This window comes from Achromobacter animicus, assembly GCF_902859585.1.
GTDB classification, from domain to species: Bacteria; Pseudomonadota; Gammaproteobacteria; order Burkholderiales; family Burkholderiaceae_B; genus Achromobacter; species Achromobacter animicus.
The window spans coordinates 1-57,671 of record NZ_CADIJM010000012.1 but is presented as its reverse complement, the minus strand read 5'-3'; the positions used below and the strand labels follow the sequence as shown (position 1 = coordinate 57,671).

The 57,671-nt window shown below is 64.1% G+C and carries 48 protein-coding genes, 1 tRNA gene and 1 pseudogene (1 of these 50 running past the window's edge); 41 read left to right on the top strand and 9 right to left on the bottom strand.

The window, feature by feature from the left end; genetic code table 11:
* From ndk to HV681_RS28140, 34 genes and pseudogenes are all read left to right on the top strand, one after another.
* A protein-coding gene (ndk, locus tag HV681_RS22205) for a nucleoside-diphosphate kinase (protein WP_175125038.1) crosses the window boundary here: on the top strand, positions 1 to 247 show its 3' portion. Its footprint begins 179 nt before the window's first position; the window shows 247 of its 426 coding nt (coding positions 180-426); its start codon lies beyond the left edge, outside the window; its stop codon occupies positions 245 to 247.
* 44 nt (positions 248 to 291) lie between these two features.
* Complete coding sequence (gene rlmN, locus HV681_RS22200; RefSeq protein WP_175125037.1) at positions 292 to 1,446, top strand: dual-specificity RNA methyltransferase RlmN; 1,155 nt, start codon at positions 292 to 294, stop codon at positions 1,444 to 1,446.
* Positions 1,443 to 1,937, top strand: coding sequence for a helix-turn-helix domain-containing protein (locus HV681_RS22195; RefSeq protein ID WP_175125036.1), 495 nt, complete (start codon positions 1,443 to 1,445; stop codon positions 1,935 to 1,937). The genes rlmN and HV681_RS22195 overlap by 4 nt, the downstream gene beginning before the upstream one ends.
* 14 nt (positions 1,938 to 1,951) lie before the next feature.
* Positions 1,952 to 3,238 carry a flavodoxin-dependent (E)-4-hydroxy-3-methylbut-2-enyl-diphosphate synthase gene (gene ispG, locus HV681_RS22190; RefSeq protein ID WP_175125035.1) on the top strand — a complete coding sequence of 429 codons (1,287 nt, stop codon included), beginning with the start codon at positions 1,952 to 1,954 and terminating at the stop codon, positions 3,236 to 3,238.
* 54 nt (positions 3,239 to 3,292) lie between these two features.
* Positions 3,293 to 4,579 carry a histidine--tRNA ligase gene (hisS, locus tag HV681_RS22185; protein WP_175125034.1) on the top strand — a complete coding sequence of 429 codons (1,287 nt, stop codon included), beginning with the start codon at positions 3,293 to 3,295 and terminating at the stop codon, positions 4,577 to 4,579.
* A gap of 3 nt (positions 4,580 to 4,582) precedes the next feature.
* Positions 4,583 to 5,221: a YfgM family protein gene (locus HV681_RS22180; RefSeq protein ID WP_175125033.1), complete on the top strand. Its 639-nt coding sequence runs from the start codon at positions 4,583 to 4,585 to the stop codon at positions 5,219 to 5,221.
* A 5-nt stretch (positions 5,222 to 5,226) separates the two neighbouring features.
* Positions 5,227 to 6,384, top strand: coding sequence for an outer membrane protein assembly factor BamB (gene bamB / locus HV681_RS22175; protein ID WP_175125032.1), 1,158 nt, complete (start codon positions 5,227 to 5,229; stop codon positions 6,382 to 6,384).
* A 25-nt stretch (positions 6,385 to 6,409) separates the two neighbouring features.
* Positions 6,410 to 7,762 carry a ribosome biogenesis GTPase Der gene (der, locus tag HV681_RS22170; RefSeq protein WP_105238156.1) on the top strand — a complete coding sequence of 451 codons (1,353 nt, stop codon included), beginning with the start codon at positions 6,410 to 6,412 and terminating at the stop codon, positions 7,760 to 7,762.
* 3 nt (positions 7,763 to 7,765) lie between these two features.
* Entirely contained in the window at positions 7,766 to 8,839 is a 1,074-nt protein-coding gene (gene hisC / locus HV681_RS22165) for a histidinol-phosphate transaminase (protein WP_175125031.1), read from the top strand.
* A gap of 156 nt (positions 8,840 to 8,995) precedes the next feature.
* On the top strand, positions 8,996 to 9,232 hold the full coding sequence (gene hfq / locus HV681_RS22160) for an RNA chaperone Hfq (RefSeq protein WP_006218585.1): 237 nt from the start codon (positions 8,996 to 8,998) through the stop codon (positions 9,230 to 9,232).
* An 84-nt stretch (positions 9,233 to 9,316) separates the two neighbouring features.
* Complete coding sequence (gene hflX, locus HV681_RS22155; RefSeq protein WP_175125030.1) at positions 9,317 to 10,423, top strand: GTPase HflX; 1,107 nt, start codon at positions 9,317 to 9,319, stop codon at positions 10,421 to 10,423.
* Positions 10,389 to 11,687, top strand: coding sequence for an FtsH protease activity modulator HflK (gene hflK, locus HV681_RS22150; RefSeq protein WP_175125029.1), 1,299 nt, complete (start codon positions 10,389 to 10,391; stop codon positions 11,685 to 11,687). Before hflX ends, hflK begins: the two co-directional genes overlap by 35 nt.
* Before the next feature lie 18 nt (positions 11,688 to 11,705).
* Positions 11,706 to 12,608: a protease modulator HflC gene (gene hflC, locus HV681_RS22145; protein WP_175125028.1), complete on the top strand. Its 903-nt coding sequence runs from the start codon at positions 11,706 to 11,708 to the stop codon at positions 12,606 to 12,608.
* A 267-nt stretch (positions 12,609 to 12,875) separates the two neighbouring features.
* Positions 12,876 to 14,033 (top strand): ATP phosphoribosyltransferase regulatory subunit, encoded by a 1,158-nt coding sequence (locus HV681_RS22140; RefSeq protein WP_175125089.1) that lies wholly within the window; start codon positions 12,876 to 12,878, stop codon positions 14,031 to 14,033.
* A 76-nt stretch (positions 14,034 to 14,109) separates the two neighbouring features.
* Complete coding sequence (locus HV681_RS22135) at positions 14,110 to 15,405, top strand: adenylosuccinate synthase (protein ID WP_175125027.1); 1,296 nt, start codon at positions 14,110 to 14,112, stop codon at positions 15,403 to 15,405.
* Positions 15,406 to 15,486: 81 nt separating this feature from the next.
* The gene (locus tag HV681_RS22130) at positions 15,487 to 16,029 is read left to right on the top strand and encodes a phosphoribosyltransferase (RefSeq protein ID WP_056315724.1); all 543 of its coding nucleotides are present in this window, start codon (positions 15,487 to 15,489) and stop codon (positions 16,027 to 16,029) included.
* Positions 16,030 to 16,286: 257 nt separating this feature from the next.
* Positions 16,287 to 16,499, top strand: a complete 213-nt coding sequence (rpsU, locus tag HV681_RS22125) for a 30S ribosomal protein S21 (RefSeq protein WP_006218592.1) — start codon at positions 16,287 to 16,289, stop codon at positions 16,497 to 16,499.
* A 19-nt stretch (positions 16,500 to 16,518) separates the two neighbouring features.
* Complete coding sequence (gene dnaG / locus HV681_RS22120) at positions 16,519 to 18,600, top strand: DNA primase (RefSeq protein ID WP_175125026.1); 2,082 nt, start codon at positions 16,519 to 16,521, stop codon at positions 18,598 to 18,600.
* Positions 18,601 to 19,295: 695 nt separating this feature from the next.
* On the top strand, positions 19,296 to 21,563 hold the full coding sequence (gene rpoD, locus HV681_RS22115) for an RNA polymerase sigma factor RpoD (protein WP_175125025.1): 2,268 nt from the start codon (positions 19,296 to 19,298) through the stop codon (positions 21,561 to 21,563).
* A gap of 7 nt (positions 21,564 to 21,570) precedes the next feature.
* A tRNA-Ile gene (locus HV681_RS22110) sits at positions 21,571 to 21,649 on the top strand.
* Between the two features lie 162 nt (positions 21,650 to 21,811).
* Entirely contained in the window at positions 21,812 to 22,030 is a 219-nt protein-coding gene (locus tag HV681_RS22105; RefSeq protein WP_254595037.1) for a hypothetical protein, read from the top strand.
* Between the two features lie 47 nt (positions 22,031 to 22,077).
* Positions 22,078 to 22,371: a hypothetical protein gene (locus HV681_RS22100; RefSeq protein ID WP_175125024.1), complete on the top strand. Its 294-nt coding sequence runs from the start codon at positions 22,078 to 22,080 to the stop codon at positions 22,369 to 22,371.
* Positions 22,372 to 22,493: 122 nt separating this feature from the next.
* Positions 22,494 to 22,847, top strand: coding sequence for a GrlR family regulatory protein (locus HV681_RS22095; protein ID WP_175125023.1), 354 nt, complete (start codon positions 22,494 to 22,496; stop codon positions 22,845 to 22,847).
* Between the two features lie 1,356 nt (positions 22,848 to 24,203).
* Entirely contained in the window at positions 24,204 to 26,786 is a 2,583-nt protein-coding gene (locus HV681_RS22090) for an autotransporter family protein (protein ID WP_175125022.1), read from the top strand.
* A 361-nt stretch (positions 26,787 to 27,147) separates the two neighbouring features.
* Positions 27,148 to 27,414, top strand: coding sequence for a hypothetical protein (locus HV681_RS22085; RefSeq protein WP_056315734.1), 267 nt, complete (start codon positions 27,148 to 27,150; stop codon positions 27,412 to 27,414).
* Between the two features lie 14 nt (positions 27,415 to 27,428).
* Entirely contained in the window at positions 27,429 to 28,832 is a 1,404-nt protein-coding gene (locus HV681_RS22080; RefSeq protein WP_175125021.1) for a pilus assembly protein TadG-related protein, read from the top strand.
* A gap of 50 nt (positions 28,833 to 28,882) precedes the next feature.
* Positions 28,883 to 29,446, top strand: a complete 564-nt coding sequence (locus HV681_RS22075; protein WP_254595036.1) for a pilus assembly protein — start codon at positions 28,883 to 28,885, stop codon at positions 29,444 to 29,446.
* 83 nt (positions 29,447 to 29,529) lie between these two features.
* The gene (locus HV681_RS22070) at positions 29,530 to 30,144 is read left to right on the top strand and encodes a hypothetical protein (protein WP_239214600.1); all 615 of its coding nucleotides are present in this window, start codon (positions 29,530 to 29,532) and stop codon (positions 30,142 to 30,144) included.
* Positions 30,141 to 30,944: a Flp pilus assembly protein CpaB gene (gene cpaB / locus HV681_RS22065; protein WP_175125018.1), complete on the top strand. Its 804-nt coding sequence runs from the start codon at positions 30,141 to 30,143 to the stop codon at positions 30,942 to 30,944. The genes HV681_RS22070 and cpaB overlap by 4 nt, the downstream gene beginning before the upstream one ends.
* Entirely contained in the window at positions 30,941 to 32,308 is a 1,368-nt protein-coding gene (locus tag HV681_RS22060; protein ID WP_175125017.1) for a type II and III secretion system protein family protein, read from the top strand. The genes cpaB and HV681_RS22060 overlap by 4 nt, the downstream gene beginning before the upstream one ends.
* Positions 32,308 to 33,999: a TadA family conjugal transfer-associated ATPase gene (locus HV681_RS22055; protein ID WP_175125088.1), complete on the top strand. Its 1,692-nt coding sequence runs from the start codon at positions 32,308 to 32,310 to the stop codon at positions 33,997 to 33,999. The genes HV681_RS22060 and HV681_RS22055 overlap by 1 nt, the downstream gene beginning before the upstream one ends.
* Positions 33,996 to 34,841, top strand: coding sequence for a type II secretion system F family protein (locus tag HV681_RS22050; RefSeq protein WP_175125016.1), 846 nt, complete (start codon positions 33,996 to 33,998; stop codon positions 34,839 to 34,841). Before HV681_RS22055 ends, HV681_RS22050 begins: the two co-directional genes overlap by 4 nt.
* 11 nt (positions 34,842 to 34,852) lie before the next feature.
* The gene (locus tag HV681_RS22045; protein ID WP_175125015.1) at positions 34,853 to 35,725 is read left to right on the top strand and encodes a type II secretion system F family protein; all 873 of its coding nucleotides are present in this window, start codon (positions 34,853 to 34,855) and stop codon (positions 35,723 to 35,725) included.
* Positions 35,722 to 35,955 (top strand): annotated as a pseudogene (locus HV681_RS28140) (DUF192 domain-containing protein); the annotation flags it as partial. The gene HV681_RS22045 and the pseudogene HV681_RS28140, both read left to right, overlap by 4 nt.
* Before the next feature lie 6 nt (positions 35,956 to 35,961).
* Here the strand turns inward: HV681_RS28140 and HV681_RS27925 are convergent.
* Positions 35,962 to 36,765 (bottom strand): BPSS1780 family membrane protein, encoded by an 804-nt coding sequence (locus HV681_RS27925; RefSeq protein ID WP_224776787.1) that lies wholly within the window; start codon positions 36,763 to 36,765, stop codon positions 35,962 to 35,964.
* A gap of 63 nt (positions 36,766 to 36,828) precedes the next feature.
* Complete coding sequence (locus tag HV681_RS22035; protein WP_175125013.1) at positions 36,829 to 37,797, bottom strand: homoserine kinase; 969 nt, start codon at positions 37,795 to 37,797, stop codon at positions 36,829 to 36,831.
* Between the two features lie 217 nt (positions 37,798 to 38,014).
* Between HV681_RS22035 and dusA the strand changes: the two genes are divergently transcribed.
* Positions 38,015 to 38,995, top strand: a complete 981-nt coding sequence (gene dusA, locus HV681_RS22030; RefSeq protein ID WP_254594251.1) for a tRNA dihydrouridine(20/20a) synthase DusA — start codon at positions 38,015 to 38,017, stop codon at positions 38,993 to 38,995.
* 34 nt (positions 38,996 to 39,029) lie between these two features.
* Here the strand turns inward: dusA and HV681_RS22025 are convergent, their stop codons facing one another.
* On the bottom strand, positions 39,030 to 39,488 hold the full coding sequence (locus tag HV681_RS22025) for a CBS domain-containing protein (protein ID WP_056315762.1): 459 nt from the start codon (positions 39,486 to 39,488) through the stop codon (positions 39,030 to 39,032).
* Positions 39,489 to 39,524: 36 nt separating this feature from the next.
* Complete coding sequence (locus HV681_RS22020) at positions 39,525 to 40,838, bottom strand: YihY family inner membrane protein (RefSeq protein ID WP_175125011.1); 1,314 nt, start codon at positions 40,836 to 40,838, stop codon at positions 39,525 to 39,527.
* Positions 40,839 to 40,855: 17 nt separating this feature from the next.
* Between HV681_RS22020 and HV681_RS22015 the strand changes: the two genes are divergently transcribed.
* From HV681_RS22015 to HV681_RS22005, 3 genes are all read left to right on the top strand, one after another.
* The gene (locus HV681_RS22015; RefSeq protein ID WP_056571311.1) at positions 40,856 to 41,227 is read left to right on the top strand and encodes a DUF2069 domain-containing protein; all 372 of its coding nucleotides are present in this window, start codon (positions 40,856 to 40,858) and stop codon (positions 41,225 to 41,227) included.
* Complete coding sequence (locus HV681_RS22010; protein WP_175125010.1) at positions 41,224 to 42,711, top strand: protein adenylyltransferase SelO; 1,488 nt, start codon at positions 41,224 to 41,226, stop codon at positions 42,709 to 42,711. The genes HV681_RS22015 and HV681_RS22010 overlap by 4 nt, the downstream gene beginning before the upstream one ends.
* Before the next feature lie 215 nt (positions 42,712 to 42,926).
* Complete coding sequence (locus HV681_RS22005) at positions 42,927 to 43,646, top strand: response regulator transcription factor (protein ID WP_043518814.1); 720 nt, start codon at positions 42,927 to 42,929, stop codon at positions 43,644 to 43,646.
* 41 nt (positions 43,647 to 43,687) lie between these two features.
* Here the strand turns inward: HV681_RS22005 and HV681_RS22000 are convergent, their stop codons facing one another.
* Positions 43,688 to 45,220 (bottom strand): sensor histidine kinase, encoded by a 1,533-nt coding sequence (locus tag HV681_RS22000; RefSeq protein ID WP_175125009.1) that lies wholly within the window; start codon positions 45,218 to 45,220, stop codon positions 43,688 to 43,690.
* An 8-nt stretch (positions 45,221 to 45,228) separates the two neighbouring features.
* Positions 45,229 to 47,199, bottom strand: coding sequence for a bifunctional diguanylate cyclase/phosphodiesterase (locus tag HV681_RS21995; protein WP_175125008.1), 1,971 nt, complete (start codon positions 47,197 to 47,199; stop codon positions 45,229 to 45,231).
* A gap of 465 nt (positions 47,200 to 47,664) precedes the next feature.
* Between HV681_RS21995 and HV681_RS21990 the strand changes: the two genes are divergently transcribed.
* Genes HV681_RS21990 through HV681_RS21980 form a run of 3 tightly spaced genes read left to right on the top strand, consistent with a single transcriptional unit; the run spans position 47,665 to position 51,031 of the window.
* Positions 47,665 to 49,047 (top strand): putative bifunctional diguanylate cyclase/phosphodiesterase, encoded by a 1,383-nt coding sequence (locus tag HV681_RS21990; protein WP_175125007.1) that lies wholly within the window; start codon positions 47,665 to 47,667, stop codon positions 49,045 to 49,047.
* A gap of 36 nt (positions 49,048 to 49,083) precedes the next feature.
* The gene (aroC, locus tag HV681_RS21985; protein ID WP_175125006.1) at positions 49,084 to 50,154 is read left to right on the top strand and encodes a chorismate synthase; all 1,071 of its coding nucleotides are present in this window, start codon (positions 49,084 to 49,086) and stop codon (positions 50,152 to 50,154) included.
* Positions 50,155 to 50,191: 37 nt separating this feature from the next.
* The gene (locus HV681_RS21980; RefSeq protein ID WP_175125005.1) at positions 50,192 to 51,031 is read left to right on the top strand and encodes a M48 family metallopeptidase; all 840 of its coding nucleotides are present in this window, start codon (positions 50,192 to 50,194) and stop codon (positions 51,029 to 51,031) included.
* A 131-nt stretch (positions 51,032 to 51,162) separates the two neighbouring features.
* Here HV681_RS21980 and HV681_RS21975 read toward each other — a convergent pair whose 3' ends face one another.
* The 3 genes from HV681_RS21975 to HV681_RS21965 form a co-directional block, all read right to left on the bottom strand.
* Positions 51,163 to 53,124: a bifunctional diguanylate cyclase/phosphodiesterase gene (locus HV681_RS21975; RefSeq protein WP_175125004.1), complete on the bottom strand. Its 1,962-nt coding sequence runs from the start codon at positions 53,122 to 53,124 to the stop codon at positions 51,163 to 51,165.
* Between the two features lie 17 nt (positions 53,125 to 53,141).
* Positions 53,142 to 53,825, bottom strand: a complete 684-nt coding sequence (locus HV681_RS21970; protein WP_175125003.1) for a transglutaminase-like cysteine peptidase — start codon at positions 53,823 to 53,825, stop codon at positions 53,142 to 53,144.
* A gap of 107 nt (positions 53,826 to 53,932) precedes the next feature.
* The coding region (locus tag HV681_RS21965; protein WP_175125002.1) for a cadherin-like domain-containing protein at positions 53,933 to 57,671 on the bottom strand (3,739 nt) is incomplete at its 5' end.

The window sequence follows — 57,671 nt, the reverse complement described above, 5'->3', positions numbered from 1 at the left end:
CAAGGACCTGGTCGACTTCATGATCTCGGGCCCCGTGTTCGTGCAAGTGCTGGAAGGCGAAGACGCCATCCAGAAGAACCGCGACCTGATGGGCGCCACGGACCCCAAGAAGGCTGAAGCCGGCACCATCCGCGCCGATTTCGCCGACAGCATCGACGCCAACGCCGTTCACGGCTCCGACGCTCCGGAAACGGCCGCTGTCGAAGTGGCTTTCTTCTTCCCCGAAATCAACATCCACAGCCGTTAATTTTTGGCTTAAGTTGTTGAAAGCGCTTTAAGTTTTACCTGGTTATGGAATCCGTCGAACGAATCAATCTGCTGGGGCTGGACGGCTCCGCCCTGTCCGAATTGGTCGGGCAGTGGGGCGGCAAGCCGTTTCGTGCCCGCCAGTTGCAGCGCTGGATGCACCAGCGCGGCGCCGATTCGTTCGACGCCATGACCGACCTGGCCCGCGATTTTCGCAGCCAGCTTGCGTCGAATTGCCGCATCGAGGCATTGCCCGTCAACATCGAGCAGCGCTCGACCGACGGCACCCGCAAGTGGCTGTTTGACGTGGGGCAGGGCAATGCCATCGAAACCGTCTTCATCCCCGAAGACGACCGCGGCACACTGTGCATTTCCAGCCAGGCCGGCTGCGTGGTGAACTGCCGCTTCTGCTCGACCGGGCACCAGGGCTTCAACCGCAACCTGAAGACCAGCGAAATCATCGGCCAGTTGTGGTGGGCCAAGCGCGTGCTCGAAGCCGACATCGGCACGGCCCGCCTTGAAAGCGCCCGCGCCACCGAAGACACGCGCGTCATCAGCAACGTCGTCATGATGGGCATGGGCGAACCCCTGCTCAACTACGACCAGGTCCTGCCCGCGCTGCGCCTGATGCTCGACGACAACGCGTACGGCCTGTCGCGCCGCCGCGTCACCGTGTCTACCTCCGGCGTCGTCCCCATGATGGACCGCCTGTCGCAAGACTGTCCCGTGGCACTGGCCGTTTCGCTGCACGCGCCCAACGACGCGCTGCGCGACGAGCTCGTGCCGCTGAACAAGAAATACCCGCTGAAAGAGTTGCTTGCTGCCTGCGAACGCTATCTTGCGTTTGCGCCGCGCGACTTCATCACGTTTGAATACTGCATGCTGGACGGCATCAACGACACCGACCAGCACGCCAAGGAACTGATCCATATTGCACGCCAGGTGCGCTGCAAGCTGAACCTCATCCCGTTCAACCCATTCCCCGCCTCCGGCCTGAAGCGATCGGCCTCGGCGCGGGTGAAGGTGTTTGCCCAGCGTCTCATGGACGCCGGCATCATCACCACGGTCCGCAAGACCCGGGGCGACGACATCGATGCGGCTTGCGGCCAACTGGCCGGAGAGGTGCGGGACCGCACTCGGATCACCGAGCGCAATGCCGCACAGCGCCAGACCATACCAATTAAACAGGTGCACGCATGACGCAGGATTTCGCTTCTGCAGTTTCCGACTCGTCCGCCGCCGAGGTGGGCAGCGTGGGCGCCGCCTTGCGCGGCCTGCGCCTATCCAAGGGCTGGTCGCTCGACGAGGTCTCCAGCCGCATCAAGTTTTCCACCAAGCAGATCGAAGCCCTTGAAAACGAACAGTGGGATCACCTGCCCACCGGCGTTTCCTTGCGCGGCCTCGTCCGCAACTATGCGCGCCTGCTGGGCGCCGACGCCGAGGCCATCGTCGATTCGCTCGACCCCAAGGCCCGCGTCACCGGCCCGGCCAAGCTCAGCCCCAGTTCGCTGCATTCGGCGCATTCCATTCCCCAATCCAGCGCCGACGACGACCGCTCGTCCACGACGTCCTGGGGCTGGCTGATCGCCATCGTGCTGGTGCTGGCCGCCGGCGTGGCATATGCCTTCTGGCAAGGTTGGCTGCCGCAGCAGTGGCTGCCGGCCGACTGGCTGCCGAAGTCGACCAAGTAACACGGTTCCACCCGATGCAAGATTCTTCTCTGCCTTGCCAGGACGCGCCGCCTCCCCCGGTGGGAGCCGCAGCGCGCCGCGCCACGCGTTCCGTGGCGATCAAGTGGGGTGATCGCGTCGTGACGGTGGGCGGAGACGCCCCGGTCGTGGTCCAGTCCATGACCAACACCGACACCGCGGACGCCATCGCCACCGCGATCCAGGTCAAGGAGCTGGCACTGGCCGGCTCCGAGCTCGTGCGCATCACCGTGAACACGCCGGAAGCCGCCCGCGAGGTCGTCGCCATCCGCGAACAGCTCGACCGCATGGGCGTGAACGTGCCGCTGGTGGGCGACTTCCACTATAACGGCCACAAGCTGCTGACGCAGTTTCCGGAATGCGCCCAGGCGCTGTCCAAATACCGCATCAACCCCGGCAACATGGGGGGCGGCAAGCGCCGCGACGACAACTTCGCGCAGATGATCGAAGTCGCCTGCCGCTACGACAAGCCGGTGCGGATCGGCGTCAACTGGGGCAGCCTCGACCACGAACTCATGGCGCGCAAGATGGACGAAAACAGCCGGCGCGCCCAGCCCTGGGAAGCGCAGGCCGTCATGCGCGATGCGCTCGTCGTCTCGGCCATCAGCAATGCCCAGCGCGCCGAAGAACTCGGCCTGCGGCGCGACGCAATCATCCTGTCGTGCAAGGTCAGCCATGTCCAGGATCTCATCGCGGTCTACCGTGATCTGTCCGCCCGTTGCGACTATCCCCTGCATCTTGGCCTGACCGAGGCGGGCATGGGCAGCAAGGGCATCGTGGCTTCGACCGCCGCGCTTGCCGTGCTGATGCAGCAAGGCATCGGCGACACCATCCGCATTTCGCTTACGCCTGAACCCGGCGGCGAGCGCAGCCGCGAAGCCATCGTCGCGCAGGAAATCCTGCAGACCATGGGACTGCGCGCCTTCACGCCCATGGTCGTCGCCTGCCCGGGCTGCGGCCGCACCAGTAGCACGTTCTTCCAGGAACTTGCCGACAGCATCCAGTCGTTCCTGCGCCGGCAGATGCCGGTGTGGCGCGCGCAATACCCCGGCGTCGAATCCATGAACGTCGCGGTGATGGGCTGTGTGGTCAATGGGCCGGGCGAAAGCCGTCATGCCGACATCGGCATCAGCCTGCCGGGTACCGGCGAAGTGCCGGCCGCGCCGGTGTTCGTCGACGGCGAGCGTACGGTGACGCTCAAGGGCGACCATATCGCCGAAGAGTTCCAGGCCATCGTTGAAGAATACGTTGCGCGCCGTTATGGCGCGCTCGCCTCTCACTAAAGTAAGGGTGTAGCCACTGGTGCGCGTCTCGGGCGCGCCAGCGGCATGATCAAGATGACTCAAGCTTTCCAGAAAGTCGCCGCCATACGCGGCATGAATGATCTGCTGCCGGGGGCTAGCGCCCGCTGGGAGCAATTCGAGGAAATCGTGCGCGGCTGGCTGCGCGGCTATGGCTATCGCAATGTGCGCACGCCGGTGCTTGAGCATACGCGCCTGTTTGCGCGCGGTATCGGCGAAGTCACCGACATCGTCGAAAAAGAGATGTACACGTTCACCGACGCGCTCAACGGCGAATCGCTGACCATGCGCCCCGAGATGACCGCCGGCATCGTGCGCGCCTCCATCGAGCACAACCTGCTCTACGACCGTCCGCAACGCGTCTACTCCATCGGTCCCGTCTTCCGCCACGAGCGCCCGCAGCGCGGCCGCTACCGCCAGTTCCACCAGATCGACGTCGAGGCCCTTGGCTTTGCCGGTCCCGATGTGGACGCGGAACTCATCGTCATGCTGGCCCGCCTCTGGAAGCTGCTGGGCCTGAAGGACGTGCGCCTTGAACTCAATTCGCTGGGCCAACCCGCTGAGCGCGCCGCGCATCGCGCTGCCCTGATCCAGCATCTGGAAAAGCACCGCGACATCCTCGACGAGGACGGCCAGCGCCGCATGTACAGCAATCCGCTGCGCGTCCTGGACACCAAGAATCCCGCCATGCAGGAAATGGCCGACAGCGCGCCGCGTCTGTTCGACTTCCTGGGCGAAGAGTCCCGCGCGCACTTCGATGGCGTGTGCCAGCGCCTCACCGACGCCGGCATCGAATACCGCTTGAACCCGCGTCTGGTCCGCGGCCTGGACTACTACAACCTCACCGTCTTCGAATGGGTCACCGACCGTCTCGGTTCCCAAGGCACGGTTTGCGGCGGCGGCCGCTACGACGGCCTGGTCGAACTCTTGGGCGGCAAGACCGCGCCGGCCGTGGGCTTTGCCATCGGCATGGAACGTCTGCTCGACCTCTGGGAACAAAGCGTTGAAATCGCCGCGCCGGCCGAGTGCGATGTCTACATCGTGCATCAGGGCGAAGACGCGCAGCGCCTGGCCGCCCGGGTCGGCGAAGACCTGCGCGACGCGGGCCTCTCGGTCATCGTGCATGCCGGATCGGCTGGCTTCAAGTCGCAATTCAAGCGCGCGGACGCCAGCGGCGCCCGCGTTGCGGTTATCCTTGGCGCCGACGAAGTGGCGTCGCAGACGGCCAGCGTCAAGTTCCTGCGCGCAGAAGAGCAGGGCGAGGCGGCGCAACAACAGGTTCCGCTGGCAAAGCTGGCCGACGCATTGAACAACAAGGGTTAAGGCATGGCATACGATCTTGAAGAACAGGAAAAACTCGACGCGATCAAGGCGTGGTGGGCCCGCTACGGGACGCTGCTGCTGGCCCTGACGACGGTGGTGCTCCTGGCTTGGGGCGGCTGGTGGGGCTGGAAGGCGTACGAATCGCATCAGGCCAACCAGGCCATGGGTTACTTCGAAGCGCTGGAAGACGCCGCTCGCCTGGGCGGCGCCGATTCCTCGGTGCGCATCAAGACAGCCGCCTCGACGCTGCGCGAAAAATATCCCAACACCGGCTATGCCGCGCGCGGCGCCCTTGTGGCAGCGCAGGCCCTGCAGGCGCAAAAGGACGACGCCGGCGCCCGCGAACAGCTCGAATGGCTGGCTGGCCAAGGCAAGAACCCCGCCATGCAAGCCGTGGCGCGCCTGCGTCTGGCAGGCATGATGCTGGACCAGAAGCAATACGACGCCGCGCTGGCGCAGTTGAACAATCCGCCGGCCGCCTTTGCCGCCTTGTTCGCTGACCGCCGCGGCGACGTGCTGGCTGCGCAAGGCAAGCGCGAGGAAGCGCGCGCGGCCTGGCAGAGCGCCATTGATGGCCTGGGCCTGGCCAATCCCCTGACCCAGGTTGTGCAACTGAAACTGGATGCCTTGAGCGGAGCGTGACTGTAATGCGTAAATTTGCACCTGGCCGTACGTGGCGCGGCGCCGTTCTGCTGGCAAGCCTGCTTGCCCTGGGTGGTTGCGGCATGTTTTCCCATGACGACGGCCGTTACGATCCCGCGCCCTTGACCGAATACAAGGCCGGCATGTCCGTGCGCCAGGTCTGGTCCACGTCCATCGGCAGCGGCTCCGGCCTGGGCTTCGCGCCCACCGTGCTCGGCGACGCCATCTATGCCGCGACGCCCGACGGCTCCGTCGGCAAGTTCGATCTGCAGAGCGGCCGTGTCATCTGGAAGGCCAAGGCCGACACCAAGTTGTCTGCCGGCGCCGGCAGCGATGGCACCACCACCGCCGTGGCGTCCCCAAACGGCGACGTCATCGCCTTCGACGACACCGGCAAGGTGAAATGGAAGGTCCGCGCCACCAGCGACGTCGCCATCCCGCCGGTTGTCGGCTACGGCATCGTCGTTGTTCGCAGCGGCGACTATCGCATCCAGGCCTTCGACGCCAACAGCGGCGAGCGCGTCTGGAGCGTGCAGCGTCCCGGCCCGTCGCTCGCCTTGCGCAGCGTTGCGCAGATGGTCCTGGCCGAAGGCCTGGTCATCACGGGGCTGCCTGGCGGCAAGCTCCTTGCCATCGCGTCCAACAGCGGCAACGTGCAATGGGAAGGCACCGTCGCCACGCCGCGCGGCGCTGGCGACCTGGAGCGCCTGACCGACGTGGTCGGCGCGCCTCGCATCGCCGGCAACCTGCTGTGCGCCGTCGCTTATCAGGGACGTATCGTTTGCTTCGACGTCACCGCTGGCGGCCGCCCGCTCTGGACGAAAGACTTCTCCAGCGTCAGCGGCCTCACCCTGGACGACCGCTTCGCCTTTTCCGCCGACCAGAACAGCGTGGTCAACGCGTTTGCGCTGGATAATGGCGGTAATCTCTGGAAGCAGGCCGCCCTGAAGAACCGCCAGGTCACCGCTCCGGCTATGCTGGGGGGTGCGCTGGCTGTCGGCGATCTGGACGGATATGTGCATTTCCTGTCGCGCAGCGATGGCAGCCTGATGGCGCGTCTGTCGGTGGGTGGCGGCGCGGTCGTGTCGCCGCCGCAGACGACGCCCCAAGGCGTGCTGGTCCAGACGGGCAATGGCAATCTCGTCCTGATTGGCACCAACTGAACCTTATAAAACAAAGCCTTTTACCGTGTCTTTCAAGCCTGTCGTTGCCCTGGTCGGCCGCCCCAATGTGGGGAAATCGACCCTTTTCAACCGCCTGACGCGATCGCGCGCCGCGCTGGTGGCCGATTATTCCGGCCTGACCCGCGATCGCCATTACGGCGAGGGCAGGGTGGGCGATATTCCGTTCATCGCCATCGATACCGGCGGCTTCGAGCCCGTGGCCAAGGACGGCATCCTGCTCGAAATGGCCCGCCAGACCCGGCAGGCCATCGCCGAGGCGGACGTCGTCGTGTTCCTGGTGGATGCGCGCGCGGGCATCAACGCGCACGACCACGAAATTGCGCAACTGCTGCGCAAATCCGGCCAGCAGCGCGTGCTGCTGGCGGTGAACAAGGCCGAAGGCATGGGACTTGGGCCCGCCATCGCCGAGTTCCATGAACTCGGCCTGGGCCAGCCCTATCCGATTTCGGCGGCGCACGGCGACGGCATCGTCGACCTGATCGAGCTAGCGCTCAAGGATCTGGCCGAACCGCCTGCCGAAGAAGAACCTGCCGAAGAAGGCGAACACGATCACCGCATCAAGCTGGCGATCGTGGGCCGTCCCAACGTGGGCAAGTCCACGCTCATCAACACGTTCATGGGCGAAGAACGCGTCATCGCGTTCGACATGCCAGGCACCACGCGCGACGCGATCGAAATCGATTTCGATCGCGACGGCCGCCGCTACACGCTCATCGACACCGCCGGTCTGCGCAAGCGCGGCAAGGTGTTCGAGGCCGTCGAAAAGTTTTCCGTCATCAAGACCTTGCAGGCCATCGAGGCCAGCAACGTGGTGCTGCTGATGCTCGACGCGCAAACCGAAATCTCCGAGCAGGACGCGCACATCGCCGGGTTCGTGCTGGAAACCGGGCGTGCCGTGGTTGTGGCCGTCAACAAGTGGGATGGCCTGGACGGCGAAGAAAAGGAACGCATCGAGCGCGAGTTCAACCGCAAGCTGCGCTTCCTGTCATTCGCGCGCGTCCACACGATCTCGGCGCTGCGCGGGCAGGGCATCAAGCCCTTGCTCAAGTCCATCAATGCCGCACACGCCGCCGCGTTTGCCAAGCTGTCCACGCCCAAGCTCACGCGCGAGCTGCAAGCCGCGGTCGAACAGCAGCAGCCGCCGCGCAAGGGCATCTTCCGTCCCAAGTTGCGCTACGCGCACCAGGGCGGACAGAACCCGCCGCTGGTCGTTATTCACGGCAATGCGCTGGACGCGATTCCCGACTCGTACCGCCGGTACCTCGAAACGCGTTTCCGCAATGCGTTCGACCTGGCCGGTACGCCGCTGCGCATTGAATTCAAGTCTTCGCACAACCCCTACACGCAGGAAAGCTGATCCATGAGCCGTTTCTGGAGTCCCGTTGTCGGGACGCTCAGTCCGTATGTGCCGGGCGAGCAGCCCAAGCTTCAGAATCTGGTCAAGCTGAACACCAACGAGCACCCTTACGGGCCGTCGCCCAAGGTGCTCGATGCGATCCGCGCGGCCTGCGACGACACGCTCAAGCTCTATCCGGATCCGTCCTCGGACCGCCTGCGCGAGGCCATCGCTACGGCCGTCGGCGCGCAGCCGCAGCAGGTGTTCGTGGGCAACGGATCCGACGAGGTGCTGGCGCACGCATTTCTTGCGCTGCTCAAGCATGATCGCCCGCTGCGGTTCCCGGACATTACCTACAGCTTTTACCCGGTGTATTGCGGCCTGTACGGCATCGAGTTCGAATTGATGCCGCTCACCGCGGACTTCCGCATCGACGTCGAAGACTACCTGCCGGCGCGCCACGGTCAGGCCGGCGCCATCATCTTCCCGAACCCCAATGCCCCCACCGGTCGCGCACTCAGCGCCGCCGAAGTCGAACGCATCGTCGCCGGCAACCCTGACACGGTCGTCGTCGTGGACGAGGCGTACGTGGATTTCGGCGCCGAATCGGTGATCCCGCTGGTCTCGCGCTACGACAACCTGCTGGTGGTGCAGACGCTTTCCAAGTCGCGCTCGCTGGCTGGTTTGCGCGTGGGCTTTGCCGTGGGCAGCGCCGCGCTCATCGACGGCCTGGAGCGGGTAAAGAACAGTTTCAACTCCTACCCCATCGATCGGCTGGCATCCGCCGGCGCAGTGGCGGCGCTGGAGGATACGGAGTATTTTGAGCAGACCCGCAACGCCGTGATCGAAACCCGGTCGCGCATGACCGCAGGGCTGGAGTCGTTGGGCTTCGAGGTGCTCCCGTCGGCGGCGAACTTCGTGTTTGCACGCCACCCGGAAAAAGACGCCGCGACGCTCGCCGCCGCCCTGCGTGAACGCAGCATCATCGTGCGTCATTTCCGTCATGCGCGGATCGACCAATTCCTGCGCATCACGGTGGGTACGGAAGGCCAATGCGACATGCTTCTGCAAGCGCTCGACAAGATCCTGCAGGCGTGATTTCAAGGGCTTTTCAGCTGGAAAACTCTGGTCTCATTTTTGCTTCCCGGCCAAGTAGCACGGGCCGGGAAAACCCTGTAGAGTACGTGTTTCGGCGTGCTCCACCAGTACAAAAAGCGCGTCATCACTCAATAACAATCAAATGGAGCCTGGCCAATGAGCAATAAAGGGCAAACTCTGCAAGATCCGTTCCTCAACACGCTGCGCAAGGATCATGTGCCCGTGTCGATCTACCTCGTGAACGGCATCAAGCTTCAAGGGCAAATCGAATCCTTCGACCAATACGTGGTGCTGCTGCGCAATACGGTCACCCAAATGGTCTACAAGCACGCCATCTCGACCGTCGTTCCCGCGCGTGCCGTCAATTTTCAAGTGGAAGTCCCTGCTGAGTAATCTCGCTCCAGCTTTACCTTTTATTGCCCGCCAGACGGTTCCCGTCGGCGGGCATTTTCGCTTTGGCTCGAATATGGTGCATGTATGCGCGCTCTGATCATCAGTGTGGATCTCGGTGATCCGGACTTCACGGCGCACGCCGAGGAATTCGCCATGCTGGCCAAGGGCGCGGGCGCCGAAATCGTCGGCACCCTGACGGCCCGCCGCGATCGTCCGGACGCCAAGTTCTTCATCGGCTCCGGCAAGGCCGACGAGGGCGTCGCGATGGCGCAGGCGCTGCTCGCCGATATCGTCCTTTTCGATCAGCCTTTGTCGCCCGCCCAGCAACGCAACCTTGAACGCGCCTTCAACCTGCGCGTGGTGGATCGCGTGGCGCTCATCCTTGATATCTTCGCGCTGCGCGCAAAGAGCCACGAAGGCAAGCTGCAGGTCGAATTGGCCCAGCTCCAGCATCTGGCCACGCGCCTCACGCGCATGTGGAGCCACTTGGAGCGGCAGCGTGGCGGCATCGGGATGCGCGGCCCCGGCGAATCCCAGCTCGAAATGGACCGCCGCATGATCGGCGCCAAGGTCAAGACGCTGCGCGAACGGCTCGACAAAGTCGAGCGCCAGCGCATCACCCAACGGCGCGCCCGCGCGCGGGGTGGGGCGCTGTCGGTGTCCCTGGTCGGCTATACCAACGCCGGCAAGTCGACGCTGTTCAACGCGCTGACCCGGGCCGACGCCTACGCCGCCGACCAGCTCTTTGCCACGCTGGACACGACGACGCGCCGCATCTGGATCGAAGGCGCCGGATCGGTGGTGGTGTCAGACACCGTGGGCTTCATCCGCGACCTGCCTCACAACCTTATTGCTGCCTTCCGGGCCACCCTCGAAGAAACCGTGCACGCCGACCTGCTGCTGCATGTGGTGGACTCGGCCAGCCCGCAGCGGGATGAGCAGATTTTCGAAGTGAACAAGGTCCTCGCCGAAATAGGCGCTGCCGCGATTCCAACCATTCTGGTATACAACAAGATCGACCGGGCGGGATTGGAACCGCGGGTGGAGCGCGATGCACATGGTACGATTGCGCGAGTATTTGTAAGCGCCACCGAGCGCGCCGGTTTGGATGCGTTGCGCGGGGCAATTGCGGAGACCGGACAGATTGTGGGAAACAATGCCGCGAATTATCAAACTCTTCAATCTGAATGACCCCGGTTGGGGTCGTGGAAACAACAATGGCTCCGAGCCGCCGCCCAAGCGGCCCCAAGGCAACGGAGACGGCCCTCCTGACCTGGACGAGGTCTGGCGCGATTTCAACAATCGCATCGGGAACCTGTTCGGGCGCAAGGGCGGTGGCGGCAATAACCGCCCCGGCAACCGTGGCGGCATGACGCCGCCATCCCCGCGCGGCACACGCATCGGCCTGGGCGTCATTGCTCTGGTCGCGGCGGGCATCTGGCTGGCCAGCGGCTTTTACATCGTGCAAGAAGGCCAGGTCGCGGTCGTGACCCAATTCGGCAAATACAAGAGCACGTCGCAAGCCGGTTTCCAGTGGCGTCTGCCGTACCCCATTCAAAGCCATGAAATCGTCAACGTGTCGCAACTGCGCACGTTCGAAGTCGGATTCCGTGGCGGCGCGCGCAACAAGGTTCTGCCCGAAGCGCTGATGCTCACGACGGACGAGAACATCGTCGATATGCAGTTCGTCGTCCAGTACCGCCTGAAGGCAGACGGCGCGCCCGACTATCTCTTCAAGACGCGCGACCCGGACGAGTCCGTGCGCCAGGCATCCGAAACCGCCATGCGCGAAGTCGTGGGCAAGCAGTCGATGGACTTCGTGCTGTACGAAGGCCGTACGACGGTGGCTTCCCAAGTCCAGGCGCTGATGCAGCAGATCCTTGATCGCTACCAGACGGGCGTGCAGATCAGCACCGTCGCCATCCAGAACGTGCAGCCGCCCGAGCAGGTGCAGGCCGCGTTCGACGACGCCGTCAAGGCCGGTCAGGATCGCGAGCGCCAGATCAACGAAGGCCAGGCCTACGCCAATCAGGTCGTGCCGCTGGCCAGCGGTCAGGCATCGCGCATGACGGAACAGGCTGAAGGTTACAAGGCCAAGGTCGTCGGCGATGCGCAAGGTAATACGTCGCGCTTCACCAGCATCCTGGGCGAATACGAAAAGTCGCCTCAAGTCATGCGCCAGCGCATGTACCTGGAAAGCATGCAGGACATCTTCACCCGCGCCAGCAAGGTCATGGTCGACACCAAGAGCAACAACAACATGTTGTATTTGCCCCTGGACAAGATCATGCATCTGGCCGCTCAGGACGCAGGCAAGTCGAACATCGGCAGCTCTGGCTCGCCCGTGTCCAATGCGCCTGTCCAGCAGCCTCCGCGCGGTACGGCCGCGCCGGTGCCGCAGCCTTCCGGCAGCAGCAATAGCAACACGCTGCCTCGCGACCGTATGTCGCGCTAATCCGGAGGAGTCCTGAACATGAATCGTCTTATGCCCATCCTGGTCGGCCTGCTCATCGTGCTGGCCCTCCTTTCCTCCAGCGTTTTCGTGGTGCGCGAGCGCGACTATGCCTTGGTGTTCTCGCTGGGCGAGGTCCGCCGCGTCATCAGCGAACCTGGCCTTTACTTCAAGGTTCCGCCGCCTTTCCAGAATGTCGTCACGCTCGACAAGCGCATTCTGACCATCGAAACCAACGAAGCCGAGCGCATCCAGACTTCCGAAAAGAAGAACCTGCTGATCGACTCCTACGTCAAGTGGCGCATTGCGGATCCCCGCGTGTTCTACGTGACGTTCGGCGGCAACGAGCGCGCGGCCCAAGAGCGTCTGCAGGCTCAGATCCGCGACGCCCTGAACGCGTCGGTCAACGTGCGTACCGTGCGGGACGTGGTCTCGACCGAACGCGACAAGATCATGACGGAGATCCTGGAAAACGTCGCCAAGCGTGCCGAGCCCCTGGGCGTGCAGATCGTCGACGTGCGCCTGCGCCGCATCGAGTTCGCACCGGAAATCTCCGAGTCGGTCTACCGCCGCATGGAAGCCGAGCGTACCCGCGTCGCCAACGAGCTGCGTTCCATCGGCGCCGCCGAAGGCGAGAAGATCCGCGCCGAAGCCGATCGCCAGCGCGAGGTCATCGTGGCCCAGGCGTACGCCAAGGCCCAGGGCATCATGGGTGAGGGGGACGCCGCAGCGGCAGCCATCTACGCCCAGGCCTATGGCAAGAACCCGGACTTCTACACGTACTACAAGAGTCTGGAAGCCTATCGCGCATCGTTCTCCAAGCCGGGCGATGTACTGGTCGTGGACCCCAGCTCCAGCTTCTTCCAGTTCATGAAGGATCCGGCGGGCGCTGCCTTGGCGCCGGTCACCGTGCCGGCCAAGTGATCTTGCCCAGCTAGCACGAACGAAAAGCCCCTCGGGTCCCCGAGGGGCTTTTCTGCTTCAGGCGGGACGATTTCCGCCCGGTATCGAGGGCGCGGCCGGGCAGTCCGGCCACGCCCGACCCACGGCTGGCGCTCGCGGCTGAACCATGTACAATACCGCGTAAGCTAGAAAACATTCCGCAGCGGCTGAGCGGGCTTACGCCCCTCAGCCGCTTTTCGTTTGGGCGACGCCCACGCATCACTTGGCGTTATTCAGGTAAACACATTCATGGGTAACTGGCTGCTGCCCGAAAGCCTTGCCGACGTACTTCCGGCAGAGGCTCGGCGCATCGAGGAACTGCGCCGCGAACTTCTCGATCTTTACCGTACTTACGGTTTCGAGCTGGTCGCGCCGCCCCTGGTCGAGTACATCGATTCATTGCTGTCGGGCACCGGCAGCGATCTGGATCTGCGCACCTGCAAGCTGGTCGACCAGCTTTCGGGCCGCACGCTGGGCGTGCGCGCGGACATGACTCCCCAGGTTACGCGCATCGACGCGCACTTGCTGAACCGCGCGGGCGTCACCCGCCTGTGTTACTGCGGCAACGTGCTGCATGCGCGCCCCTCGGACTTGCTGTCCAGCCGCGAACTGCTGCAGATCGGCGCTGAAATCTACGGCCATGCCGGATTCGAAGCCGACCTCGAAATCATCCAGCTCGTGCTGGAAACCGTGGCAATCGCTGGCGTTCGCAATCCGCGCCTGGATCTGTGTCATTCCGGCGTGCTGCGCGCCATCCTGAAATCGGACCCGGCAGCGGCCGAACTGGCGCAGGACGCCATCCGGCTGATGCGCGACAAGGATGTGCCCGGATTGGGTGAGCTCGTGGCGCGCGCGCCCGGCATTCGTCCGGAAACGTTGAAGGCGCTGCAGTTGCTGCCCACGTTGTACGGTGGTCCCGAAGTGCTCAAGGTTGCCCGTCGCGACCTGCCGGCATTGCCGGGTGTCGCCGAGGCGCTCGACGCGCTTCAGGCGGTGGTGGATGCGACGCCGAACGTGTCGTTCAGTGTGGATCTGGCCGACGTGGGCGGTTACGCTTACCACACGGGCGTCAAGTTCGCCCTGTACGCCGAAGGCTGGCACGACGCGTTGGTCAGTGGTGGCCGCTACGACGACGTCAGCCGCGCGTTCGGCCGCGCGCGTCCGGCCACGGGCTTCAGTCTTGATTTACGCAAGCTGGCGGCGGGTCTGCCGCCGGCGGAAAGGGCGCGAGCGGTTCGTGCGCCCTGGGGGCAAGCCCCCGCTCTGACCGAGGCGGTTCGCCGCTTGCGCCGGTCAGGGGAAATCGTCGTTCAGGTATTGCCCGGTCACGAGCAGGATCAGGACGAATTCGTTTGCGATCGCGAGCTGGCGCTGCAGGATGGCGTCTGGACGGTCAAAACGCTGTGACTAACTCCCTCTCGGAAACGAGGGGGCCGCGGGGAGATTTCCGGATTTCCCGAGAAACTCGAAATTGATTCGTATCATGAGCAAGAACGTAGTCGTAATCGGCACCCAATGGGGTGACGAGGGCAAGGGCAAGATCGTCGACTGGCTGGCGGAATCCGTCCAGGGCGTGGTCCGCTTCCAGGGCGGTCACAATGCCGGCCATACGCTGTGGATCAATGGCAAGAAGACGATTCTTCGCCTGATCCCGTCGGGCATCATGCACCCCGGCGTCACCTGCTTCATCGGCAATGGCGTCGTGCTGTCCCCGGAAGCCCTGCTCAAGGAAATCGAAGAGCTGGAGGCCGCCGGCCTGGATGTGCGTTCGCGCCTGCAGATCTCCGAAATCTGCCCGCTGATCCTGCCGTACCACGTCGCCATCGACAAGGCGCGTGAAGCACGCAAGGGCGAGGGCAAGATCGGCACCACTGGTCGCGGCATCGGCCCGGCCTACGAAGACAAGGTCGCCCGCCGTGCCCTGCGCGTGCAAGATCTCTTCAATCCTTCGCTGTTCGACGAAAAGCTCGCCGAAGTGCTGGATTACCACAACTTCGTGCTGACCAAGTACCTGGGCGCGGAAGCCGTTTCGGCCAACGAAGTCCGCGATCAAGCCATGGCGCTCGCGCCGGCCATCGCCCCGATGGTCAAGGATGTCTCCAGCAACCTGTACGCCATGCAGCAGGAAGGCAAGCGCCTCCTGTTCGAAGGCGCACAAGGCGCGTTGCTGGACGTCGATCACGGCACGTACCCCTTCGTCACCAGCAGCAACTGCGTGGCAGGTGCGGCCTCGGCCGGCGCCGGCGTGGGTCCCCAGCAACTGGATTACGTCCTAGGCATCACCAAGGCGTACACCACGCGCGTCGGCTCCGGCCCGTTCCCCACGGAACTGGTCGACGAGATCGGCACCCGCCTGGCCACCATCGGCAAGGAATTCGGTTCGGTCACGGGCCGTCCGCGCCGCTGCGGCTGGTTCGACGGCGCGGCGCTGAAGCGTTCGGTCCGTCTGAACGGCATTTCCGGTCTGTGCATCACCAAGCTGGACGTGCTGGACGGCCTGGAAACCATCCAGTTGGGCGTCGGTTATCGCGTCAATGGTGAATTCCGCGACGTGCTGCCCTATGGCGCGCACGCCGTGGCGCAGGCGCAACCGGTGCTCGAAGAGCTGCCCGGCTGGAGCGAGTCCACCGTCGGCATCACCGAATACGCCAAGCTGCCCGCCGCGGCGCGCCGCTACCTCGAGCGCGTGGCGGAAGTCTGCGGTGTGCCGATCGACCTCGTGTCCACCGGTCCGGACCGCAACGAGACCATTGTTTTGCGTCATCCCCTGAAGGGCTGACATCGGGTTATTATTCCCAAGGCCGCCGCCGGTCATACCGGCGGCGGCCTTTTCGTATTTTTGTGCAGGAGATGCTTGCCTATGAGCACGCCGACCAGTGACGATAGCCATCTGTGGGTAACGTGGGACGATTACAACCGCTTGATCGAGCGCCTTACTTTGCAGGTGCATCAGTCGGGCTGGAAGTTTGACAAGATTCTTTGCCTGGCGCGCGGCGGTATGCGTGTAGGCGACGTCATGTCGCGTATTTTTGACGTGCCGCTGGGCATTCTTGCCACCAGCAGCTATCGCGAGGCAGCCGGCACCAAGCAAGGCGACATGGACATCGCCCAGTTCATCACCATCACCCGCGGCACGCTTTCCGGCCGGGTGTTGCTGGTGGACGACATGGTGGATACCGGCAAGACGTTCAATAAGGTGTTCGATCACCTGAAGAGCCAGTTCGCCGACATCACCGAATTGCGCAGCGCCGTGCTGTGGTGGAAGGGGCATTCCCTGGCAACGCCCGACTATTACGTCGAGAAGCTGCCCACGAATCCCTGGATTCACCAGCCGTTTGAAGATTACGACAGCTTGCGTCCCCATCAGCTGGAAGCCTGGATCCGCAAGGGTTCCCAGAGCTGATCGCAAGCGGGGCAGGGACGGGGTGCTGGCCGCAGTCGAGCGCTGGCAGTAGGCAAACCGTCCTTACCCATGCTAGAATCGCTGGTTATCGCTAAACCGAACTTGGCTTGTTACTCTCTGGGTAGTCTTTGGGTAACGGAAACAGCCAGCTCAAACCCGGGCGAAAGCGTGCCCGGGTTGCGCTTTCAAGGCGTTGCTGGAAAAGCAAGCCAGGTTTGTCATCAACTTTGTTACCCTACAAGCAGGCCAATTACTTTATGCCTATCGTTCGACTGAAGGAAAACGAACCGTTTGAAGCCGCTCTGCGCCGCTTCAAGCGCACCATCGAAAAGACCGGTTTGCTCACCGAACTGCGCTCGCGCGAGTTCTATGAGAAGCCCACCGCCGAGCGCAAGCGCAAGCATGCCGCCGCCGTGAAGCGCCACTACAAGCGCATCCGTAGCCAACAACTGCCCCCGCGCCTGTATTGATTTCTGATTCCCGAATCTATTGATTCCAGAATCATTCATCCAGGATTTGCTCGCCCGAGTCGACGTCGTCGACGTTGTCGGGCGATATGTGCAGTTGCGAAAGGGTGGGGCCAACTTGCTTGGCCTGTGCCCCTTTCATAACGAAAAAAGCCCCTCGTTCACTGTCAGCCCCACCAAGCAGTTCTATCACTGCTTCGGATGTGGTGCACACGGCAGCGCCATCACCTTCTTGATGGAACATACGGGCGCCAGTTTCCCCGACGCCGTGCGCACGCTCGCGGCGTCGGCGGGAATGACGGTCCCCGAAGAAAACCGCAGTCCCCGCCAGCAGCAGGAATCGGCACGCCGCAAGGCCGAAGAGTCCCGCCATACGCAGGTGCTCGATGCGGCCCAAGCCCATTACCTGAAACAGTTGCGTGCTTCTCCCGCAGCCGTCCGCTATTTGAAGCAGCGCGGTCTGACCGGCGAAATTGCTGCGCATTTCGGATTGGGTTGGTCCGGTACGGACCGCCACGGCTTGTCCCAGGTGTTTCCCAACTACGAAGACCCCACCCTCGTGGAGTCCGGACTTGTCATCGAGTCCGAAGACGGGCGCCGCTACGACCGCTTCCGCGAGCGGGTGATGTTTCCGATCCGCAACGCGCGCGGCAGCCTCATCGGATTTGGCGGCCGGATCATCGGCAAAGGCGAGCCCAAGTACCTGAACTCGCCCGAGACGCCTCTGTTTTCAAAAGGGCAGGAGCTCTACGGTCTTTGGGAGGCGCGTCAAGCCATCCGCCAGGAAGGTCAGGTCATCGTCGTCGAAGGCTACATGGACGTGGTCGGGCTGGCGCAGCAGGGCATCGCCAATGCCGTCGCCACGCTGGGCACCGCGACCACCCCGGATCACGTCAAGAAGCTGCTGCGGTCCAGCGACAAGGTCATCTTCAGTTTCGACGGCGACAAGGCCGGACGGCGTGCTGCCTGGCGCGCGCTGCAGGCCTGTCTGCCGGTGCTCAGGGACGATATCGCGATCCGCTTTCTGTTCCTGCCGGCCGAGCACGATCCCGATTCGTATGTGCGCGAATTGGGGGCCGAAGCGTTCCGCGCCTGTCTGGGCGATGCCGTGGCGCTGTCCCGGTTCCTCCTGGACGAGCTTGCATCGCGTCACAACATGAACGAAGCCGAAGGCCGCGCCAGTTGCCTTCACGAGGCCAAGCCGCTGTTGTCAGCGATTCCTGAATGTGCGCTGCGCGTGCAGATCGAACGGGAAATGGCCAAGCTGGTTCAGCTGACGCCCGAGGAAATGGCGCAGGTCTTGGCGCAGCAAGCCGCCAAACCGTTCGCACCCGGCCCGCGGCCAGCGCCCGGCGCGGGTGAAGCCGGAATGCCTTCGGGTAGCGAGCCCGGTCATGACGGCGGTCCGCCTGACATGGGCTACGACTTCGGCAACCACGATTTCAGCGACATTCCGGCAGACGAGTCGGACTTCACCGATTACGGCCAGTACGCCTCGCACGGCGACGAGCCGAGCGGCGGCCCGGGCGGATGGCAACAAGGCGGCAAGCAGGAATGGAAGGGTAAAAGCGACTGGAAAGGTAAGGGCGACTGGAAGGGCAAGGGCGATTGGAAAGGTGGCAAGGGCAACTGGAAAGGCCGGCGCGACAACGACGTTGGCGGCTTCGAGGGGCGCCGCACCATGCCGTCCCTGGCCAAGCGGCTGTTGAGTCTGCTGCTCGCCCATCCCGAACTGGTTGACTCCATGGGCGACCAGCAGCTTGAAGTCATCGACCATGGCCCCCATCTAGGATTGGTACGGGACCTGATCATGCTGGCGCAATCCAGCGGCGCGCGCCATGTCGGTGCGTTGCTGGAGGCCGCTGAGCCAGATTCGGACCTTGCCACGGTCTTGAAGGGCCTGCGGGCTGACATGCTCGCGCAGGAAGACCTGCCTGATCCCCAAACCGAATGGGACGACGCGTTGCGGCGAATCGAATTCGATTCAGCGAAAACGGAAATGGCCAAGCTGGCGGCTTCAGGGCTTGCTTCGGAAGAGGCGCGCAAACGCTATCTGGAGCTGTCTAGCCGTATGACGGTCTTGAAAGGTGCTGGGTTGCGCTAAATACGCTAAAATCAAAGGTTTTCCGCTCATGCGGGGCGCCCAAGTGCGCTGGTCAAGGCTTACCGCCATTGCCAGTTGCGGCCCGACTGTTGCATGATCGACAAAATTGACGGTCGGTATGGAAGTTGATTGTTCCCCATACCGGTACAGCAGTAGCAGGAACGTGAAATGTAGTTTGGCACCGGAATCTATTCCGGATGCCGGAATCTAATACTTATTGTGCCAATTGGACGAGAGCGGCAAGCCGCTCGGGCACCCGGTAGTTGAACGCTTCAGAAAATCCGGATGCGTGTGTCTGAATTGTTACATGGTTAATTAATATAGCTGAGCGGTGGATCAATAGCAGTTCAGCGGCGGTCATTCCGCGTGGCGTTAGTGGTTCGGGTGCTGTGTATACCTAGCTGCTTGGGGCAATGGCCCGATAAGCGAGCAAAGCCTATTTATAGGCAGGCAGCCCCCCCAACGTCCGGAACCCGCCGATGAATGAGGTCATGCACGTCTTGCGCCAGAACGGTAAAGCACCCGGTACGGCGCCAGAAGGGCTCGAAAGAGCCGGTGCTGCGAACAACGCAGCCGCGTGAACTCCGCCGATCCACCAGATTTACCCGTATTCCAAGCCGCCCCGGGTCCGTACCCGGCGCGGCGTTATGCGGTGCAACATGCCCAAACGGGTTGCGACGACCACGGAAGCGACTATGACCAAATCCACCGGCAAATCCTCCTCTGCAATTGATGCGGCCGAAAACCAGGCTGTGGCGCCCAAGCGCGCCGTCAGCATGGCCGCGGAAAAAGCGCCCGCCAAGACGGCGGTGAAGGTCGCCAAGCCCGCTGTCAAGACAGCTGCCAAAAAGGCAGCCAAGACGGCCGTTGCCGCGGACAAGCCTGAAAAGGTGACGAAGGCCCGCGCCAAGAAGGCCGAAGACAAGCTTGCCGACCTGGTCGGCAGCGCGCGCCCCGCACCGAGCGGCCGCCGTCCGGGCCGCCCCGCCAAGAACGCCAACAACGACTCCGATGGTTTCGACGATCCGATGGACGGCGAAGGCGAAGTCCTGCCCGACCTGAAGCCGCCGAAGCGCGGCGGCAAGCGTGGCAAGGCCGATCCCAAGGACCTGATCGCCCGCGGTCCCGTCACGCCGGAAGAATACGAAGCGCGCCGCAATCGCCTGAAGCAGCTGATCAAGCTGGGCAAGGACCGCGGCTACCTGACGTACGGCGAAATCAACGACCATCTGCCCGACGATCTGGTCGACGCGGAAGCCATCGACGGCATCATCAGCACCTTCAGCGACATGGGTATCGCGGTCTATGACCAGGCGCCCGATGCCGAAACCCTGCTGATGAGCGAAAACGCGCCGGTAGCGTCCAACGACGACGACGTCGAAGACGAAGCCGAAGCCGCGCTCACGACCGTGGACTCCGATTTCGGCCGCACCACCGACCCGGTCCGCATGTACATGCGCGAAATGGGTTCGGTCGAGCTGCTGACCCGCGAAGGCGAAATCGAAATCGCCAAGCGCATCGAAGACGGCCTGAAGCACATGGTCATGGCCATCTCGGCCTGCCCGACCACCATCAACGAAATCCTGGCCCACATCACCCGCGTGCGTGAAGGCCAGGCACAGATCGACGAAGTCGTCGACGGCCTGGTCGATCCGGAAGACGGCGAAGAATACGCCGGCGCCGGTGTCACCGCGGACGAAGACGAAAGCGACGACGGCCCCGCCGGCGGCATGTCCAGCAAGCAGCTGGAAGACCTGCGCGTCAAGGCTCTGGCCAAGTTCGACGAGGTCAACAAGCAGTTCGACAAGATGCGCCTGTCGTACGAGAAGGACGGCTACAAGTCGGACATCTACGTGCGCGCCCAGGAATCCATCCAGAACGAACTGATGGGCATCCGCTTCACCGCCAAGATGGTGGAAAAGCTGGCCGACACGCTGCGCAACCAGGTTGAAGAAGTCCGTCAGCTCGAGCGTGCTGTCCTGCATACGTGTGTGGACCGGGCCGGCATGCCGCGCCTGCACTTCATCAAGGTGTTCCCCGGCAACGAAACGAACCTGCAGTGGGTCGTCGACGAAGTGGCCGCTGGCCATCCGTACGCCGAAACGCTGGAGCGCCAGATTCCCGCCGTGCAGGAACTGCAGCAGAAGCTGATCGACCTGCAAACGCGCGTCGTGCTGCCGCTGAAGGACCTGAAGGACGTCAACAAGCGCATGGCCACCGGCGAAGCCAAGGCTCGCAAGGCCAAGCGCGAAATGACCGAAGCCAACCTGCGTCTGGTGATCTCGATCGCCAAGAAGTACACGAACCGTGGCCTGCAGTTCCTGGATCTGATCCAGGAAGGCAACATTGGCCTGATGAAGGCCGTGGACAAGTTCGAATACCGTCGCGGCTACAAGTTCTCGACCTACGCAACGTGGTGGATCCGTCAGGCCATCACGCGCTCCATCGCCGACCAGGCACGCACCATCCGTATTCCGGTTCACATGATCGAAACGATCAACAAGATGAACCGCATCAGCCGTCAGATTCTGCAGGAAACCGGCGCTGAGCCGGATCCCGCGACGCTGGCGCAGAAGATGGACATGCCCGAGGACAAGATCCGCAAGATCCTGAAGATCGCCAAGGAACCGATCTCCATGGAAACGCCCATCGGTGACGACGACGATTCGCACCTGGGTGATTTCATCGAAGACACGTCCACGCTGGCGCCTTCGGACGCAGCGCTGCATGGTTCGATGCGCGACGTGGTCAAGGAAGTGCTAGACTCTCTGACCCCGCGTGAAGCCAAGGTCCTGCGCATGCGTTTCGGTATCGAAATGAGCACCGACCAGACCCTGGAAGAAGTGGGCAAGCAGTTCGACGTCACGCGCGAGCGCATCCGCCAAATAGAGGCTAAAGCGCTGCGCAAGCTGCGTCACCCCAGCCGGGCCGACAAGCTGAAGAGCTTCCTGGAAGGGCAGTAAATTTCCTGGGCCTCTAGCTCATGCCTGGTTAGAGCAGCGGACTCATAATCCGTTGGTGCCGAGTTCGACTCTCGGGGGGCCTACCAAGAATTGACGCGGGTTTGCATGAAGTTCATGCAGCCCGCGTTTTCTTTTGTGTGTGGGAATTTTTGCCGCTCTGGCTGAGCGCTGTTTCGATGGCATTCGTGTTGTGGAACTGAGCCCGCTGGACCGGGTCCAGCGCCACTTTGGGAAATATGGAGGCCGATGTGTCTTGGGAGGGCGGTCACAGGCCGATCCTGCACGACCAAGTCCAGGTGGTGGAGGCCATGCACTCGGCGCTGCCGTGGCACGAGCGCATGATGATCATCGCCGAGTACCCGCAAAGGAACGCCAAGTTCGGCGGCCTGGATCCGAAAGGCCGGCGCAAGGCCGCGCGCGCTTGCATCGCCACTACGACAGGCGTGGCGCTGATGGAAACCGAATAAAAACTGTACCTAAACCTGTTCCGCGGCCAGGTCGAAAGGAGGCTGCCGTGAAGAACGCGAAGGAAGTGATTGACCTACTGGCCGTCTACCCTGGGCGATGGTTCGAGATGAAGCAGATCATCAACTATGTGGACGCGAGGGCCGACACTCGGCTGCCCGCGGTCCTGCGCACCGGAGTCCGGCGTGTCTTAGTCGCAAAGGAAGAGTGCGTGCAGATCAGCAGCACCAGAGACGACGCCAGCGCCCGCGTGCACGCCGAGTATTGGTGGCCCGTCCTAACATCGGTTCCTGGTAAATACTTTCAACAATCATCACAATACGCGCGGGCTCTTGCGCCCTGAAGAACTGACGCTCCGAGCGAAAGCCGGCGCTTTCGTTTGATCCTTCGCATGGACTTTACTGTACGCGACAGCAATACTTTTCCTGGCTTGCAATGCCGCAATCCAACCATCAGGAGAAGCACATGCTGATTGAAGGCTTTTGGAAGGTGGATTTCGCTGCGTCTATCCCTGGCGCTGGTGGTGTCGTCGTGCTGGAGAATGGAACTATCCGCGGCGGCGATAACCAGATGATCTATAGCGGCTCATACGGTTTGTCTGGATCCGATCCTAACGCCAAGATGAGCATGACGGGCGAACTCTCGGTGCGCGCGTACGTAGACGGCGCAAACAGCGTGTTCAACACGGGGTCCCGGCCGTTTACCCTGAAGCTGAATGGCACCACCGATGGTTCGTCATTCCGCCTTACTGGTGCTTCGCCGGTCGGAGGACAAGGAATCGTCATCGCCGGCAAGTTCATCGCGCCGCTGAACTTCTAAGACAGCCGCATTATCTTCGAGCCGCCTCTGGGCGGCTTTTTTGTTTCCAGAGAGCGGGGCTAGAGAGAACCGTCCACCGTCGCGCTGCTGAGTACGTGCGGAGTGATCGCTTGGAACATTTACGGCGCAAACCAGTACCGCGACGCCGACGACGCCAGACTGGCGGAAATCGAGAAGCGCCAGGCGGCCATCTAGCGCGCCTGACAGGAGGAAAGAGACCGTGCTTACCGCAGCGCCGTCCTGGCGTGACAACAAGCCGAGTCGAAGCTGGCTCAAGCGGAGCGCGATCGTGATGCCGCTTTCGCTCCTAGTTGGCGGGTTGCTCAAGCAGCTTGACGGCCGGCGGACCGGGACCCAAACGCCGGCGGCGGACCTGATGGCGCCGGCCCCGACTGGATCGGCCTATTTGGAGGTGTCTCGGCCAAGTTCAAAGCCTCGGACGACGACTTGGCGAGGTCGGAAAGGATGCTGCAGGATGGGCTGATCAGATGACGGGCTTCAGGATTCCGCGAGGGCCATCGGGGCTACCAAGTAGCATTCGCTCATGCGATGATGACCACGACAGCGCCGGGTAGGCGCTACTGCGTGTGAGGTTCCCCGATGAGCGATACCCCGAAGGATGGCAATACCAAGCGGCCAACCCCGCCTCAAGATCCCGAGCGGCCGGTAAACTCCTCAGCCCAAGGACGCGCCAGACGCGCCGCGTCGCATGCGGTGGCCGGCCGACTTCCCAGCCAAGCATTGACCTCTACTTTTCCACGGTGCCCTTAGATCTAGCCGGGCGCGTCTGGTTACGCTTCACGAACAGAAATATCGAAATCCTTTCCCATAGTTCGCAAGGCCGCTGAGATCGTGTCGATCTTCGTGGAGTGCCCAAGATTGACGATGCGGGTGACGTCTTGAGGACGGGTGGTCAAGCGGCGTGCCCGCTCGGCGGGTGTGATGCGCTGAGCCAGCATCTCATTTAGCAGAAGTACCTTCGCCCACACGCTCGGGGGAGGGGAATGAGAACTCCAGCGTCTCCAGGGGTGGACGGAAGAGGAACGGGTCCGCGGTCGCCACTGTGACGACCAGCTTTTCGGAAGGCTACGAAAGAAACCTGAGCAATCAGGTATCGCAGCCGCCAGCAATGGCGGCTGTTTTGTTTTTGGCGTCCGGGCGTACGAGAAGGCTCAATGACCGCGCATCGTTGACCGTTCTGTATTGGTAACCCCGCGTAACACTTCCTCGTCCAAAAGGACTATTCCTCAATAATCCTCGAAACCGCTCACGGCTGTGGGCGATGACGGGAGGACCCATCCGCCCCGTCCGATGTTTGGCATGTGCTGATACCGAAGCTCGATCGGAGGAAGTTTCATGAAAAACAACGCTCTGCACGCCGGCGTGCTTTCTCGCTCGTCGCTGCTCCCTCTCCTGGCATTTCCTTGGCTATCGGCCGCTCAGATCACCATCGAGAGCGGGCAGACGGTATCCGTCCCGGGCACGCAAGCTTCCCCCTGGAACATAAATACTTCTCTCCTTGTCGGCAACGCGGGAAGCGGCACGCTCAATGTGTTGAGTGGCGGCCTGGTGAGCAGCCCCGACGCTTACCTGGGGGGTATTGCTGGCGGCGCCGGGTTGGTCTCGGTGACCGGACCGAACGCGCGATGGGAGGTGTCCTTCGACGGGTTGAGCATGCTGAATGTAGGGTGGAGTGCGGCAGGGGCGCTGACGGTTGCCGGGGGCGGCGTGGTCCAGAGTCAGCGCGCCACCCTCGGGGAATTCGACGATGGCGTAGGCGTTGTGACCGTCACTGGTGCGGGCTCGCAATGGATAAACAATCAGCTGCTCTTCATCGGAATGTCGGGTATGGGGAGTTTGAACATCGCGGATGGCGGCTATGTTTCGACGGGTTCAGGCTCCATTGGCGTCTTTGGCGGCAAAGGAGCGGTAATTGTTAGCGGGGCCAATTCTCAGTGGCTTTCCGCCTCGCCCATTCAGATTGGCTCGTTCGGAAGTGGCAGCCTGACGATCTCCGAAGGCGGGAAGGTGATCGCTCCCGGCGCGCTGATAGGCTCGACAGCTTCCGGGATCGGCAAGCTTGTCATCGGCAGCGATGCGGGCACTGCGCCGGTTGCGCCTGGCACGCTGGAAACCACGCGCGTTTCATTTGGCCCGGGCGACAGCCATGTGATTTTCAATCACACGTCTTCCAGTTATGAGTTCGATGCGACGATCAACAATGGCGCCAACAATGCCGCGGGGTCCAATACTGGATTGGTCGGCGGCGGGCGGCTCGAAGCGATGGCGGGGCGCACCATCCTGAATGCGGACCACAGGGACTTTACGGGTGTCGCGCGAATAGGCGGCGCGGGCATTCTTCAGGTCAATCGCGATCTATCGGGCGCGTCGATGCAGATTCTTACGGGCGGTACGTTGGAAGGGCGCGGACGGGTGGGCAGTGTCGTCAACGCAGGCACCGTATCGCCCGGGGCATCGTTGGGCACGCTGACCATCAGCGGAAACTATACGGGTAGCAGCGGTTCGCTGCTGCAACTGGAGACGGTGCTCGGCAATGACGCGTCGCCCGCTGACAAACTGGTTGTGACGGGCGATGTTGCGGGCGATACCGCTGTCAAAGTCACCAACCTGAGTGGCAGCGGGGCGCAGACGATAAACGGCATTCGAGTTATTGAGGTCGGCGGCGCGTCGCCCGCAAATGCCTTCACCCTTCAGGGCGATTACCGGGCCGAAAACGGTCAGCAAGCCGTGATCGCCGGCGCGTATGCGTACACGCTTGAACACGGCGGCAGCGAGACGCCCGCGGACGGTCACTGGTACCTCGTATCCGAGTTCAGGGAGCCCGGGACGGCTCCCGAACCGGAACCAGGGCCCGGACCCGGACCCGGACCCATTCCGGAACCCGAACCCGGGCCTGGCGCACCGGTGGAGGAAATTCCCGGCATGCCCGAAGAGGGGCCGCGCTATCAGCCTGGCATACCGCTTTTCGAGCAGTATCCCCAGGTGCTCGCTTCCCTCAATACGGTGCCGACGTTGCAGCAACGCATCGGAAACCGGTTCTGGCGAACTGACGGTCAACTGCCCGCAGCCGGAGAAAAATACGGAGGGTGGGCTCGCATCCAAGGCTCCACCAGTTCAATGAACCCGGCACAGTCGGCGACGAAGTCGAGCCGGGATATCGATCTGTGGAAGCTGCAAACCGGCATTGACGTCGTGGCGAACCGCCGGCCGGATGGGTCGATGCTGGTGGCCGGCGTGAATCTTTCCCATGGCAACGCGTCCGCCGATATTGCGTCTCCGTACGGCCGGGGCAAGATCGACACGACCGGCACGGGCGTGGGCGCCAACCTGACCTGGTACGGCGCCAGCGGGTTCTACATGGATGGACAATTGCAGGCCATGTGGTTCGACAGCGATATCTCGTCGCGCACGATCGGGCGTGATGAGGTGAAGGGCAACAACGGAAACGGCGTCGCCATCTCGGTGGAGACGGGCTATCGCTATGACATCGGTAAGGGGTTCTCGCTGACTCCGCAGGCGCAGTTGATTCGGTCTCGCGTGGACTTCGACAGTTTCACGGACCCGTTCGGCGCGAAGGTGCGGCTTGACGATGGCGACAGTCTGACCGGACGTTTAGGCGTGTCGCTCGATTATGAACCTGAATATTCTGGTGCGAAGGGCGCGGCGGGGCGAACGCATGTGTACGCCATCGCGAATCTCTATAACGAGTTCATGAATGGCACAAACGTCAACGTGGCCGGCGTGTCTTTTCGAAGCCGGGATGAGCGTCTGTGGGCCGAGCTTGGCGTCGGTGGAACCTACCTGTGGAACAAGGGGCGCTACGGTGTGTATGGCAACCTGAGCGTAGCCGGCGCCACCAACAACATGAGCGACAACCATTCCGTGGGTGGCATGATCGGGTTTCGCGTGCAATGGTAGGGATCGTCCAAGGCTCGTACGCGAAAGGGCAATAGCTCCCGCGAATAGCAAAGCCCCGCCAGCAGGCCCCCCAAATGGAAGAGCGCCCCAGCTCAAGATGAGTCTGAGGCGCTCCTGCCCGGCTTCGCACGCGATGGGTGTCAGACAGCCCGGCAACTCAAATCTACTGCTGGCAATCCGGCCCGGCAATAGGGGAAACCCTTGCGATAAACGGGGTTGAATCATCTTCTTTTCCAGGTTTCTTGACGGGCGCGCGCGTCAAGGTGCGGGGGCGAATTTGTCCGTCTCGGCATCCACGAATTGTCCGCCGGCCGCCGGCTGGCGACACTGGCCTCCACGTTCATTGCACGGGAGAGCAGACATGTGGGGGCATCGAAAACGCCAGTTGGGCCAAGGTATGACCGAATACATTGTCGTGGTGGCGCTGGTCGCCGTCGCGGCAATCGCGGTCTATCAGTATTTCGGACAAGTGGTGCGTTCGCAGACGGCAGCGATGGCCCGCGAGCTGGCTGGCGAAGATGGCAGCACGCAGTCCAAAGCCGCGCAGCAGGCGGCCCAGAAGGCTGCCGCGCAGACCAAGGCGCGGTCGCTCAAGTCATTTACCGGCAATGCCGAGATCGCGAATTGAGGGCGCATCCCATCATGTTCGCCGATCAACAGCGCGGCCAAGCCCTGGTCTTGGGTATCGTCATTGCGGCCGTCGGTGCGGCGTCGCTGGTGGTCCTGTACAACTTTGGCCAGACCATCGAGGCGCGAAGCCGCCTCACCCATGCGGCCGACGCGGCCGCCTATAGCGGCGCGCTGGTTCAGGCGCGGGCACTCAATGCCATTGCCTACGTGAATCGCAGCCAGATCGCGCATCAGGTTGCCATGGCGCATATGGTGACGTTGGGAGCGTCCGCGCACTATCTCGATGCGATGCAATCGCAGCGCCAGCGAGGCAACCCGCCGGCCAGCCTGATCGCCATGCTTTTCGGACCCGACGCCGGGGCGGCCTATCAGGGCGCGCGGGGGCCTTCGAATGCCGACGGCCGGCTCGCCTCTGCTTTCGCGCAACACGATCGCGTCGTGCATCAGGTGCTGGAAATGGCGGCGCGAGAGATTGTGGGTGACCTTACGGCATCACGGGAGCGTGCAATGCGTGAGGTGCTGGCTGCCAACTATCCGGCGTTCGGTGAGATCAACGCTGGCGGGGCGTCCGCTGCTGCATCGCCAATTGATCTGAGACTGCTGACCGACGGGTGGCCTGGCTACACGGAGCGCCACGCCGCGACGCGCAAGGCCGGCTTGCGCCCTGCAACGGAAGACGCGGTGGCTCGCTATGGGTTCCTGGATCGCCGCAACGACACACGTCGCAATCCTTGGGCCGTCAGCTCACGTTGTCCCTTGCATCGGCACGAGCTCAGGCGGCGCGGTTCGACCTGGCTGGGGCCGGACGGCCATTGGGGCGCGTTGGACACGCAGTCCTACCACGCGCTGCGCTCGAACCGCTGGATCGGCTGCTATTTTCGCGAGTACGCGATGGGATGGGGAACCGTGCAGGGCGAAAAAAGCCGTGCCCCAGACGACGTGGAATATGTCGAGGATCCGCCCGCAGACTTTTCGCAGGAGGACTTCTGGCGGTGGATCGAGCACGCCACCTCGTGGAACATCTTTGACGGGGCCACCAATTCGATGGCGAATTCCTACGCCATGGCGTCGGCCCGGCGCTGGCCGGGGCGCGGATTGCCGGCGTATCGGGAAGTCGCGTCGAAGCGTCTGGCTGAGCCCTTACGGTTTGCCATCGCGGTCAGCCTGGATTCCACCTTCGTCAAAACCACGGATGCCGACAGTGCCGTCGCCGCGCCAAGTGGTCAGTTTCGCTACACCGCATTGGGGCGGACCGGCGCCGTCACGGTCAGCACGGCGGCCGAGACGCACTTTGCGCGGCCGGAACGGCGCGCCGACGGCAGGTCGGAACTGGCCACGCTCTTTCGGCCCTATTGGCAGGCTCGCCTGTCCGCGCTTACGCAGCAGGAAGCCGTGCAGGCCGGGAGGCTTCGATGAAGAGGCGCGGGTCAACCGAACGCGGGCAGGCGGTGGTCGAGGCGTTGCTGATGTTGCCGCTGATGGCAGTGCTGCTCTGGGCGGTCTCCGATATCGGCGCCATGCAGTTTTCAGCGCAGCGCAACACGCAAGCCAGCCGGCAGGCTGTCATGGCGGTGGCGTTGGGCCAGCCGGCGGCAACGCTGCGTGCGCCGTCAGGAATGGTCCTGACCGACGCGGCCCAGAGTCGGCCCGGGACCGCCGTGGCCGGCGCCGCGGCGTTGCAGAACGAGTGGTTCGGCGGGGCAATGCAGTTGTTGTCCGTGCAGACCCGTTCGCTGCCGCTTCCGGGGAACGCCATGTTTGGATTGCCGATCTCGCGTCACATCAGTGTCGCAAGCGGAGCGGGCTATGCGCATGGCGACGCCGACGCGCAACGACGCATAGGCGCGTCGTCGGCAGGGTGGTTGCAGGCCGGCCGCACGTCGCTGGCCGAGGCCGAGCGCATGCAGCCTCAGGTCAGCAAGGTCGAGGTCCCATGGAGGCGGCCTGCGTTGTCGCTGGATTGGCTTTCGGCGTGGCATGACGTGGTGCCGAATGATCGGCTTGGCAAGCGTGTGGAGGACGGAAGATGAATCGGGCCCGAACGTTTCCCAAGCGGTGGGGCAGGTGGCGCCGCCTTGGTTTCCTCGCAGTCGGCGTTGGCCTATGTGGTGGGTTGTTGCTGCCTCAGCGCGCCAGTGCGTCAGCGGGCGTCCTCAGCCTTGAGGGCCTGCAATTGCCCGCGGGGGCTGTGCGCGAGCGCCTGGCAGACCGGATGTGGCTGCACGGGATGCCCGCGCAGGTATGGGTGTTCGATGTGCCCCAAAGCCCGTCGGCCGTAGCCAAAACGCTGGCTGCCCAGCAGCCTGCATTGGCAGATCTGCACGTGCTGCCAGGACAACTCATCTTGTCCGGCCGCATCGGCAGTGACCGCTGGGTGGCGCAATTGGAAAGTGCTGGAATGGACCGTACTGTCGGCAGCCTTTCGGCGATCAGTGTTCGTGCGGCTCCCACCGCGCAGTTGCCCGGGTGGCTGCCGAAGGGCGCGCGCGTCAAATCGGATGTCGCCGTGATGGAGTCCGGCGTCAAGGTTTCCGACCGCATCTGGCAGTACGCGGTGCCACCGCAAAAACTGGCCGAACTCCTCGATGCCGGAATGCGGCGGGCGGGATGGGTTCAGCAGGGCGATGGCGCCGATCAATGGTGGGCGCGTGAACGCGAGCGGATGAAGCTGTGGTTGGTGCCTTTGGACGGCGGCAGCGGGCTGCGTGCACTGGGGTGGGCGCCATGAATCCCTGGATCATTCGCGGCGCCGTGCGGCTGCGCCGTACCGGCGTGTACGGATTGGCCGTGCTGGCAGGACTGGTGGCCGCCTGGGCCGTGCGGGAACACGTCCAGCAGCGCGTCCAGGCGCTGGAGGCCGAGGCGCACACGCCGTCGGTCAGTCGCCTGGTGGCTGCTTATGACCTGCCGGCCGGCACGCTACTCGAAGAGGTGCACCTTGCTGTGCGCCAGATTCCGCAGCCCTGGGCGCCGGGGGCCAGTGTGGATCCCCTTGAGGTCGGCAGCGTGATCGGCGCCACGCTTCTTGCTGATGTCGCGCATGGCGAACCCCTGCTCAGAAGTTTCATGACCTTCGAAGCGCCGCAGCCCTCGCTGGCCGCGCGGCTCCAGGCGGGGCAGCGCGCCCTCACGGTTGCCGCCACCGATCTGGGCGGGCTGGCGGACATGCTGAAGGGCGGCGACGCGATCGACATCTATGTGACCTTCAATCACCGCCAACGCGAGCTCACCGTGCCGGTGCTGCAGAGCATGCGCGTCCTGACCGTCGGGGGCGAGGACGGCGCTGGCAACATCACCTTGGCGGCGACGCCCGATGAAGCCATGCGGTTCATCGCCGCGCGGCAGGCTGGGATGTTGACTGCAATGTTGCGTCATCGCGATGACGCAGCATCCGTGAACCCCGCCGCGCAAAGCGATCTGGCTTCGCTCATCGGACTGGACGCTGAACCCAAGCCTGCGCCGGGCGTTGCCATTCTTTATGGCGATCGCCTGGACGCGTGGGCAAGCATCGACTCGGAGGGGCCATGACGCCAATAAGAACTTTCCTGGTCTTCGTGCTGTGCCTGGTTTGCCACCCCGCATGGTCTGACACCCAGACATTGGAACTGCAGGTCGGCGAGACCCGCGTGTTGCCGCACCCTGGCGTGAGGCGGGTGGCCATCGGCAATAGCCAGGTGGTCAACGCCGTGGCTGCCGAAGGGCGCGAGATCGTGGTGTTCGCACGGGCGGAAGGCGTGTCGTCCGTGCATGTCTGGGCAGGCCGCGATCGCATCGCGGCCTATGAGTTGCGCGTGGTGGCCGCCGGTACGCCGCGCTTGCGCGAAGAGGTTCATAGCCTGCTCTCCCGCATCCCGGGTGCGCGAAGCTCGAGCGTGGGCGGCCGCATTTTGATCGAAGGCGACGATCTGTCCGACGATGACCGCTCGCGCATCGCGGCGCTGGCGGACCGGTATCCGGAGGTCGTGGATTTCACGGGACAGGTCGGGTGGGACCGCATGGTGCTGCTGGACGTGCAGGTGGTCGAAATTCCCACGTCGCGGCTGCAGGAGTTCGGCGTGCGCTGGGATGGCCTGACGCAGGGGGGCGTCAATGCAGGATTGGCGTGGGATGGCGGATCTCGTGGCCGCATGACCCGGCCGGGCGAGCAGATCATCGAGACGGCGGCACCGGTCTCGTCGGCCGCGGGTTACTTCGGCGTCAACGCCTTGCTGTCGGCACGTATTGCTGCGCTGGCGCAAACGGGAGAAGCGGTCATGCTTGCGCAACCGCAGCTCCTTGCCCGAAGCGGCGCGAGCGCAACCTTTCTTGCAGGCGGGGAAGTGCCTTACGCTTCCACCGATGCGCAAGGCAATCCCACCACGCTATTCAAACCCTATGGCGTGTCGCTGAACATCACGCCTCGGATCGACCGCAACGGCGTCATCCGGTCGCTCATCGAAGTGGAGGCCAGTTCAGTCGACACCTCGCTAAGCCTTCCGGGCGGCCCGGCGCTGCGGACACGCCGCGCGTCCACCGAGTTCAATGTGCGTTCCGGCAACACGCTTGTCATCGGCGGCTTTCTCTCGCGCGAGCAGGGCTCCGACGTCAGCGGCTTGCCGGGTCTGCGGAACATCCCGATCCTGGGCGCGTTGTTTTCCTCTACCCGCTATCAGCGCCGCGAGACCGAACTGGCTATCTTCGTGACGCCAAAGATCGTGTCGCAGGGCGAGCCCGCCATGGCGGATCGCGTTCGGCGCGGACGCGAGATGCTTGAGTCGACGTTTCCGGATCCTCCCCAACTGGGAACGGCGGTGCCTTCCGATGCGGCTGGGTGGGATCCCTACGCGGGCGCCGGCTCGCAATGGGTCATGCGTTCGGCGGGTGGAGGTTCGACATTGGCGAAAGGGCCGTGATGCTCAATATTGAACTGACCTTTGAGGACGCCGCGCAGCAGCAGCTCAAGCTGCCCGCGCCGGTGCTGATTGGAAGGGGCGCTGATTGCGCGTTGCGGATTCCGACCTGGAGGATTGGCCGGCAACATGCCCGGCTGGTTTGCGAAGCAGACGTCATCGTCCTGGAAGACCTGGGCACGCTGGCGGGTACGATGGTCAACGGCGTCAGGGTGGTGCGGCACGCGCCGGTGCTGCCTCACGACGAGATCCTTATCGGGCCTTGCAGGCTACGCGTGTCGAGGCTTGCGCCCGAGGCAGCAGACCGCGTCGACACTCCGGATGCCGCGCCTCAGGGCGCCGCGCAATCCGGACAACCTCCAACGTACGATGCTGTTTGCGTCCCGGCGGCGGTGGCTTCGCCGGCCCCTGCTCATCGGTTGCACGACCGCCGCCGCCTCCATGCGGCCCTGCTGAACGCGTTGGACCTGCGCCGGCGCGATGTGGCCGGGATGAGCGATGGCATGCTCCGCGCCGAGGCCGAGCGTCTTTTGATGCAGATCGTGGCCACGGACGCCGAACTTCCGTCGCAGGCCGACAAGGCGGCGCTCTGCCGCGAGGTGCTGGACGAAGCGGTGGGGCTCGGACCGCTGGAACCGTTGCTCGCTGCGCCGGATATCACGGAAATCATGGTCAACCGCTACGACGAAATTTACGTCGAGCGTGCGGGCCGCCTGTGGCGCGAACCGGCTGCGTTCACCAGCGAGCAATCGGTGCGCTGGGTGATCGAACGCATCGTGACCCCATTGGGACGCCGCATCGATGAAAGTTCTCCGATGGTGGATGCGCGGCTGCCCGATGGGTCACGCGTACACGCCATCATTCCCCCCGTGGCGATGAAGGGCGCCAGCCTGACCATCCGGAAGTTTCCGCAGCGGCGGCCGCAGATGCCAGACCTGATTGCGCTGGGCGCGCTAAGCGACCCGATGGCACGGTTTCTGGCGCTATGCGTAAGGATGCGCAAGAACCTGGTCGTTTCAGGCGGTACGGGTTCCGGCAAGACGACGCTGCTGAACATCCTGTCGAACGAGATTCCTGACGGCGAGCGCGTGGTCACGATTGAAGACGCGGCGGAGTTGCGGCTGAACCACGCGCATCTGGTCGCGCTGGAGGCGCGGCCGGCGAACCAGGAAGGCAGAGGCCGAGTCGACATCCGGGAACTCGTGCGCAATGCGTTGCGCATGCGGCCGGATCGCATTGTGGTGGGCGAGTGCCGGGGCGCCGAGGCGTTCGACATGTTGACGGCCATGAATACGGGCCATGAAGGCTCACTGACCACACTGCACGCCAATTCTCCACGGGACGCCTTGGCCCGGCTGGAATCCATGATTTTGATGGCGGGGCTAGACCTGCCGCTGTCGGCAGTCCGTGAGCACATTGCCGCCAGTGTGGATGTGGTCGTGCAGCAGGCGCGGTTGTCGGATGGACGCCGCGTCGTCACGGCGATCGTTGAAGTGGCAGGCATGGAAAGCGGCCGCATTCAGTTGCAGGACCTGTTCGGCTTTGATCGAGCCCATGGGTTTCGCGGATGCGGCGCGCTACCTGGATTCGCGCAGGAATGGGCGGACAAGGGCGTAAGCCTGGATACCGCATGGTTTTCGGACTCGGCGGGCCGGGCGTCTGACTTCGGCCCTTTTGCGCAGAGCTTGCCATGATCTGGCTTGCGGCAGCGGCCGCCATGGTTTGCGCCGGGTTGCTGGCGTGGCGTGCGCAGAACTGGTTTGCGCCGGCGCTTCGGCGCTACCGCGAGGTCTACACCCAGGATGCGAGCGTGCGCTTGAGCGAAGTGTTTTTGTTCATCGACCCGCGCCAATTGTGGGTGGGCGCAGTTGGCTGCGGTGTAGCGGCCGCGGTCGCCGCGTTCACGGCCTCCGGCAGCGCGCTGGTGGCGGTCTTGTTCGCCCTCCCGTCGGCGCGGCTGCCACGAATGGTTGTAGAAGGTTTGCGGCGACGGCGTGCGCGACGCTTTGAAGCGCAATTGCCCATGGCGCTGTTGATGCTGGCATCCGCGTTGCGGGCCGGCGTGGCCATGACGACCGGTTTGCGCCATGTCGTGGAACAAAGCAGCGCACCGCTCGCCCAGGAGTTCGGTTTGATGCTGCGGGAACAGCGTCTGGGCGTGCCGTGGGACGTTGCGCTGGACAATCTGCAGGTCAGGATGCCTGCTGACTCGACCTCGCTGGTGGTGGCGGCAATGCGCATCGCGGCAAAGACCGGCGGCAATCTGGCGGAAGCCCTGGAAAGCATCGCGCAGACATTGCGTGTCCGCCTTCAATTGCAGGCAAAGCTGCTGGCGTTGACGTCCCAGGGGCGGCTGCAGGCATGGATCGTCGGGGCTTTGCCTTTGCTGTTGCTGGCGGTGCTCGACCGACTGGAGCCGGAAATCATGGGGCTGTTGTGGCATACGCCGATGGGGTGGGGCGTGCTGGCCATCGTGGCGGTGCTGGAGACGGCCGGCGTGCTGCTGATCCGGCGAATCATGCGGATTGATATCTGAGTGGGGGCGGGATGTGGCTATACCTGAGCATGTCCGCGACGGCGGCCGGGACGGCCTGGCTTGCGTGGGTGCTGTTGAGACCGTTGTTGAAGGCGGAACAGAATGCGGCGCGCGCCATGCCGTGGTGGTGGCGCGTCGCATGGCCCTGGATCGCTGCGGTGGCGCCGTTGGCGGGTCCGCTCTGCTCGTGGCGGTGGCGGCTACGGCTGGATCAGGCAATAGAACGGGCGGCGTTGCCGCGGGAAGTCGGGTATGCGCACATCGCGGCGTTGTGCGCTAGCGCGGCTATGGCTGCCGGCGGCATGGCCGCCGCCGGAGCGCTTGCGCTGGCACCGCCGGGCGACGCGGCGCTGCTGCCCTGGGCGCTGGCGTGTGCGCTGGCCGCCGGCATGGCGCCGGCGTTGTGGTTGAAGGGGCTGGCTGCGCAGCGATGCCGCGCCATCGAACGGGATCTGCCCTTCGTGTTCGACATGATGACGCTGTGCGTCGAAGCGGGCTTGAGCGTGCAGGGCGCGCTGCAATTGGCGGCACAAAGCGGTCCGCCGGGTGTGCTGCGCGACGCGCTCACGGATGCCCTGGCAGAAATGCGGGCGGGCGTGTCCAGAACCGTGGCGATCAAGACATTGGCCGAACGCAGCAACAGCGCGCTGGCGCGAAACTGGGCGGCGGCTCTGGCGCAGGCGGAGGCGCTTGGGGCCAGCCTGGGGCCGGTCTTGCGTGCGCAAGCGGCGCAATGCCGCAGCGATCGCCACACGCGGGCCGAGCAACTGGCGATGCAGGCGCCGGTGAAGATGCTGCTGCCGTTGATCGGCTGCATCTTTCCGTGCACGTTCATCGTGCTGGCGTTTCCGATTGCGGTTCAGTTGTTGCAGAGCGTGCAATGAGACGCCCCATGCCACTACGCGAAGGGCGCTTGCGGTTGCTGACCGTAAAGCGGTGGTGTGGGCGTATGCGTGGGTTGCTGGGGCGGGCCCCGCCGGGGCCGCGGGCAGGCGTGCTGCTGACTCCCTGCGCCGCGGTGCATACCTTTGGTATGCGTTACGCCATCGACGTGGCGTTTATCGGCCGGGACGGCCGGGTGGTGGGATTGCGCCGGGCGCTTGCGCCGTGGCGGGTGACGTTATGCCTGCGCGCCGTTGCCGTTGTCGAGATGCGTGCCGGGGTTATTGATGCCGAACACGGAGGTATAGGCCGGATAGAAGCTGCAGTACAGGACGCCGCCCGCCGCGATGTTGAACGGAATCTGCAGCGTGCCGGCAAATTGGGGCGACAAGCCGACGGCAACCAGCAATCCGGCGCACAGGTCGATGAACAGGAACACCATGATCCAGCAAACGCCGTACACCATGAACGGCAGCTTGTTGCGCCAGCACGCGATGCCGGAGAAGAACAGGGCTTGCGTCAGGCGCAGGCCGTGCCAGGCCACCAGCACGGGCGCGTGCCAGAACAGCGCCGCGATCACAACGTAGCAAATTGCGAACAGCATCAGCGGCATGGCCATGGCCGACAGGATCGGCTCCATGCTCTTTTCGACCGAGGCGATGCGCATGCCTTCCATCATCGAATCGGAAAAGGGCAGGAAGATGGCCAGGCCTGTCACTAGGCAAAGGCCGGCATACAGCAGACCCATCAGGAACAGCTTGCGGAACACGCCGGGCTGCTTGAGCGGCTTGCCCCACATGGACGGCAGCATGACGCGGTCGGCCTCGACGTGCTTGCACGCGGACAGCGTCATCAGGGTGATGATGGGCATCAGGGCCACCACCAGCATCGGGCCGACCGGCGGCGTTGCCGATGCAAAGACGACGAGCAGGCTGATCGCCATGGCCCAGGTGAACATGGCCAGGGGTTGTTTGCGGAACAGACGGAATCCGTCGCGGACCCAAAGCCAGCCGGACGTCGCGGGTAGAAATGCTGCTTGCATGGCTCTCTAGAGGGGAGTTCTCTCAAATACGGGATGCTGTTCCCATTATGGGGGGCGTAGCGGTTACGGCAAGACGGGCAGTTCCGAGCGGTGGCGCGCTTGCAACACTCTTTCGAAGTGGCGTGGGTCGTGCGGCTTGAGCGTCTGCGCCGGGCGGGGCAGGAAGAAGTCATACAACCGGGACAGCCAGAAACGCAGGGCTGCCGCTCGCAGCATCTGGGGCCAGACTTCGCGCTCGGCGTCCGTGAAGGGGCGCACCGCCGCGTAGGCAGCCAGCCAGGATTGCACCAGCTCGGGGATGAATTCGCCGGTGTCGCGCTCGATGCACCAGTCGTTGACGCTGACGGCCACGTCGAAAAGCCAGGTGTCGCAGCCCGCGAAATAGAAGTCGATGATGCCGCCCATGAGCGGATCTTCGAAGGTGCCGGCAAAAAGGACGTTGTCCCGGAACAGGTCGCAGTGGGCGGGGCCGGACTGCAAGGCCTGCCATGCGGGCGTCTGGATGGCGGCCTGCTGGGCGGCCAGTTCGGACGTCAGCAGTTCGGCCTGGGCGGGGCTGAGAAAGGGCAGGACCTTGGGCGCGGTTTCGAGCCACCACGACAGCCCGCGCAGGTTGGGCTGGTGGATCGGAAAGTCCTGCGCCGCGACGTGGGCGCGGGCGAGGGTGGCGCCGGCAAGCGCGCAGTGGGCGGGGCCGGGGGCCGGCTCGTACCCGCCGGGCAGGCGCGACACGATGGCGCACGGCTTGCCGTGTAGCGTGGTCAAGCGGGTGCCGTCGCGCAGCGTCTGCGGCTGCGGCACCGGGATGCCGCGTTCGGCCAGGTGATACATCAGCTCAATGTAGAAGGGCAGCTGCGCCTGCGTCAGCACCTCGAACAGCGTCAGGACATATTCGCCCCGCGTCGTGTACAGAAAATAGTTGGTGTTCTCGATACCCGCCGTAATGCCTCGAAGCGAGACGAACTCGCCCAGATCGAAATGCGCCAGCAGGGCGCGCGCGTCGTCATCGGATACGGGGGTGAATACGGCCATGGATCTTCGGTATGAGGGTTGAACGGACGCGCGCACGGGCGTGCAGGGTCGCGGCGCCGCAATTTTAGACCACATGGCGGGCGGCCTCGGGCAGCGGTTCCACGTGGGGCGCCGATCCCGGCGGGCACAATGTCGCCAAGCACCGTAAAATACCGCATCCCCTTGTTTTGTAGAGTGATTCTTGGACTCCCCCGACTGGCGGCTTTGCGTCGCCCCGATGATCGACGTCACTGACCGCCACTGCCGGTACTTTCACCGTCTGCTGGCGCCGCGCGCCCGTCTGTACACCGAAATGATCACCACCGGTGCGCTGCTGCACGGCAACGTGGCCCGCCACCTGGACTTTGACGAGGCCGAGCATCCCGTCGCCTTGCAATTGGGCGGCAGCGAGCCCGACGCATTGGCGCACGCCGCCAAGCTTGGCAAGCAATGGGGCTATGACGAAATCAACCTGAATTGCGGCTGCCCATCCGAACGTGTCCAGAAGGGCGCCTTTGGCGCCTGCCTGATGGCCGAGCCGGCCCTGGTGGCCGACTGCATGAAGGCCATGCAGGACGCCGTGGACATTCCTGTCACGGTCAAGCACCGCCTGGGACTGGACTACGACGAATCCTATGAGTTCGTGCGCGATTTCGTGGGCAAGGTCTATGACACCGGTTGCCGCGTGTTCATCGCGCACGCGCGCAATGCCGTGCTCAAGGGCCTCTCGCCCAAGGACAACCGCGAGATCCCCCCGCTGCGCTACGACGTGGTTGCGCAATTGAAGCGCGATTTTCCGGATTGCACGTTCGTGCTCAATGGCGGTCTGGCCGATGCCGGGCAGTCCGTGCAGGCGGCCGGAGCCTTTGATGGGGTGATGCTGGGTCGCGCCGCGTGGCATACGCCGCGCGTGCTGTCTGAAGTGTCAATGCAGTTGTGGCCGTCGGTGCGGCTGCCCAGCGATGCGCAGGTCGTGGACGCGATGACGGAATACGCCGCGCGTCAGGTTGCCAAGGGCGTGCCCTTGCGGGTGATGACGCGTCCGATGCTGGGGCTGGTGAATGGCCAGTCAGGGGCGCGCCGGTGGCGCCGGATGTTGTCGGATCCGGCCCTTTTGGCGGCGAACAATCCGGAACTGATCTACGACGCGTGGCGCAGCCAGCGGCATGCGCCGGGTGCGCGCGACGCGGCGCGCGAGGCCGCGTCCGCCGGGATGTGAATCCGCAGCCGGCGCCGCAAGGGCGCCGGCGGGCTCAGGACTGGGCGGGCTCCGCGCTTTCGGCAGGCCAATCGCGAATGTAGGCCTTCAGCATGTTGTTTTCGAACTGCTGCGCCGCGACGATGGCCTGCGCCATGTCGTAGAACGAAATGACGCCCATCAGGGTGGGGCCGTCCATGACGGGGATGTAGCGGGCGTGCTTTTCGAGCATCAGGCGCTGAACTTCGTCGGCGCTGGTGTTGGGCGAAACGCTGACCGGCGCATCGTCCATGATGGAACGGATGGTCGTATCGCCTGCGCCGCCGTGCGCGTGCATGTGGCGGATGATTTCGCGGAACGTGAGCATGCCGGTCAGGGTGCCGAATTCCATGATGACCAGCGAGCCTATGTCTTGTTCGCTCATGGTTTGCACGGCCTGGGCCACGGGCATGTCGGGCGACGCCGTATAGAGCGTATCGCCCTTGACGCGCAAAATCTCACTGACCTTCAACATCGGTATCTCCTGGGGCGGACTGCGCCCTATGCTTTGCTATTTCTTGTTCGCTTCCAGTTGCAGCACTGGGGCGACTCCATTTCCGGTATTTTGCGCTTCTCCGCAGAGTTCTTCCAGCGTTGGCGTGGTTTGCGGCGAATTTACGGACGATGCGATGCGCAGGATGTCGGGGTCATTGCGGACGCGGGATTGGCTTCGGTCCAGCAGGAAGCGATCCACGACGGGCGCCAACGAGGTCTCGCGCGCGTCGCACGTCAGCATCCAGTTGTCTTCGGGACTGCGGGTGGCCAGTCCCATCTTGCTCAGCGTTTCCAGGACTTCATTGAGTTCATCCTGATGCAGCCGCAGCTCCGAGGCCAGCGTGTTGGCGGCCACGCCGCCGGGCGTCGAGAGCTGCGCGCGGCGCAGTGCGCGCAGCGCATCCAGCGCGTCGACGAACGAGGCGCCCGGGTAGCGGTTGATGTGCCAGCGTCCCAGCCGGATCAGCGGCGCGCTGGAAGCAAGCGTTGCGCCCAGCAGCACGGCCAGCCAGGACAGGTAGATCCACAGCAGGAAGATTGGCAGCGTGGCGAAGGCGCCGTAGATGACCGTGTAGGTGGGAAACCGGGTCAGGTAGAAGGCGAACGCGGACTTCATGATTTCCAGCACGATGGCCGTGACACAGCCCCCGATCAGCGCGTCGCGCCACAGCACGTCGCGGTTGGGCACGACGACAAAAAGCGCGGCAAAGCCCAGGCCGGTCAGCACCAGCGGGATGAACGAGACGACGACACTGATGACTTCAGGGACGTCCTTGATGAGACCCAGCGATTCGCGGGCCACGAACGAGGTCGCCCACAAGCTGGCGCCAGCCAGGACGGGTCCGAGCGTGATGATGGCCCAATACACCAGTGCCCGCTGCGGCAGGGGACGCTGGCGCGAGACGCGCCAGATGTCGTTGAAGGCCTGGTCGATCGTCATGATCAGCAGCAGCGATGTGACCAGCAGGAACGCGCCGCCAATGGCGGTCAGGCGCGACGCCTGGTGCGCGAACTGGTTCAGGTAGTCCATGATGTTGTCCGACACGGACGGCGGCATCAGGCTGGTGGTGAGGAAGTCCTCGAGGGCGACCCGGAATTCCTGGAACACGGGAAAGGCCGTGAACAGCGACAGCACCACCGCGAGCATGGGGACGATTGCCAGAACGGTGGTGAAGGTGAGGCTGGAGGCAACCTGCAGCAGCTTTTCTTCGTTGGCGCGTTGGAGGACGAAACGAAATACGCGTCCGGTCCTCGCGACCCGGGAAATGCGCGAGGTTGGTCGTTCTTTGACCGCCGGCGTAGCGGCGGCGGGCTCGGCGGGGCGATTCATCAGGCGATAATAGCAGCATGAATCCCGAACTCAACCCCCGCTTGCGCCTCGTCGCCTCGGTTTCATTGTTTGCCCTGATCGTGCTGTGCGTCGCCTGGGAAACCGTGGTGGCGCCGGTGCGGCCGGGCGGTTCCTGGATGCTGCTGAAAGCCTTGCCGCTGGCGTTCCCGCTGCGGGGCATCGTGCGAGGCAATCTCTACACCTACCAGTGGGCGGCCATGCTGTCGCTGCTGTATCTGATGGAAGGCGTGGTGCGCGCCATGTCGGATCCGGCGCCGCTGTCCGTCTTGATGGCGTGGGGCGAGATCATCTTGTCCACCACCTTTTTCCTCAGCGCCATCTTTTATGTGCGGCCCGCCAAGCGCGCTGCCCGGAGTCAACGCGCATGAATGCCCAGTCCCTGTCCGAACTGCAAGCCGTCAACTCCTTTGCGGCCCTGCCCGAGGCTTTCTACACCCGGCTGGCGCCGCGCGGGCTGAACAATCCTCGTCTGCTGCACGCCAACGAACAGGCGGCCGCCCTGATCGGCCTGGATCCGTCGGTCCTGACCACCCCCGAATTCCTGCGGGTGTTTTCCGGCGGGCAGCCATTGCCGGGCGGCGATACGCTGGCCGCCGTCTATAGCGGCCACCAGTTTGGCGTGTGGGCAGGGCAGCTTGGCGACGGTCGGGCGCATCTGCTGGGCGAGGTTCAAGGGCCCGAGGGCGCCTGGGAACTGCAGCTCAAGGGCTCGGGCATGACGCCGTACTCGCGGATGGGCGACGGGCGGGCCGTGCTGCGGTCTTCCGTGCGGGAGTACCTGGCCAGCGAGGCGATGTTCGGGTTGGGCGTGCCCACCACGCGCGCCCTGGCGCTGGTCGTTTCCGATGATCCGGTCATGCGCGAGACCGTCGAAACCGCCGCGATCGTGACGCGGATGTCGCCCAGTTTCGTCAGGTTCGGCTCGTTTGAACATTGGTCGTCACGGCGTCAGCCCGACATGCTGAAAACGCTGGCCGATTATGTGATCGACCGCTATTACCCCGAGTGCCGCGACGTGCCGACTGGCGATTCGGCGTCCGAGACGGCCCCGTATGTGAATCTGCTGCGTGAAGTCACGCGGCGCACGGCGTTGCTGATGGCGGACTGGCAGGCTGTCGGGTTTTGCCACGGCGTGATGAATACCGACAATATGTCGATCCTGGGGCTGACGCTGGATTACGGCCCTTATGGTTTCATGGACGGATTCCGGCTGGGTCATATCTGCAACCATTCGGATGCCGAAGGTCGGTACTCCTGGAATCGGCAGCCGTCAGTGGGACTTTGGAACCTGTATCGGCTAGGCGGCAGTCTGCACCTGCTGGTGCAGGACGCCGACGCATTGCGCGCCGTGCTGGATGAATACGAAGCCATTTTCACGCGCGCGTTCCATGACAAGATGGCCGCCAAGATGGGTTTGGCGGCGTGGCGTCCTGACGATGAGGCGTTGCTGGACGATCTGCTTAAACTGATGGACGCCAATCAGGCGGACTTCACGTTGTCCTGGCGTCGGCTGGCCGACGCCACGCAGGGACAGCGCAGCGCCTTTGAGGATTTGTTTATCGACCGTCCCGCAGCTAGCGCCTGGCTCGACAAGCTGCTGGCCCGGCATGCGCAGGACGGGCGGCCTGCGGCGGATACGGCGGCCGCCATGAACGGCGTGAATCCCTTGTACGTGCTGCGCAATCACCTGGCAGAACAGGCGATTCGCGCGGCCAAGGCCGGCGACGCCAGCGAAATTGAAACGCTCATGAAACTGCTGCGAAGCCCCTTCGTCGCCCAGGAGGGTTTTGAACGCTATGCCGGCCTGCCCCCGGATTGGGCTGGTGGAATCGAAGTGAGTTGCTCGTCATGAAGATAATTTTGCGATAACGTCGATGGCATTAATCCTGCGACATTCCCGGGATTAACAAAAAAATCCCGGTAAAAATGTGAAATATCGCCATTTTTTTCGCTGCAATCATTCGTTTCCATTGTAAAAGTCGTAAGATTGCCGGCTCCGGGGCATTTTTGATCGCGTGGGCGCTCCAGGGGTATTTGTCGACAATTTCAATGTAAAGCACTCTGAATATGCCTGGTGCAGATGGTTTGCTATGTATAGGACTGCTCGAGGACGACGCCGATTTCCGCGAGGAACTGGCGTTGGGCTTGGGCGGCTACGGTTTTCGCGTGGCGTTCGCTTGTGACAATGCAGTGGCGTTCTACCGCCGCCTGCAAGAGCAGCCGTGCGACATCGTCATTCTCGACGCCCATCTTCCAGGCGAAGACGGCTTTTCCGTTGCGACGCGCCTGCGTGCCTTGAGCCCGGTGGGCATCGTCATGCTGACGGGCCGCAGCGCCCTGGAAGACCGCGTCCGCGGCCTGGAGGGCGGCGCCGACGTCTACATGACCAAGCCGGTGGATTTGCTGGAACTCAGCTCCGTCATTCGCAGCCTGGCGCGCCGCATGCGGTTGGCCAAGGCGCCACGCCCGGCTGACGCCGAGACGCGCGCGTCGGCGGATACGAACTGGTCGCTGCAGGACGGCGGCTGGATCCTGGTGGCGCCCGACGGCGCCTCGCTGCACCTGAGCGCGCAGGAACGGACGTTCCTGGTAGCCCTGATGGACGCCGCGGGCAGTGCCGTCAGCCGGCAGGCGCTGGCTGAACTCTTCCTGCCCGACAGCCCGGGCGGGTTTGAGTTGCGGCGTATCGACGTGCTGGTGAGCCGTCTGCGCGCCAAGGCGCAGAGCGCCGGACTCAAACTGCCGGTGTTGTCGGTGCGCGGTCAGGGCTACGTGTTCGCGGCCTGACCCGGCCGCGGCTGCGGCTGACGCCAAGGCCCGTGCAGCGCTTAAGCCGACTGCCCGTTGGCGGGCAGGGTGATGACAAAACGCGTGCCCACGCCCACCTTGCTTTGCATCGTCAGCGAACCGCCCTGGCTCTGGCAGATGCGCCGGGCCAGATACAGCCCGATCCCCATGCCCTGGGTTTCGCGATGCGCGGACCGCCGAAAGCGCGGCTCGAAGATCCGGGCTTGTTCCTCTTCTCCAATCCCCGGGCCGCGGTCCACGACGGCTGCCCAGGTCATGGCCGTGTCGCCGACCCGTGTATGACCCGTCTCGATTCGCACCGGTTCGTTGGCCGGCGAATACTTGATGGCGTTGTGGATCAGGTTGCGCACGACGACGCTGGTGAGCGGGCGATCACAGAATACCGGCTGCGGCGCTTGCGCTTCGAGCACCAGGGCATGCGCAGTATCCGGGCGCATGGCATTCACCACGTCGCGCACCAGGTCGGCCATGTCTGTCTGTTCGCCGCGCGGGCTCCAGGCATGTTCCTCGAGGCGATCCTGATTCAGCAACTGATCCATCAGCTCGGTCATCCGCGCAACCGACCGATGAATACGCGCGAGCCGCGTGTCCACGGTTTCGCCACTGTCCGACAGGATCATGTCCAGCGATTGCGCCGCGGCGCTGATGGTGGCCAAGGGCGCGCGCAGCTCGTGCGAGATCAGCGCGTTCATCTGCCGCTGCGTGTCCAGCGCACCGGCCAGTTCGGCCAGCCGCAGTTCGCCTTGCGCCAGGTGTTCGGCGTCCGAGCCGGCGCCATTGTTGCGCGCGGGCGCGGCACTGTTGGAGGCATCCAGCGCCAGCCAGACCAGCGTGCCTGACACCAGCATCAGCCTCAGCATTTCGAAGCTCGCATCCGCGGCGTCTGCGCCGCTTGCGTGCCACGCGTCGTGTCCGAGAATCCAGGCTGATGCGCCAAACGCGAGCATCAGCGCAAGGTTGGCCGGGCGGCCAGACCGCTGCCGCACCGCGCTGGCCAGGAACCACAGCGCCAGCGGCACGCTCAGCGCAGCGCACACGCAGGCAATGGCCGCAGGAAGCACTCCCGATTCCGTTTCATACACGAAGATCAGCGCCAGCGCCGCCACGCCGGACAGCGCAATGCTGATCCACCGGCACGCAACGCCCAGTCCGGTTGCAATGCGCGATCCCTGCAGCAGGGGCGCGGTCAGGGCGAGCAGGGCGGCATAAGAGGCAGCTTGCAGCGCGCCCGGCGGCATCAGATCGGGCAGCGAACGGAACAACCCTTCGACCAGCGCGAAGGCCATGCCTGCTGCATACAGCGCGTTGCGCGTGTGCGCCCAGGCCACGCCGCACACTATCGCGCAGGCGATGGCGACGCCGGCGGTCAAGCCTGAGTGCAGGTTCTCGTAGCCGGCATGTCCCCCGTCGGCATTCAACCCATAAGCGAGCGCGTAGGCCGGCCAGAAGCAGGCGCACAGCAGCAGACCAACTCCCGACCAGATGGTTGTCCGGAAGAAGCCGGGCTGGCTTGCGCGAAGGTGGCGAAAACGCCAGCGGGTGCGAAGAAACAATCCTTCCGTCAACTAGGAACCCATTGGTGATCATGCGCGAGGTCTTGCGCGTGGGCGGAGTTTACGACAGCTCCGCTTATCGCGCGGACGCCGATTCCTTCCAGCACGAGCTGCGTCGCCGTGTCCGGCACGTCAGCCGCATAGACCGACATGCCGAGCGTCATCGCGGTCGCGACCACGGTGGCGGCCAGGTGCTGGCTGCCGGGACTTTGCAGGAGACCGCCGATGAAACTGCCGCTCAGCGTCACGTACGAGACGGGAAATTCATGCAGGTGCTCCATGGCGCCGAATTGCTGCGACAGCCGCGCTACCCCGACCCGTCCGCCGGCGCCCATGACGATATCGCAGAGCTGGCGCACATCGGCGCCTTGTTCGACGAGTCCCGCGGCGTCGACTTCCAGGATCAGCCGCGCTGACAGCGTGGGCCGGTCGTCGAGCATGCGTTCAAGACGCGCGAAAAAGGATCCTTGGGCAAGGGTGGCAAGCGATACCGGCACCGTAAGTGCGCCGTCATGAGTGAACAGCCAATCGAGACCCAGACGGATCGCCTGGATATCGCATTCGGCGGACAGGCCCAGGCGCACGGCTGGCGGCATGAAGATCGAAGCCGGCACGGGATCGGTGCCGGAGGCATCGTGCAGCGTCAGGCAGGCCTCGTGGTGCAGCAGGGCGCCCGACAGGTCATGCAACGGCTGTGCCGTCAGTGAGAACCGGTGCTGCTCCAGCGCGGTAACCAGCGCGTCGTGCCAACTGTATTCACCGATGCGGGTGCTGTCGGCGGCCTGGCTTGCTGGCGTGATCTGGTCGTCGTCGGCGCTTTCGGCGCACATCAGCGCATGATCCAGACGCGCGAGGATGTCGCTCATGTTGTCGCCCGGCGCGAAGGCTGCCATGGCCAGCGCCCACCGGCACCATCCGTATTTGTCCATCGGCACGCGCAGCGACCGCAGCTCGCGCCGCACGCGTTCGGCCAGCACGCTGGCCTGCGGCGCCGAGGTGCGCGGCAGCAGCAGGGCAAAATCCGATCCGCTGATCCGGGCGATCAGCGTGCCCGGACCGCCGAATTCCTGCACCAGCTTGCGCAGGCGGTCCGACGATGAGCGCAGCCACTGGTCAGTGAAGGCGCGCGACAGGTGCCGGTTGATCTGTGCGAGGTCGCGTTGGCGGAACATCAGCAGATGGCCGCCGGCCTCGTCGGATTTATCTGCCAGCGCAAGCCGGAACTGGTCGACAAAATGCTTGCGGTTCGACAGGCGCGAGATGGGGTCCCGGTAGATTTCGCTTTGCAGCGATTCGATGCGCGCATTCTGCTCCTCGACCGTGGCGGCGACACGGCGCTGCGCATCGACCAGCGCCTGGTCCACACCGGGCACTTCGCACGAACCGCTCAGTGGCGCATCGGCGCCGGGCGCCAGCGCACGCACGCGTTCGCAGATGTCGCGTGACGTGCGGGCTTCGATCCAGCGCACGAGATTGGTGGCGAACAGTGCCCAGAATGCGGCCGCGGCAAGCACCAGACCCAGAACGCGGATGCCGCCTTGCCACAGCGTGTCGCGAGCCAGACGGGCATCGGCCTGCACGGTGAGGGTGCCTTTGCCTTGTCCGCCAGGGATGACGAACGGCCGGGAAATGGCCGGTGCTTCCATGTTCAGCCATCCGGCGCGCCAATCGCGCTCCCGGCCTGCGGCGCCTGGTCCCGACCGGCGCTCCACACGCAGCGCGTTCCCTTCGTTCGTGATATTGACCAGCGAATACAGCCCCTGTCCGAACAGTTCATCGGCAAGCGCGACCTGCTCGCTGTGGCTGCCGGAACTGTGCGACAAGGCCCAGGCGAGCGCGTTGGCGCCCGATTCGCTTTGCTGGGCGAGTTGCGTATTCAGATAGCGGTGCGCCGCCAGCATCCCGAGGGCCTGAGCGCCCAATAGGATAAAGCCGACCAGAAGGGCGGAGCATAAGAGCAGCCGGCGTAGTGTGGGCATGTAGTGGCGAATCCCTTCCTGGGCGTACGCGGATGAAAACCTGGATATCAAACGTGACACACGTTACGAAACGACAGCTAGCAACGGCGTCACGATACTGGGACGTGTCACAGAACGCACAGAATATTACGAAATGCTCGGTCATATCCGACAAGGTGTGCAATTATTTCGCTCGTGAGAATGGGCCGTTTGAGAACTATTGAGACACTGCGTATTAATTTTTGGGGTTGCGGTGTCGTAGATGGGTCGAGGCGTGGCGAAAGGACCGGCCAGAGATCGCCAATCCGGGACCCCGCCATGACCGCTGCGAGCAACATAGGATCCGAAGAAAGTCAGGAGAAGGAGGCGCGTTGCCTCCGAAATGTGGCGTTTTTTTGCGAAAACAATGCATAATTTAAAATATGTTACAGCCCCCGGGCCCGTGATCGGGCCGCAACGCCGGGGGCGTTTGGATAGGGGGGCTCCGTGCGTGAGAGTTACCTGCTCGCACTGTGCCTGACGCTCGCGGGCGCACTTGCAGCGATCAGTCTGCTGTTCTTCCGCCGGGACCGCGCGCTGCGCCGCCGCCTGACGCGGGATGAACTGACCGGCCTCCTCAGCCAACAGGAGTTGCATCGTCGCGTGCGTACCTGGCTGGGCCAACCCCAGGGTACGACGCGCCGCGGCGCCTTTTTTCTCGTCAGTTTCGAACACTACGCGCAGATCAGCGCCATGCTGCGCGCCGGCGAAGATCAGGCATTGCTGGTGCAGGTGGCCGATCGCATCAGCCTGGTCGCACGCGCGCTCGGTGGGATGGCCGCGCGCTCCGGGGCCGATTCGTTCACCGTCTGTGTCCCCGGCGTGGACGAGGAGGGGGCTGCCCAGGTGTCCGCCAAGCTGCTGGCCGACCTGAGCGCGCCCTATGAACTGGGCGCCCGTCCCCTGATTGCCGTCTTCCGGATTGGCGCGGCGCTGTATCCCGCCCACGGCCGCAGTGTCGAGGAGTTGCAACGCTGCGTGCAGGTGGCGATGGTGCCCCTCAAGGATCGGGGCGGCGAGGGCTGGAATCTCTTCGACTTCCGGCTGCTGGCGCGGCAACGGGATCAGCAAGGCCTGGAAAATGACCTGAGGCTGGCGCTGACGACACCGGCCATGGAGCAGTTTGAACTCTATTACCAGCCGGTCTGCGACAGCGCGACCGGCGTGGTGCAGGGGTGCGAGGCGCTGCTGCGCTGGCATCACCCCGTGCTGGGCAGCGTGTCGCCCGCCGTGACAATCGAATTGGCCGAGCGCAGCGGACTGATCGTGCCGCTGGGCGCCTGGATCCTGGAGCGCGCCTGCACGCAGGCGGCGCTCTGGCCGTCGGCGTGGCGCGTCCACGTGAACCTGTCGGTCAAGCAGATGAACGAAGACGGGTTGGTCCAGCTTGTATCGGACGTGCTGGCGGCCGCCCGGCTGTCGCCGCGCAAGCTGGTGCTGGAGATCACCGAGTCCATCTTCATCCTGCACTACGAGCGGCACGTGAAGATCCTGAATACGCTGCGCGACATGGGCATCGGGGTGGCGCTGGATGACTTTGGTTGCGGCTATTCCAGCCTGAACCATCTGCGCCATCTGCCCATCGACTGGGTCAAGATCGACCGCAGCTTCATTTCCGCCCTGGAATCGGACGCCGGCAGCCGCGAGGTGGTCTCCGCCCTGTTCGGCTTGTGCCAGGCCATGCACCTGCCGGTCGTTGCCGAAGGCGTCGAAACCGAAGGGCAGCGCGAAATCCTGAAGTCGTTGGGATGCCGCGTGATGCAGGGCTTTCTGCTGGGGCGGCCGGCGCCCGCCGCCGAAATCCAGGCTTTGGCCGCGGCGGTGTCATAATCGGGGTTGCTTGCAAACCCGACCTGTTGACTCCTTATGCCCGGCAATACCCTAGGTACTCTTTTTACCGTCACGAATTTCGGCGAATCCCACGGGCCGGCCATCGGTTGCGTCGTGGACGGCTGTCCTCCGGGACTGGCCCTGGACGCATCCGATATCCAGTACGAACTGGATCGCCGCCGCCCGGGCACCTCGCGCCACGTGACGCAGCGCCAGGAAGCCGACCAGGTCGAGATCCTGTCCGGCGTCTATAACGGGGTCACTACCGGCACGCCCATCGGGCTGCTGATCCGCAATACCGACGCGCGCAGCAAGGACTACTCCAACATCGAGGACACCTTCCGTCCGGGCCACGCCGACTTCGCCTACTGGCGCAAATTTGGCGTGCGCGACCCGCGCGGCGGCGGACGTTCCTCGGCCCGGCTGACGGCGCCCACCGTGGCGGCCGGCGCCATCGCCAAGAAGTGGCTGGCCGAGCAATACGGCGTCAAGGTGCGCGGCTACATGAGCCAGCTGGGGCCTGTCGCCATTCCGTTCGTTTCGTGGGACGAAGTGCCCAACAATCCCTTCTATGCCCCCAACGCCGAGGTCGTCCCCGAACTGGAAGCCTATATGGACCAGTTGCGCCGGGACGGCGATTCCATCGGCGCGCGCATCGAAGTCGTGGCAGAGAACCTGCCGGCAGGCTGGGGCGAACCGATCTACGACCGCCTGGACGCCGACATTGCCCACGTCATGATGGGCCTGAACGCGGTCAAGGGCGTTTCCATTGGCGCCGGCTTCGACTGCATCACGCAGCGCGGGTCGGAACATGGCGACGAGATCACGCCCGAGGGCTTCCTGAGCAACCACGCAGGCGGCGTGCTGGGCGGCATTTCGACCGGCCAGCCCATCACCGTGTCGCTCGCGATCAAACCCACGTCGAGCATCCGCGTCGAGCGCCGCTCGGTCAACCGCGCCAACGAGCCGGTGATGGTGCAGACGCTGGGCCGCCACGACCCGTGCGTGGGCATCCGCGCCACGCCCATCGCCGAAGCCATGCTGGCGCTTGTGCTGATCGACCACGCGCTGCGCCATCGCGGTCAGTGCGGCTCGGCGCCCGTCTGATACGTTTTCCCGTAGTTGAATTGGCTTGGAGGCCGACATGAAACAGAAGCGTCATTTTCTGCGCAATGCCGGGGCCGTGCTGTCGCTGGCCGTGCTGGCCGGCTGCACCAGCATGAACACCACGCAGTCAGGCGCCGTGGGCGTTGACCGCAAGCAATACATGTCCACGATGGTGCCGGCGCAGGCGCTGGAACAGGAAGCAAACCAGCAGTACGCCGACATCCTGCAGGAGGCCAAGTCCAAGGGCCTGCTGGATCGCGACGCCAAGCAAGTGGCGCGCGTGCGCGAGATCTCGCAGCGCTTGATCGCGCAGGCCGGCGTGTTCCGTCCCGATGCGGCCAACTGGAAATGGGAAGTCCACGTGCTGTCCAGCGACGAGGTCAACGCCTGGTGCATGCCCGGCGGCAAGATCGCCGTCTACACCGGCCTGATTTCGCAGATCAAGCCGACCGACGATGAGCTGGCCGCGGTGTTGGGCCACGAAATCGCCCACGCCCTGCGAGAACATGCGCGCGAGCGCGTGTCCCAGCAGATGGCGACCAATCTGGGCTTGCAGGTGCTGTCCATTGCCACGGGATCCAAGGCGGCGTCCGACCTGGGCGGAGAGTTGACCAGCGTGATGTTCACCTTGCCCAACAGCCGTACGCACGAGACCGAAGCGGATCGGATGGGTGTGGAACTGGCGGCCCGGGCGGGCTATGACCCGCGCGCCGCCGTGACGCTGTGGCAGAAGATGGGTGCGGCCAGCCAGGGCAGTGCACCGCCCGAGATCCTGTCGACCCACCCGTCGGCCGCCTCGCGCATCAGCGATCTGCAATCGGCTTCGCAGAAAGTGATGCCGCTTTACGAACAGTCCAAGGGCCAGGCCGCGCGTTAAGATTGCAAGGCGTTACGCTGACGACGCGGCCCGCGCGGCAATGCCTGCGCGGGCCGTTTTCCATGGTCCTTTCCCTGCGGCGGGGCGTGCCTGGACGTCCCAATCGCAGGCCGCCGCGGTATCCGTTCGACTTACACGCCGCTCGCCGTCTTCACGCCCTGGCCGCGCATGATCTCGATGCCCAGGCCGTGCAGAATGCGCTGCGTCTCGGCGTCCGGCACGTCTTCCGCATAGACCGCAATACCTAGCGAACGGGCCGTTTCCAGCACCGACGCCGTCAACTGCTGGCTACCCGGGCTTTGCGACATTCCGCCCACGAACCCCCCGCCCAATTTCACGTAGGACAACGGCAGCGTGTGCAGTTGCGCCACCGCGCCAAATTGCTGCGCCAGGCGTCGCACGCCGATGTGTGCGCCAAATTCCGCTGCGACGCGCGCAAAGGCGGTGATCTGCTCGTGGCATTCCACCAGCCCGTGCGCGTCGATTTCCACGTACAGACGGCGCGCCAGCGGACGGTTTTCGGTCAGCAGCAGTGCAAGCTGGCGCAGGAACTTCTGGCCGCGCAAAGAGGGCAGCGCCACGCGCACGGCAAGTTCGCCCGAATGGCTGGCCAGCCATTCCAGGCCAAGCCGCACGGATTCCAGATCGCATTCCGCCACCAGGTCCAACCGCACGGCCGGCGGGATGAAGAGCGTAGCGGGGATCGGTTCCTGGTCGGGCGCGGTGCGCAGCATCAGCATGGCTTCGGTGCGCACGGTGCGCCCATCCAGCGCCAGCAAGGGTTCGGTGGACAGTTCGAACTGCCGGTTCTCCAACGCCGTCTGGATGGCGTCCTTCCAGGCGCGTTCGCCTGCTTCCGACGGCGACTGCATGTCGGTGGCGCCCGCGATCACGACCTGGTCGTTGCCGGCGCTTTCGGCGCGCATCAGGCCAAAGTCAAGGCGGGCCAGCACGGCGCCGGCCTGGCTGCCGTGGCCGTAATCGGTCATGGCCTGCGCCCACCGGCAAAGATGGCCCTCACCAACCGGAATACGCGAGGCATGCAGATCCGCGCGGACCTGCTCGGCCACCATCATGGCCTGCGGCGCCGCGCAGCCGGGCAGCAGCAGCGCAAAGTCCGACCCATTCAGCCGCGCCAGCATGGGGGCGGCGACGTGCATGCGCTTGAGCGTGCCCTGGATGCGTTCGCACGCGGTGCGCAGCCACTGGTCGATGAATTCGCGCGGCATGTGGCGGTTCAGGTCGGCCAGATCGCGCTGGCGGAACACCAGCACGTGCCCGCCGTCGATCCGCGACGTTCCCGCCGCGGGCCGGGTTTCCAGCGCACGGCGGAACTCGTTGACGAAGTATTTGCGGTTGGGCAGGCCGGTCACCGGGTCCTGGTTCAGCTCCAGTTCCAGCGACTCGATCTTCGCGTTCTGTTCTTCGACGCTGGCATGGATGCGTTCGCGCGTCTGGTTCAGCGCCTGCACTACGCCGGACAACTCCGGCACGCGCGCCTCGACCTGTTCGCCCGGCGCGTCGCGGCCGATGCCGCGGACGTGGTCGCTGATCTCGCGCAGGAGGCGGTTCTTGATCCATCCGACCAGCACGAAGGCAAACATGGCCCACAGGATGCCCGCGCCCACGACCAGCGCGATCATCTTCAGGCTGCTGCGCCACAAGGCTTCCCAGGCGTAGGCGTCGTTGGCGATCAGGGTGACTTCGCCGATCTGCCGCCAGCCGTCGCTGACCGCGTGGCTGGCCGCCTGGCTGTCCAGCGGCGCCAGCGCCTGAAACCACGCCGGCACGGACGCGGCGGTGGCGGTCGACTTGCGTTCGATCAGGACCTTGCCTTCGGGATCCGTCAGGCGCACCAGCGAGAAGTGCCCGCCGTCGTATAGCGCCGAGACCAGCAGTTCCTGCACGACCGGATCGTTGTTCGCCGGTTGCGACAGGGACAGGGCCAGGGAGACGGCCGCGTCGGTGCTTTGCACCTGAAGCTGGCCCGACAGATACTCACGCGCCGAATTGACGCTGAGCGCCAGCGTTCCCAGCAAAATCACGCTGATGGCGAGGGTCACACTGAGCAGTAGCTGACGAAGTATGGACATAGTCTTGTTTCCGGACATCAGGGGCGGATGCCTTCCCGTTCCATGCGTTGAAGTAGGTCGCGCCAGCGGCTAAGGCGGTCGACGGGCGCGGCCGCCTTGCCGTCCACGTAGACGCCGTCGGCGTTGAAACTGAAAACCGGCGTCAGGTCGCGCCGCTGCGTGGCCGGCAGGATGGTTGAGATCAGGCTGTCCAGCACCAGCGGGACGGCATTCGGGGTTTCGTAATAGCCCAGCACCATGTGGGCCACCTGGCTGCTGCTGGCCGCGCCGCCGATGCGGGCGCGCACGTAGATGAAGCGCAGCTTGTTGGCCGGTACGCCCATCGAGAGCAGGGTGAAATACTTGCCGATGACATAGTCTTCGCAATCGCCGGCGCCTTTGCCCAGCGACTCCAGGGGCGTGGCCCAGTAATCGGCTTGCTTCCAGATGATGGAATCCTCGCCGGAGAGCAGGGCGCGGTTCCAGAAGTCGTTGGCGACGGTGAGACGGTCGCGGTCGGTTGCGGGGGCCGGGCTGCGCAGCAGTTGCAGCCAGTTCGATACGGACTTTGCGCCCTTGGCGCCATAGCGGCTGGCCGACAGGCTTTGCAGCCTGTCGGTGTTGATCTCCAGCGCCGAGCTGCCGCTCCACCCGCAAGCCAGGCATAGCAGCGCCACACGGCACAGAGTCAGCGCGCTACGGTAACGGCGGGTTAAGGGCATGAAACGGATTTTCACATTTTTTCGACGTCTCAGAATGCGCCGTTAAAAAAAATGCGTCGTGCGGGACGGGGGAGGGCCGGAGCCGGCCCTCCCCGTGAGGTCGATGCTTAGCTGTGATCGACGTTCAGCTTTCCCTTCTGCAGCAGGTCATTGATGATGGCCTGATCCGTTGCCAGCTTGCCGCCGTTGGTCAGATCGACGTTCTCCAGAATGATCTTCTGGTCCGCACCCTGGCCAATCTTGCCGTCGGTGCTGATTTCGATGACCGTGTTGGCGCTGTTGGCGGGGTCTTTCGAGAAGTGCAGGTACTGGGTCAGCGTGCCGTCCTTTTCGCCTTGCAGCATGTCGCGCAGGTCCAGCACGTCTCCACCGTTGGCAACCGTGGCGTTCGAGAAGTCCTTGATCACGTCCACGGCCGGCTTTGCCGTCGTGCCTTGATCGCCGAATTCCCACTTGAACGTGTCGCTGCCATCGCCGCCGTACAGGATGTCGTCGCCCTTGCCGCCGATCAGGACGTCGTTGCCGGCGCCGCCGTACAGCGTGTCCTTGCCCGCACCGCCGTACAGGATGTCGTTGCCGTCCTCGCCGTACAGGATGTCGTCGCCGCCCTGGCCGTAGAGGATGTCGTTGCCGGTTCCGCCATGCAGCTCGTCATTGCCGCCACGGGTGTCGCCCTGCACGTCGAACAGACCGTGGTTGTCCGAGATGAACTTGTGCAGATCGGCGTCCGTCGGCTGCGTGCCGTTCTTCAGCAGCAGGAACAGCTTCAGACCATCCAGACCGGAGCCGTCGGCGTAGTCGGTAGGCTTGGCCGGATTGCCATTGACGCCCCACGGCAACTGATCCGTATTGATCGCGTCGCCGAACAGGATGTCCGATCCGTCGCCGCCGTAGATCTTGTCGTCGCCGACGGGTGCCAGCTCGGTGGAGGTGCTTCCGCCAACCAGCGCGGACTCCAGATCCGACGGCGACAGAACCACCTGCGAGTTGCCGGTACGGCCAGACGTGTACGTGCGGATATTGTCGATATCCACCCGGAACGCGCTGTTGCTGGAGGTGTTGTCGTTGAGGATGAACTGGAACAGGTACTCGCCCGGGCCGTGGATGCCGGCCGTCCGAGTGCTGGCCTCAGTGCCAAACTCGACCTCCTTCCATTGCGAGCCATCCCACTTGAGCAGGACCCACTTGAAGGTATCGTTTGCGCCCTTGTTGGCGACGGATGCGTCAAAACCGAACGAGGCGCCCGCGGCGTTCGTCACCACGATCTTGTTGGCTTCGGACATGGTCACGGTGTAGGCCTTGCCGTCCACCGCCGTATCCGTCAGGCGCATGACGTTGCTGGTCCGGACGGCGGTCCCGGTGCCTTCCTTCTGCCAGTTGTCGGGATTGTTCACGCCCGACGTGTTGTTGAATGTGACGTAAACCGAACCGCCCGACGTGAAGCGGCCGCCGGTGTTGTCATAGTTGTTGAGTGTGGAGGTGGACACGCCCGAACCGATGCCAATGCCGTGCACATCGCTGACGCCAGCCAGCTTGCCGAACTCGGTGTCGCGGTTGTACCACCATTCCGAAGTCGGCTCGCCGTCGGTCAGGAAGTATGTCAGGTTCTTATAGGGGTTGCCGCTGCTGTCCACCGTGGGCTGACCATCGAACCAGCTCTTGGCTTGGTTGAACGCCGATCCATAAGGCGTGCCGCCGCCGCTCTTCAGGCCCATCAGGATGTCGACCATCTCGGAGACGTTGCTGGTCGTCAAGCCGGATATCGTCTTCTGTACCTTGCTGCCGTCGCCTTCGAACGTGATCAGCGACACGTTGATGGTGCCGTCGTGCGTCGCGAGCTGGCCTTCCAACAGCGCCTTGAGCGCCTTCTTGGCGGTAGCCAGACGCGATTCGGCGCTGCTTCCGCTGCCCCACTTGTCGTCCATCGAACCGGACAGATCCAGAACGAGAGCGATGTTGTAGCTGCTGCCCGGCGTCACGTTCTTCACCATGCCGCCCTGGTCGCCCAGCAGCACGTCGTTGCCCGTTCCACCCTTGACCGTGTCGTTGGTGTTGTTGCCGCCGACGAACTGGTCGACATGCAGCTTGAACGTCTGTTCGGCGGAGGTGTTCTGGCCGCCGTTGGCCGTGCCGCCCGAATCCTTGACGCGGAAGTCGAAGGAGGAGCCAGCGTTTTCGCCGACGTTGGAGGCGGACGCCTGGAACACCAGCTTGCCGCCCTGGATGTCAGCAGCGCTGATTTCCTGGCCTTGCGTGACGGCCTTGCCGTTGAGCATCAGCGTGCCGCCTGTGGGCAGGGAGTCGATGATCACCGACGTAAACGTGTGGCCTTCCACCGGGTCCGAGAACGGGAAGTCGTCGGCATCGAAGGTGTAGGTCTTGCCTTCCGTGACGTTGCCCGAAGCATCTTGCGACACGGGGGCGTCGTTGACCGGCAGTACGTCGATATCCAGTGTGGACGTCGTCGAGGCCGCGCCGTCGGACACGGTGTACTTCACCTGCGGCACATCGCCGTTCCAGTTGGCGTCCGGCTTGAACGTGTAGCTGCCATTGGCGCCGATCAGCAGGGTGCCGACGCCGGCAATGGTGGCGGTCTTGCCTGCTTCGTAGCGCACGCCATTCACCGTGAACTCGGTGACGGTCAGCGTCTTGCTGTCCACGTCGGTCGCGCCCTGGAGCACGTTGCCGGTGGCGGTCTGGTCTTCCAGGATCTCCTTCGTGTGGGCTTGCAGGACCGGCGCGTCGTTGGTGCCGTTGATCGTGATGGTCAGGGTCGCTTCGCTCTTGTCGCCGTCCGCATCCGTGATGGTGTAGCGGATGGTTTCGGTGAGCGTTTGGCCGTTGTTGAGCGCTTGAACCGCGGGCAGGCCGTTGTTCAGTTGGTACGACCAGGTGCCGTCGCCGTTGTCGACCAGCTTGCCGTACTTGGCGTCGGTCGTCGTGATGGCGACGGTGCTCTTGTCGGCGCCGAGCGTGTCGTTGGTCAGGACGTTGCCGTTGATCGGCGTTGTGCTGTCTTCCGTAACGGAAGCCGCATCGTTCCTGGCGACCGGAGCGGTGTCGATGATCTGGATGACCAGATCGTTGCTCGTCGACTTGCCGGCCAGGTCGGTGACCTTGACCGTGAAGCTGTCACGTACCGAGTCGTCGCCCGCCGAGTGGTTATCCGCGCCGCCCGTTTCCTTGTAGGAGTAGGAGATGACGCCCGTCGCAGCGTTGTAGCCGGTAACGGTCAGGATGCCCTTGTCGGTGGTGATGACAACCGGGTTGGCAGCGCTCGCGCCGGTGACGTCGCGGCCAGCAACCGTGACGGTGGTGATGCCGGCTTCCGCCGACACGCCCACAGAACCGGTGACCGTCGCGTTGGAACCTTCAACGACGCTGTTGTGCGCGCTGGTGACGTTGCCGTCGCTGTCAACCGGGGTGACGACCGGGGGACCGTCGGTCTGGCCGTTGATGGTGATGGTCAGGGTCGCTTCGCTCTTGTCGCCGTCCGCATCCGTGATGGTGTAGCGGATGGTTTCGGTGAGCGTTTGACCGTTGTTCAGGGCTTGAACCGCGGGCAGGCCGTTGTTCAGTTGATACGACCACGTGCCGTTGCCGTTGTCGACCAGCTTGCCGTACTTGGCGTCGGTCGTCGTGATGGCGACGGTGGTGCTGTCAGCGCCGAGCGTGTCGTTGGTCAGGACATTGCCGGAGATCGGGGTGGCGGTGTCTTCGGTGACCGAGGCGCTGTCGTTCTTGGCGATCGGAGCCGTGTCGATGATCTGGATGACCAGGTCGTTGCTCGTCGACTTGCCGGCCAGGTCGGTGACCTTGACCGTGAAGTTGTCACGGACCGAGTCA

Excerpts from the sequence above, each read along its gene's own strand:
- HV681_RS22075 (WP_254595036.1), top strand. The coding sequence starts at position 28,883 with ATGTTGCCGCTGATGGCAGTGCTGCTCTGGGCGGTCTCCGATATCGGC.
- HV681_RS22180 (WP_175125033.1), top strand. The coding sequence starts at position 4,583 with ATGGCATACGATCTTGAAGAACAGGAAAAACTCGACGCGATCAAGGCG.
- HV681_RS21970 (WP_175125003.1), bottom strand. The coding sequence starts at position 53,825 with ATGCCCTTAACCCGCCGTTACCGTAGCGCGCTGACTCTGTGCCGTGTG.
- HV681_RS22135 (WP_175125027.1), top strand. The coding sequence starts at position 14,110 with ATGAGCAAGAACGTAGTCGTAATCGGCACCCAATGGGGTGACGAGGGC.
- HV681_RS21975 (WP_175125004.1), bottom strand. The coding sequence starts at position 53,124 with ATGTCCATACTTCGTCAGCTACTGCTCAGTGTGACCCTCGCCATCAGC.
- HV681_RS22015 (WP_056571311.1), top strand. The coding sequence starts at position 40,856 with ATGAATCCCGAACTCAACCCCCGCTTGCGCCTCGTCGCCTCGGTTTCA.
- HV681_RS22050 (WP_175125016.1), top strand. The coding sequence starts at position 33,996 with ATGATCTGGCTTGCGGCAGCGGCCGCCATGGTTTGCGCCGGGTTGCTG.
- HV681_RS22005 (WP_043518814.1), top strand. The coding sequence starts at position 42,927 with ATGCCTGGTGCAGATGGTTTGCTATGTATAGGACTGCTCGAGGACGAC.
- hflX (WP_175125030.1), top strand. The coding sequence starts at position 9,317 with ATGCGCGCTCTGATCATCAGTGTGGATCTCGGTGATCCGGACTTCACG.
- HV681_RS22130 (WP_056315724.1), top strand. The coding sequence starts at position 15,487 with ATGAGCACGCCGACCAGTGACGATAGCCATCTGTGGGTAACGTGGGAC.
- HV681_RS21980 (WP_175125005.1), top strand. The coding sequence starts at position 50,192 with ATGAAACAGAAGCGTCATTTTCTGCGCAATGCCGGGGCCGTGCTGTCG.
- bamB (WP_175125032.1), top strand. The coding sequence starts at position 5,227 with ATGCGTAAATTTGCACCTGGCCGTACGTGGCGCGGCGCCGTTCTGCTG.
- rpoD (WP_175125025.1), top strand. The coding sequence starts at position 19,296 with ATGACCAAATCCACCGGCAAATCCTCCTCTGCAATTGATGCGGCCGAA.
- hflC (WP_175125028.1), top strand. The coding sequence starts at position 11,706 with ATGAATCGTCTTATGCCCATCCTGGTCGGCCTGCTCATCGTGCTGGCC.
- hfq (WP_006218585.1), top strand. The coding sequence starts at position 8,996 with ATGAGCAATAAAGGGCAAACTCTGCAAGATCCGTTCCTCAACACGCTG.
- hflK (WP_175125029.1), top strand. The coding sequence starts at position 10,389 with ATGCCGCGAATTATCAAACTCTTCAATCTGAATGACCCCGGTTGGGGT.
- HV681_RS22025 (WP_056315762.1), bottom strand. The coding sequence starts at position 39,488 with ATGTTGAAGGTCAGTGAGATTTTGCGCGTCAAGGGCGATACGCTCTAT.
- dusA (WP_254594251.1), top strand. The coding sequence starts at position 38,015 with ATGATCGACGTCACTGACCGCCACTGCCGGTACTTTCACCGTCTGCTG.
- hisC (WP_175125031.1), top strand. The coding sequence starts at position 7,766 with ATGAGCCGTTTCTGGAGTCCCGTTGTCGGGACGCTCAGTCCGTATGTG.
- HV681_RS22045 (WP_175125015.1), top strand. The coding sequence starts at position 34,853 with ATGTGGCTATACCTGAGCATGTCCGCGACGGCGGCCGGGACGGCCTGG.
- HV681_RS22090 (WP_175125022.1), top strand. The coding sequence starts at position 24,204 with ATGAAAAACAACGCTCTGCACGCCGGCGTGCTTTCTCGCTCGTCGCTG.
- HV681_RS22010 (WP_175125010.1), top strand. The coding sequence starts at position 41,224 with ATGAATGCCCAGTCCCTGTCCGAACTGCAAGCCGTCAACTCCTTTGCG.
- HV681_RS22085 (WP_056315734.1), top strand. The coding sequence starts at position 27,148 with ATGTGGGGGCATCGAAAACGCCAGTTGGGCCAAGGTATGACCGAATAC.
- HV681_RS22055 (WP_175125088.1), top strand. The coding sequence starts at position 32,308 with ATGCTCAATATTGAACTGACCTTTGAGGACGCCGCGCAGCAGCAGCTC.
- ispG (WP_175125035.1), top strand. The coding sequence starts at position 1,952 with ATGCAAGATTCTTCTCTGCCTTGCCAGGACGCGCCGCCTCCCCCGGTG.
- HV681_RS22140 (WP_175125089.1), top strand. The coding sequence starts at position 12,876 with ATGGGTAACTGGCTGCTGCCCGAAAGCCTTGCCGACGTACTTCCGGCA.
- HV681_RS27925 (WP_224776787.1), bottom strand. The coding sequence starts at position 36,765 with ATGCAAGCAGCATTTCTACCCGCGACGTCCGGCTGGCTTTGGGTCCGC.
- HV681_RS22080 (WP_175125021.1), top strand. The coding sequence starts at position 27,429 with ATGTTCGCCGATCAACAGCGCGGCCAAGCCCTGGTCTTGGGTATCGTC.
- aroC (WP_175125006.1), top strand. The coding sequence starts at position 49,084 with ATGCCCGGCAATACCCTAGGTACTCTTTTTACCGTCACGAATTTCGGC.
- HV681_RS22035 (WP_175125013.1), bottom strand. The coding sequence starts at position 37,797 with ATGGCCGTATTCACCCCCGTATCCGATGACGACGCGCGCGCCCTGCTG.
- HV681_RS22060 (WP_175125017.1), top strand. The coding sequence starts at position 30,941 with ATGACGCCAATAAGAACTTTCCTGGTCTTCGTGCTGTGCCTGGTTTGC.
- cpaB (WP_175125018.1), top strand. The coding sequence starts at position 30,141 with ATGAATCCCTGGATCATTCGCGGCGCCGTGCGGCTGCGCCGTACCGGC.
- HV681_RS21995 (WP_175125008.1), bottom strand. The coding sequence starts at position 47,199 with ATGCCCACACTACGCCGGCTGCTCTTATGCTCCGCCCTTCTGGTCGGC.
- rlmN (WP_175125037.1), top strand. The coding sequence starts at position 292 with ATGGAATCCGTCGAACGAATCAATCTGCTGGGGCTGGACGGCTCCGCC.
- HV681_RS22095 (WP_175125023.1), top strand. The coding sequence starts at position 22,494 with ATGCTGATTGAAGGCTTTTGGAAGGTGGATTTCGCTGCGTCTATCCCT.
- HV681_RS22020 (WP_175125011.1), bottom strand. The coding sequence starts at position 40,838 with ATGAATCGCCCCGCCGAGCCCGCCGCCGCTACGCCGGCGGTCAAAGAA.
- hisS (WP_175125034.1), top strand. The coding sequence starts at position 3,293 with ATGACTCAAGCTTTCCAGAAAGTCGCCGCCATACGCGGCATGAATGAT.
- rpsU (WP_006218592.1), top strand. The coding sequence starts at position 16,287 with ATGCCTATCGTTCGACTGAAGGAAAACGAACCGTTTGAAGCCGCTCTG.
- HV681_RS22195 (WP_175125036.1), top strand. The coding sequence starts at position 1,443 with ATGACGCAGGATTTCGCTTCTGCAGTTTCCGACTCGTCCGCCGCCGAG.